The sequence below is a fragment of the Phaeobacter gallaeciensis DSM 26640 genome (assembly GCF_000511385.1).
GTDB lineage: Bacteria > Pseudomonadota > Alphaproteobacteria > Rhodobacterales > Rhodobacteraceae > Phaeobacter > Phaeobacter gallaeciensis.
In genome coordinates this window covers 56,882-109,815 of sequence record NC_023139.1, presented here as the reverse complement: position 1 = coordinate 109,815, position 52,934 = coordinate 56,882, and the positions used below count along the sequence as shown (strand labels likewise).

The window sequence follows — 52,934 nt, the reverse complement described above, 5'->3', positions numbered from 1 at the left end:
TCAGGGCCACAACTGGAAATGTCGCAGATCCGGAATCAGAGCCTAAACTGGGACTTTGATCTGTATTTGTAGGGCAGGGGGCTCTTCTTCATGCTGCGCGGCTTTGCTGCGCAAACCTTGGTTCGTGTCGCCATCTTAAACCGCCACACCGCTCTTGGCATACTTGCTGCAGAAGCTGCAGGATAACGGAGCAGGGGAGAGGGGAAATGCGTTCAAACCCCGGCTTGTCCAATAATGTCCGAGGGAGGCGCTGTTGCGATTTCAGGGTGGTTGAGATCGCTCAAAAATGCCTCGAACCCAACAAGGAAACTGCGTGTTCTGCTGCGAACCAGAGTTTCGATGTTCACCTGTGTTGGGGTCTTGTAGACCCACTGCCGCACCCCGAGGTAGAAGATGCTTGAGTGGTAGCCCCAGATTAGCTCCAATGCAAGTTCGCGGTCTTCGGGGTTCGAAATCGCTTCTAGACCCATGCTGACGAGCTGTTCTTCCAGCAATGGCTCAAAAATCCGCCGCCGCAGCATCGAAACATATCGCTGAGAAATGACGGGGTCTTCGAAGGCAGAGAGCAGAAAAATGCGCACCCAGTCCTTCTGAAGCACCACCTTGGCGTAGTCCAAAAGGTAGCATTCCAACCGCTGCTGAACGCTCAGCTTCCGGTCTCGTAGGATTTCATCCCATTCCGGATTCCAGCGTCCGACATAGACCCTTTCATAGATCTTCTCGATAATCTCTTCTCTGGTTGCAAAATACCGATACAGCAGACTCTGGCTGACGTTGAGATGCCGGGCCAATTCGCGAGTTGAGAAGGCAAACCCGCGATCCGCCACAAATTCGATTGCCCCTGTCAGGATCAGGTGCTCCCTGTCTTGCGGAGAAAGGCGTGTTCGCTTTTTCTTGGCTGCCGTTTGAATGTCAGGCTCTTGCATGGGTTTTTCTCGGTCTGCTCGTTCTGCCATTGCACCAAAGCGACCCGCCCGGAATCGGGCCAGGGCGCTTCGCTCACCTTAGTGTATAGGGAAGCCATGTGGAAATGCTCGGCATGAAGGCTACAAGGATCAAGACCAGGAGCTGCAGCCCGATAAAAGGCATGACACCAAGATAAATTGACCGTGTCGAAATTTCCGGAGGCGCAGCGGAGCGGAAATAGAACAGCGCAAACCCAAAGGGTGGGGTGAGGAACGAGGTTTGCAGGTTGAGCGATATCAGGATGGCAAGCCAGATCGGGTCAATTCCAGACATCAGTAAGACTGGGGCGATCGTTGGCACGATGACAAAGATTATTTCGATGAAGTCGAGAATGAAGCCCAGAAGGAACATGACGGCAAGAACAGCCGCCAGCGCCGCATAGGGGCCGCCCGGAACCTTTGAGATCAGCTGCTGCACAGCCTCATCACCGCCAAAACCGCGAAAGACCAGTGATAGCATGGCGGCACCAATTAGGATCATAAAGACCATTGAACTCAATCGAACGGTTTCGGTCGTGGAGCTGGCTATCGCTCCCATTTTGACACAACGCAGCAGAGCGATGGCGAAATACCCAAAGAAAACCAGAACCGGTACGGCAAGGATGAAGCGCTCCGCGAGGATCGGCACGTCAAATGTGCTGAAGATGACCTGCTTGGAAATGACGGCCAAAGCGAGGAATAAAAGTGCGATGTTGGCGTGTTTTCGGTGCTCTGATCCAAACCCGGCCAGCAAAATGGCACCGGCGGCCCCGATAGACGCGGATTCTGTCGGCGTTGCGACCCCGCCAAGTATTGAGCCGAGAACACCAAGGATCAATGCCAATGGAGGCACCAGTCTGATTAACAGGACCCGCAGTGAGATTGTCATTTCAGCCGCCTCGGTTTCCGGCGGCGGAGGGCAGCTCTCTGGCCTGAAAAAGGTCAGCATGACCTGGTAGACCAGAAACACGACTACCATCAGTATCCCTGGGACAATTGCGCCTGCAAAGAGATCCGAGATCGACACTGTATCTGGCGAGAAATTGCCCTGGGCTAATTGTGCTTTTTGATAGGCCGAGGAAATCGTGTCGGCCAATAGCACCAGCACCAGAGAAGGGGGAATGATCTGGCCGAGTGTCCCAGCAGCACAGATTGATCCGGCGGCTAGGCGCGGGGAGTAGCCCCATTTCAACATCACCGGCAGGGAGAGCAGCGCCATCGTTGTCACTGTGGCACCAACGATTCCGGTGGAAGCCGCAAGCAAAGCACCTACCAGTGTGATAGCAAAACCAAGCCCCCCGCGCCGTTTTCCAAACAACCGGCCGATGCCATCTAAGAGTTCAGATGCGATACCACTTCGCTCAAGCATCGCTCCCATGAAAACAAAGAGCGGCACTGCCAGCAAAACATCATTGGTCATGGCCGCGTAAATGCGCTGCGGCATGGCGGCAAGAAATGAGGCGTCAAAGTGTTGGAAGAGAATTCCAACGCCAGCCAAGAGCAGTGACACACCTCCCAGAACGAAGGCGACCGGAAAGCCGGACATCAGACAAAGGAGCAGGCCTACAAAAAGCGCAGCCAGATAAACTGTGTGAATATCACCCATTGTCGGCCCCTTTCACCGCGACACAACGCTTCAGGATCGACAGGGCCTGCAGGATGAGCAGCAGGAGAGCAACGGGAATGACAGTCTTAAACAGAAAAACGCCGGGCAGGCCAGCAGCCTCTCGTGAGCCTTCCAGAGCGGCCCAGCTGTTGAGAACGTAGTCCTTTGATGTCCAAAGCATAAAGCCGCAGAGGGGCAACAGGAACACCAGGATCCCAATCGCATCGATAAGACGCCGCCGCCGCGCGCTATAACTGTGGTATAGCATATCGACGCGTACATGCCGGTCCGAGGCAAGGGCATCAGCCATGGCAAACATGAACATGGTGCCAAAGAGATAGAGAATGGCCTCTTGAGCCATTACAGATCCGGCATCGAATAGATACCGTGCGACAACCACGCAAAACTGGAGCAGGACCATGGCGATGGCCAGCCAACTGCTGAAAGCTCCGGTCCAGGCAATAACCTGCCCCAAAGCTCCGGAGTGGGACATATGTGTTTCTCTTTGTTCCATGTGTTTTTCCCGGTCTTCGGCGCAGAGGCGCAGATCCGTTGGCTGGAGTGTTGGGAAAGGGTGATCCGATCCGGGAGAAAGAGGTTAGGTTCCCGGATCGGATCAGCTGGCCGCAAGGGTGGACAAGGACCAGCTATGACGAAGCAGTATTAGCGCTGTTTCAGGCGGGCGTTGGCGTAATCTCCAATTTCACCCCACTGACGTTGGGCGTCGCGAAATGCGGTCCAGCTTTGGTGAACCTTTGTCGCCATTTCGCTTCTGGCGGCGCTTTCTGCCAGCACCTCAGGTGCAATACGCTGCATCTCTGCGACGATCTCTGAGGGCCATTCATGAAGCTCTACATCATGCTTGCTCACCAGCGTGTTCAACGCGTCGAGGTTTCGTGCATTGTACTCGGCAAGCGAGGTCACATACTCCGCATCTGCGGCGCTTTGCATGATGGCCTGTTCGCTGTCGCTGAGCCCGGCCCAGACATCGGCATTCACATGGGAAGAGATCGTATGTCCCATTTCGTGGAAACCGGGGTAATAGTAGTGTTTCGCGGCGCGGTGAAAGCCAAAGGCCAGGTCGTTCCATGGAGCAATCCATTCGAGCCCGTCAATGGTGCCAGATTGTAGTGCTGTGAACAGCTCTCCTCCTGGAATGTTTACCGGTGTCGCGCCAAGGCGGGCCAGCATCTGCCCGCCAAGCCCGGGATAGCGAATACGCAGGCCCTGAAGATCTGCAGCGCTATTGATCGGTTCTTTGAACCAACCTCCCATCTGCGCACCGGTATTCAGGTTGGCGAGTGGTTTTACGCCATGGGCGGCGCCCAGCTCATCCCATAGCACTTGTCCGCCGCCAAACTTCAGCCAAGTGAAATGCTCGTCCGCCGTCAATCCGAACGGGACCACCGCAAAATAGACAAAGGCCGGGTCCTTACCGAACCAGTAGTATGGGGTGTCATGGGTCAGATCGCCTGCGCCTGCGGCGACGGCATCCAAGACCTCAAACGGGGCCACAACCTCACCTGCGCCAAAGACCTTGATGCGCAGTTTGCCTTCGCTGGCGGCAGCAACGCGCTGTGCAAAACGCTCTGCGCTGGTGCCAAGCCCTGGGAAGTTCTTAGGCCAGCAGGTCAGCATCTTTAGCTCTGTCCCGCCCTGAGCAAGGGCAGGGGTGGCAAGTGCAGCAGTGCCGGCGGCCAGCGATGTTGCGTTCAAAAACCTGCGACGGGTCAGATTTGTACTCATAGCGGTTCCTCCCATGGAATAAGTGATCGTATGATCAATAAAAATACAATTAAGAATCGTCAATAAGAAATTACTTGACGTTTTTCTGCCAAAAATGCTCTTCATATATCAATCAATCGAACTTTATGGAGAGTGATATGCTTGAAGAGCCCCGTCTGGAGAACTTTTCTGACTGGCCAGCCGAGATGAGGCAGGAGATCGTTGAGAACTGGAACAACCGACAGGTTGGGTCACGGATTGTGTCCGAGACAGATAGCCTGCGGATCTGGCATCTGGAGCTTCAGCCAGGAGAGCGTGCACCCTTTCATCGTCATGAGGAAAGCTACTTCTGGACTGTGATCGGGGAAGGTAAATCGCGCTCTCACTATCATGATGGCGCTATCCGGCACACGGATTACCAGCCCGGCGACACCCGGCACTATGACATTTGTGACGGTCAGTTCTTTGTCCACGATCTAGAAAACATCGGCAGCACACCGCTGGTATTTGTGACCGTCGAATTCAAACGCTGAGCCTTGCATTCAACGTCATTGATGGGGCGCTGTGATGCGGATTGTTTAGCCTGGCCAAACTCTCATTTTCGCTTTGGTGCTCTACTCCGCTGTCACTTTTGGGCGCATCTTGCAGACCGGAAAGACAGGGAGCTGACATGCAGCTTGATCACATCACCATCCGCACATCCGACCTGCCCAGAGCGCGGGCCTTCTTTCTGGAGGTCTTTCCAGACTTGGAAGAACGCCCGCGTCCCAAAGCGATAGAAAGGATTCCGGGTCACTGGCTCTATTCCGGGGAGGAACCGATTGTCCATCTGATCGGCTCTTTCGGAGGGCAGCTAGCTCATGGTGGCGAGGCGTGGGATCACATCGGTTTCAGGCTAGATGACTTTGCCGGGTTTCGAGACAGGCTTGAGCGGCTGAAGATTGCCTACGCGCCAATGGAACTGCCGGAACTCTGCGAACGCAGACTGTTTTTCCGAACACCAGGTGGCCCGCTGATCGAGGCGGTGTTTCGCGATACACAGAACTAAAGAGGATATGTGAAATGGGCTTTGACGATAGAATGAGAACCCTTGTGGTGGGTGGCACATCCGGAATTGGTCGCGCCGTCGTGGAGGCCCTGCAGGAGCGGCCTGGCGAAGTTGTCGCTGCGAGTCGTACAACCGGGTTCGACATTTCGGATCCGGTAATGGTCAAGGCGTTTTTTGAGCAGCATGGGGGCTTTGATCATCTCGTCATTACAGCTGGATCACAGGCGCCGGGGGGCAATCTCTCGGAGTTGGATCTGACTGTAGCCAAGGCGGCATTCGAGACAAAGTTCTGGGGTACGGTCGCGGCGGTGCAGGCGGCAGTGCCCCATATCCGCCCCGGCGGTACAATCACATTGACGACGGGGTTTCTTGCCCGCCGGACAGTGCCGGGAACCTTTGTAAAAACGACAATGAATGCCGCACTTGAAGCAACGGTCAAAATCTTGGCGCGCGAACTCGCGCCGCTGCGGGTCAATGCGGTCAGCCCCGGTTTGACCAAGACAGAAGCCTATGCGGGGATGACGACTGAGGCACGGGCGCAGATGTACCAGAACGCAGCGGGAAATCTGCCAGCCGGCCGGGTTGCGGAGGCCCAGGATCTGGCCGCCGGATATCTTTTTGCCATTGATACGCCATCAGTCACCGGCACTGTGATTGATATCGAAGGCGGAGCATTGGTTGCCTAGGTCAAATCGCGATGTACTGAGCGGCCCGTGCGTGCATTTGCGCGGGCCCTATTTTCTGCTGTGGCTTTCGGTCATCATCCTTGGGCTTAACTGGCCGGTGATGAAACTGGCTTTGCACCATGTGACGCCTTTTTGGATGGTGACCCTACGCTATTGCTTCAGCGTGCCGGTTATTGCTGCCTTCATTCTGGTTCTGAAGAATCGGCTGCCTCGGTTCGAAAGGCGGGATTTGCGCGTCATTCTTGGCGTGGCGTTCTTGCAATTTGTGATCCAGATGGGGTTGGTGACATTCGCGCTGCAATGGGTGGCGGCGGGTACCGCAAGTATTCTGATTTACACCACGCCGGTTTGGCTGCTTCTGCTCGATGGGATCATCTTCGGGCAACCTGTTTCTGCCAGCCGATTGTGGCCAACGCTGCTTTCTGCGGCGGGCTGTTTGTTGTTCCTATTTGGCGCTGGTCACGTTGGTGACGCCGCGCCGCTTTTGTTGATACTGGCCGCTGCCCTGTGCTGGTCCTGCTCAATGCGGCTTATTGCATCGCATGTTTGGTCAGGCGAGGTCCTAGATGCACTGTTTTGGCAATTCCTGATCGCCGGGCTGGTTTCTCTACCCATCGCCTTGGCCGTGGAAGGAGGGTTGGAGCTCGGTCCGCTCTCAGCAAGGGGGCTGGCGCTTCTCGTGTTTGTTTGTCCAGTGGCAACAGGGCTTGGCTTTGGGCTGATGGTGGCGGTGGGTCGGCTGCTTCCAGTTGCGCAAATTGCACTGATCAGCACCTTGTCACCTGTGATTGGCTTCCTGAGTTCTGCCGTCTTCCTGGAAGATCCCCTGAACCTCATACTGGTGTCGGGTGCGGTAATAATGCTCTTGGCGCTTCTTTGGGGTGTAGTATCTGGCAAATAGCCCGCTCCAAGGGTTTTATCTTGGGGCCCGTGTTAGGGGCTAGAAAGAAAGAGCCTGAGAGTAGGCTCTTTCTCTGCTTGGTTAGGTTGCTGCCAGCCAGCTGCCACCTCCTTTGACAACTTTTTAGTTATACGGTTTCCGGGGCAGGGGCGGCGGCGGGATAATCGGAATAGCCAGCCTCTGTTCCGCCGAACAAGGTTGCCGGGTCGAAATCCGCCAAGGGCCGACCTTCCGCAAAGCGGCGGGGCAGGTCGGGGTTGGCGATGAAGGGGCGGCCATAGGCAACAATGTCGGCCAGCCCATCGGCTACGATCTTCTCTCCGCGCTCTTGAGTGTATTTTCCTGCGACGATAATGGCGCCTGAATAGGCCTTGCGCAGGTCGTGACGGAAATGATCGGGCACGATCGGAGCATCGTCCCAATCCGCTTCGGAGAGGTGAATATAGGCAATTCCGATGTCGTTCATTGCAGTCGCGGCCTTCAGGATCACTTCGATGATTTCATCATCCGCCATGTTGCGCTGGGTGATATAGGGGGACAGTCGGATGCCGGTCTTCTCGGCCCCGATTTCATCGGCAACGGCCTCCGTGACCTCACGCAGGAAGCGGATACGGTTTTCTTGCGATCCGCCGTAGGCATCAGTGCGCTGGTTCGAGGAGCGGCGAAGAAACTCGTCGATCAAGTAGCCATTGGCACCGTGGATTTCGACGCCATCGAAACCGGCGGCGATGGCATTGGCTGCACCCTTGCGGAAATCCTGAATGACCTCTTTGATTTCAGCCTCGCTGAGCGCGCGCGGAACCGGGCAATCGACCATTCCCCCTTCGCCGGTTTCCGGGTCTACGATCCAAACCTGAGCATCGGGTGAGAGTGCGGAAGGCGCCACAGGTTTGCCGTCGGCATGAAAGCTCTGATGGCTCATTCGTCCAACATGCCAGAGTTGCAAAAAGATATGCCCACCAGCCTTGTGCACCGCGTCCGTCACCAGCTTCCAGCCTTCGATCTGATCCTCGGTGAAGATGCCCGGGGTGAATGAATAGCCTTTGCCTTGGCTGGAAATCTGTGTGGCTTCGGAAATGATCAACCCTGCGGTTGAGCGCTGAGCGTAGTACGCGGCCATCATGGCATTGGGAACATCGCCCGGCTGGGTCGTGCGCGCCCGCGTCATGGGCGCAAGGGCAATACGGTTTGGCAGTTTGAGGTTACCGAGTTCTAGCGGTTTGAACAGAGTGTCGCTCATGTATGGTCCTTTCGAATGTCACTTATTTCAGGCAGGGGTTTTTCTGCCTGCTCGATTGGACCTTCGCTTTTTTAGCAATTTTTGTTAATAACACCAAATGTACAAAACCTTTTAGGATTCTAAAATAATATGATCGAGAAGGTATCTGACCTGAGGCTTTTCAAGCGGATCGTGGAACTGGGTTCTCTCAGTGCCGCTGCGGGTGATATGGGGATTTCGCCTGGTTCCGCATCCCTGCGGCTGGCAGCTATGGAGCGTTCAATAGGCGCGACCCTGTTTCGCAGAACAACACGTCAGATGCATTTGACCCCAGCCGGAGAGGAGTTTCTTGAGCTTGCCTCTAATGTGCTGAACGACCTGGCCGCTTTTGATGAGCATATCTCACGTGAGAAGCGGGAATTGTCCGGGGTAATCAAGGTCACTGCGCCTGTCGATTTGGGACGGAACTATATTGCACCGTCGCTGGATCGCTTTGTGGAAGGCAATCCGGGCATTTCGGTGGATTTGGTTTGCACGGACCGGGTTGCGGATCTGACCGAACGCGGCATCGACATCGCGGTGCGCTACGGAGCGTTAATGGATAGCAGCCTGCGCATCCGCCGGATTTCTTCCAACAAGCGCATTCCGGTTGCGGCCCCCGGCTACATCGAGCGCATGGGGATGCCGGAGCATCCAAAGGATCTGGCCGTGCATGACTGCATGCTTCTATCCTCTCTTGGCGATAAAAATGACTCATGGACCTTTGTCGAAAATTCCAAGGCGTTGACCCAGCGTGTGACCGGATCTCGGGCGACCAATGACGGAGAAGTGCTGCGCAGATGGGCATTGGAGGGTAAAGGCATTGCTCTAAAATCGGCTTGGGATGTGGCTGAAGATATCAACTACGGCCGCCTGGTGCCCTTACTGATTAGCTATTGCCCGCCCAACGTGGATCTGCAGCTTGTTTTCCCGCCGCTGGCGCGCCAGCCGACAAAGGTACGTCGGCTGGCGGATCACTTGGTCCGGGAATTGAAAATCCTCGACAAGTGCCTCGAAACTATCAGCCTGGCACCGCACTATCTGAACAAGGAAGCAAGCAGCCAAAGCTGAACACACTTACATCTAGCTCAGGCGGCGGCCTGCATTTGAGAACAGGTGCAACCGGCTTGGCTCCAAATTTATTGTCACTGTCCTGAGCGCGTCCAGATTCTCCTCGGTTTCAACTGACGCGGTCAATTGGGTTCCATTGATGTCTAGTATCAGCGTGGTTCTGTTTCCCAGTGGCTCCATGTCAATGACACGCGCGGTTTGTGTCCCTGGTTCGGCGCTCTCGGCCTTGTGAACCCTTATGTCTTCAGGGCGAATACCCATCAAGACATTGCCATCACAGGAGGCTGCAGTAATTTGTGGCAACCCAAGCCTTAGGCCGGCCAGGTCCGTTTCTATCCCGCCGCCCGGTGCGGGCAGGATCTGACCGGGTACCAGACTGATCGGTGGATTGCCGACGAACTGGGCAATCTCTGTAGTTGTTGGCATGGAGTAGAGCTCATTTGCGCTCCCAGACTGCACGATGCGCCCGTTCATCATCACATTGACATTATCCCCCAGAGCCAGGGCTTCCGTGTAGTCTGGAGTCGCGAAGATGATGCTGTGGCCGGTTGCAGAGAGCAGACGTTTCAATTCAGACCGCAACTGGCTGCGCAACACAGCGTCCAGACTGGAAAGCGGTTCATCTAAAAGGTAGATGCCCGCAGGTTTTGCCAGGGTGCGGCCGATGGCGATACGTTGTTTTTCGCCGCCGCTGAACGATGCGGGCTTACGGTCAAGGATGTGGCTGACACGAAGAATGTCAGCGAGTCCGGTTACCTTTGCGTCTATGTCCTGTGCGGCCAGCCCCTGAATGCGCATAGGATGCGCGATGTTTTCATAGGCGGTAAGGTTGGGATAGAGTGCGAGGCTCTCAAACACCATGGAAACGGGCCTTTGATTGGGCTGCAATCCTGTCACCTCCTCGCCGTTGATCAGGATTTGGCCTGTATCCGGGGTCTCTAACCCGGCGACCAGCCTTTGCAGCGTGGTCTTGCCAGCACCGGTTGGTCCCAGCAAAACCACCAGATCCCCCTTGGGGACAATCAAGCTGACATCGTCAAGTGCCGTGGTCTTACCAAACCGCTTACTGAGGTTCCGGATTTCTAGAGCATTCATGCTGCTATCTCCTTGCTGGCAGGGGAGGCCATAAGTTTGACCCCGGTTTCTGCGTCAAACAGGCTGACCATGCCGTGATGAAAGCGTAGGCTGCATCTGTCTCCGGTACGATGGCTGACATCCCGTGTTGAGCGGATTTTCAGCTCGTGTGTGCCTAGAAGAAGCGTGACAATGGTATCGGCACCCAATTGTTCGATCAGCAAGATCTCGGCGCATAAGTCAGAGTCTCCTTCGGCTTGAAGGTCTATGGACTCCGGTCGTACGCCCAGGGTCACTTTGCGACCGCTCGGCAGTGAAAGACTCGGCGGTGTTGCTTCGATGGCAATCGTGGCACAACCGATGTCGACGCGATGTCCTGTCTGGCTTGCCTGGATGGTGCCGGGCAGAAAGTTCATTGGCGGGTCTCCGAGAAAACCACCAACAAAAGTTTCTTTTGGGAAGTGATAGACCTCATGCGTGGGGCCATAATGAACAAGCCTGCCCTGATCCATGACGGCAATGCGATGTGCGAGGGATAGGGCCTCTATCTGATCGTGGGTCACATAGATCACGGTTTGGCCCGTCTGCTTCTGGATCCGTCGAAGTTCCTGGCGCATTTCATTCCGCATCGCAGCTTCGAGGTTGGACAAAGGTTCGTCTAGCAGAAGGATCGAAGGGTTGGTGATCAGCGTTCGCCCTAGAGCAACGCGCTGCAGTTGAGACCCGCCCATGTCGGCGGTTGAGCTGTCCAGACTATTGCTCAGTCCCATAAGATCGGCGGTTTTTTCGACTTCCTTGGCGATGTCGCGTTTGGGCATGCGCCGGACCTTCAGACCAAAACTCAGGTTTTCGCGCACTGTCATGTTGCCGAACACGGCGTAATCTTGGAACACCAGCCCAATCCCGCGCTTACCCGGTTGAACGCCAAGCATCGAGCGCCCATCAATACGGATGTCGCCAGCGCTTGGTTCGGTGAGCCCAACGATCATGTTGAGCGTAGTGGATTTACCGCAGCCGGACGGGCCGAGCAGTGCGACGGTCTCACCCTGTTCGATGGACAGGTCCAAACCCTCAACCGCTGTGAAGGCGCCATAGGTTTTGCGCAAGTTTTTGATTTGCAATTTTGTTATGGGATCACCTTTTCACCGCGCCGAAAGTTAAACCTCGCACCAGATGGGTTTGGATGAAGTAACCAATCACCACCAGCGGCAGCACGGCAACAACGGCCAGCGCTGCCTGTACGCCGTAAAGCTGACCAGCCGTGGCAGCGAAGTATTTGGAGAGCTGAACTGGGATGGTCACCACATCCTTCGCGGTGAGCACAAGGCCAAATAAGAATTCACTCCAGTTCAGGATGAAGATGAATAAGGAGGTGGAGATCAGCCCGCCGCGAATTAATGGAATGGTGAACCGGACATGCGCTTGGATGCGGCTAAGCCCATCTAGCATTGCGGCCTCTTCAATCTCTTTCGGGAGGTCGTCGATGAAGCTTTTGATCATCCAGACAGAAAAAGGCAGCGTGAACGCAGCGTAGCACAGGATAAGGCCAAGGTAGGTGTCGATTAGACCAATCGAGTTGAACATCACGAGAAACGGGATCGCAATGGCTATGGGTGGAAACATGCGTCCACTGAGGATCATCAACGGTGTTGAATTTCCGCCAAAGCGATAGCGTGAAATCGCTAGGGAGGCGGCCAGCCCGACCGAAATCGACAAAGCCGTTGCGCAGCTACTTATGATGATTGAACCGATGATGGCACGCCATCCAGTTTCGCTGACCGAAGTTGCCGCAGTCTCCGCAGCCCGGGCTTGCGAGATGAATACTGCGTTGAAGTTATCCAGCGTCGGTTGTTCGGATATCCAGACCGGAGGGATCGCAACCCATTCTGTTGAGGGTTTGAAGGCTGTCGAGACGATCCAAAAAATTGGAAAAACCGCGAAGAACAGGGCTAAAGCCAAGCCAACCCAGGCCCACCATGTCATTTTCTTGCTGACAAACATTGTTACTCCTCTCTCAGGATTTGCCGGGTGACCGGGCGCAACATCAGGTTGACGCCGAGGACTGTGAGCAGCAGCACAATGAAGGCAGCAGCGGCGGCATAGGCGAGGCGGAAATCCTGAAACGCGAGTTTGTAAAGATACTGGCTAACCATCTCGGTGGCGGTTCCAGGTCCACCCCGCGTCATCAAAAAAATCTCGTCAAAGATCTTGAGGATTTCCATCGTCCGAATGACAAATGCGATGATGATAACCGGCAGTATATTTGGCAGCACAACCGACCAAAAAATCCGCAACGGCCCCGCCCCCAACATCAGCGCAGCCCGAATCGGATTTTGCGGAACGGCGTTCAGACCCGACAGAAGCACCAAAAAGAACAGCGGAGTCCAATGCCAGACCTCGGCGACCACGATGGAGGCAAAGGCGGTGGCATCATGCCGGAACCATTCGATTTGTGGCAGATCGCTCTGCAGGAAAACCCAGCCGATGATCTGATTGACTGGCCCATTTGTCTGAAACAGCATGAACCAGGTGTAGCCAACCACAACCGGCATGATCATCATTGGGCTGAGCAACAAGGAAAACAGGAGTTTCCGAGCCGGAATGGCTTTGAGGAACAGGATAGCCAACCCGAGCCCAAGCAGGAATTCCAGCGACAGGCAGATCACCGCAAAAAGCAATGTACGTCCCAAGGCTCTCAGAAAGCGCGGTTCATAGAGGACGAGCTCCTCGTAGTTGAAATAGCTGGCAAATTCGGCCTCCCAGAGGGATCCGAAGGTCGGCTGCCAATTGGTCAGGCTGATCCAGAGTTCCAGCAGGAAGGGAAAGACCATCATGCCCATCAGCAGGATTTGTGATGGGATGATCAGAAGAAGTGGGAGGGTCTTGGGATCATTAGGGTCGCGCCTGAACAAGCCGGGGGAGGGAGGTGCCCTATCCGGCACCTCTTGTGTTGTTGTCTCGGTCATTTGGTCTGTCTCCCACTCAGGCCCAAGAGTGGACGCCATGACGCGCCTTGATCTTTTCCGGGAAAGTCCGCGCCAGCGAATGCCAGGATTGAATCTGACGCTCTTTGCCCATGCGGCGGGTGATCCGCGCCATCTCTGTGGCGGCGTCATTCATCGCTTCTTCTGCGCTTTTCTTGCCCAGCACTGCTTCGACGCAGTTTCTGTCTAGAGCCTCGGAATATTCAAATGTCCCGCGGATCACGAAATCGGGGATTACATCCCCGATCTGATCCCAAGCGGCATCCAGCCAGGCCTGGGTGTATTTCTCCTTCATCGCCGCACCAGGCGATTTGAAGTGATTGGTTCGCGTCGGGTCGAAATAGCCGCCATTCATCGGAATGGCCCGATCCGACACATCCGGTGCCGTATGCCACTGGGCAAAGAGATAGGCCAGTTCCGGGATCGAGGAATGATCATTCACCACATAGAGCCAGCCAAAGGCATTGACCGAGGCGCGGATCAGTTCTCCGTCTACGCGGGTGCCCGGCACCGGGGCGGACAGGAGATTACCGGCAACGGCTTCGGAGATGGCGGGATCATTGTTATAGCGGAAGAAAGAGGGCCAGCTGAAGGTGCTGAAGACATTGCCGATGCCATACTGATTGTAATTTTCAGACCAGCCGTTGGTGAAGGCCTCTTTGGGCAAATAGGCCTCACTGGCAATCAGTTCTTCCAGCGCTGCAATGCCCTCGGGGCTATTGCACAGGGGAGTCATGTCTTTGTCAAAGTAGAGCATGCCCTTCGAGCAGAAGCGCTGCATCCATTGCCACTTGGTGTAAAAGGGCGCGCGGTATTCCAGCGACCCATATTGACCTTTTTCGGGGCGGGTGAAGAATTCGATCAGTTGATCATAGTCTTCCCAAGTGTCAGGTGCTGTAAGGTCGCGCCCATATCTTGACTTGAACGCGGCCTGCTCGACGGGATCTTCCATCCAATCCTTGCGCATATAGAGCGCCCAATTGTCGGCATCGGCATAGAGCGCGCGGTAGCCGCCATCATATTTGCAGCCAAACTCAGAGAAAGGATAGGGGATGCGGTAGGCGCCGTAGTCCAGCTCGGGCTGGTATTTTTCTACATAGGTATCAAGATCCTTAGCAAGCCCCGCCTCGGCGAAATCAGGCAAGGCAAAGACCGGTCCAATGATCAGATCATACTGGCCGGTCTTGGCCACGGCTTCCTGCATAGCTTTTGAGTAGAGCTCGGTATTTGGGACCTCGATCAATTCAACCGCCAGCCCGGTTAGAGATTTCCATTCCTCCAGAAAAGGCGTCAGGTTGCCGCCGGAGCCGCCCGGAATGAGGATGGATATGGATTCTTTGGCCGCGCCCCCGGCCAGAGCAGAAGCTCCCTTGGCTGCCCGGTTGGCGATTTGATGGAATGTATCGGTATTCGCAAAGGCCGTATCGACATGCAGCACTCCGGGCAGTGCTGCCCCCGTCAGGGCCGCCGCGGTGCCTTTCAGGAAACTGCGACGGCCCTGGTTTCTATCTATAGATTGTCTGGTGTTATTCATTTGACGTTCCTCCCTAGTCGTGGAGGCAACGCTACAATTTTAATTTTTTAGATTAATTCACAACTTTCTTAAAAGATTGTTCAGGATTTTTGAAGTGTAGTCTGGATGTCAGGGGTGGACCAAGCTTTCCACTGGGCATGATTGGCATCGATCCACGCAAGCGCAGCTTCGCGCGGGGTCTTCCCATTACAACAAATCTCGCGATCCAATTGTGAAACGAGGTCGTTGCCAAGCTGGATGCGTTCCAGCAAGGCTCTGCCCTGCGAGTTCAGTTTGTGAGCAGCATCCCGCCGCAGCACAAGCGTGGCCTCGTCTTGCCCGCCTAGAAGGCCCAATGGATCTTCCAGTTCGCGCAGGTTGCTCTGGCTGTTCAGCCATTGCGGGTGCCAGAGGGGCACGATCGCCAGATCACCCTCCGTTTCGGTCTCCAAATACGCTGAGGTGCAGTCCTCCAGCGTACCGTTTTCAAAGTGGAACCCTTGCGCATCAAGTTGATAGTCCCGAACCATTCGCCGCGAAAACCGGCTGATGCCTGCTCCGGAACCAATGCCCTGAATGCGTTTGCGGAAAAGTGCGGCAACCTGTGGTTTTGCAAGATCAGAAACTGAGCGAATGGTCTCTGGGGCGCGGTCTGAAATCCCCCAGATACAATAAGGGTGATACATGACAGACAGTTTCTGTAGTTCGTCTGCATATGGTTCGATGTAAGTTCCATGACTGGCAGGAAGCCAAGCGGATACGACAAGATCGACGTCACCTGCTTTTTGCATGGCGTACATGTCTTCGTGCGGGGCTTCCTTTACTTCTATTACATGGCCGGTTCTGGTTAGAAGTTCACAGAGAACGGCCGCTGCCGCCTTGTGAAAGCTCAGGGCAATCTGCCCGACAACCAAAGGTTTGCTCATTTGTCCTGCCCTCTGGTCAATCCGCGACTTCCGCCCAAAGGACCACGAGAGTGGCGCAGTTCAGGCACATTGCGGGATCGGAGTAAATCATGCGCGTATGACGACCATTGGCCCCAAAAACCGCATTGATCAGATCAGAGGCACCATTCAAAGCTGCGGGCTGTTCGGTGAAGTCACCTGTGGTGTGGGCCGTGCCTTCCACGCGTACGATCCGCTTAATTCGGTTCAGTTCCCCAACTGCAGATTTCAGTTGTGCGATCCCGTTGAGTGCCGACAGGCGAAATGCCTCATACCCATCCTGAAGGCTCAACTCTGCTCCCATTTTTCCGATGTATTTTAGATCGCCATCAATCCAAGGCAGTTGCCCCGAAGTGTAGATGATATTGCCAACACGCACCCAAGGTTCATACGCACCAACGGCGCTAGGGACTGGTGGTAGCGTCAACCCCATATCCGCAAGGCGTTGTTCCGGTGTTTCTTTTCCTGCGGGCTGGGTTCCCTTTTCAAGAGACATAGTTTCCTCCCTATTGTTGTTGATGTGAGTGCCAACAGGAAGAGATCAAAACAATCGTTCAGTTCGGAAATCACAATTTGTCGGATTTGAAGAATGGAGGAGGTGAGCGCCTCCCCCAATCTCAAGATTTTAGTAGGTCACGGAGATCTTGCCGATTGTAGCGCCGGTTTCGATGGATTGATGAGCCGCCTTGAAAGATGCGGCGCTCAGCCCTGAGAACTCCTGTGTAACGGTTGGGCGCAGTTGGCCTGTTTCAGCGAGGTCTGTAATCTGAGAGAGGATCTCTCCCTGCCGCGGCAGATCAGTTGTGCCGAACAATGATCGCGTGAACATAAGCTCCCAAACGAAAGTTACCGACTTGCCCTGAAGTTTTGAGAGATCAACACCTCCATCAAACTCAACAATGGCACCGATTGTACCCTGGGGAGCAATGAGGTCCGCCATAGCCTCCCAATGCCCTTTGGTGTCTGCTGCGTTGAAAATACCATCGACATTCTCAAAACCAAGGTCGCGCACGGATGACACTAGATCGCGGTGATCAGCCACATGATCCGCGCCCAGATGCTGAACCCAGTCGCGGGTTGCTCGCCGTGACGCAGTTGCGATGACTGTCATGTTTGTCAGGGCTTTTGCGAGCTGGATCATGGTTGAGCCGACACCACCTGCTCCGCCGATAATGAGCAGCGTGCCGCTCTGGCCCTTGGACAGTTTCATGCGATCAAACAGCGCTTCATAAGCCGTCAAGGAGACCAGAGGCAGGGCTGCGGCTTCTGCATTTGTTAGGGCTTGCGGAGCTTTTGCGGCAATCCTGGCATCCACTGCCTGATACTCTGCATAAGAGCCATCGCGGGTTACATCGCCTGCATAAAACACGCGATCCCCAAGCGCAAACCCTGTTACCGACGAACCTATTGCTGCGATGGTTCCTACTGCGTCATATCCGAGGATCCGTGGGGTTTCCCTATCTTGATCCTGCGCAGACCGAATGCGGATTTTAGCATCCGCGGGGTTCACGGAAACGGCATCAATCCGCACGATCAAATCGTGTTCAAGTGGTTTGGGCTTGGGTACTTGGTACTCTTTCAGGGAATCGGGGTGATCGATGGGGTGAGAGCGGGTAAATCCAACGGCTTTCATTTGGTGTCCTCTTCGTTGCTGTTTTGGATGTAGGCAACGTTCAGCGCAGGATAATCTCGGAGGAACCCAAGTCAGATTTTGGATATATCAAACAGTCTTTCCAAGGCCGGTTTTGCGAAACCGCTCCTCAAGAAAGCTGGTAAATGCCTGAACCCTCGGTGGAGTGGTTCGGCTGGTAGGGCGGACTGCCCATACTTGCCATTCCGGTGAAACGGTATGACTGGGCAAGACACGTATCAACTGCTTGGTACTTAAGTGGTCTGATATGTCCCAGATGGATTTGAGCCCGATCCCCATCCCCTGAAGCGTGGTATCGGTCACAGCCTCGCCAAAGTTTGTGGTGAAGTTTCCGCCGACACGTACTTCGGTTATATTTCCGGCCTCATCTTTGAGTGCCCAGTTTCGCGTTTCGCCAAGCACGATGCAGCGGTGTGATTTCAGGTCGGAAGGCTGCTGTGGGACGCCGAACTTCTCCAGATAGTCCGGCGATGCGACAAGCAGCCGTGGATTAGGCGCAAGTTTGCGGGCCAACAGCGTTGATGAGTTCAGCATCCCAACCCGGATTGCCAGATCATACCCCTGCTCAACGATGTCGATGATGGAATCACTAAGGTCGAGCTTTAGCGTGACATCTGGATATTGCTTAAGGAATTCGCCGATATGAGGGACAATCTGTGAGCGCCCGAAAGACGCCGACGTGGTCACGCGCAGTTCGCCTGCAACCTGTCCTTTGACCGTGGAAACCGCTGCTCTTGCTTCTTCGACGCTATCGAGAACCCTTTGCGCATGCTCCAGAAATAGCTCTCCGTCCGGGGTAAGCGATACTGCGCGGGTTGTCCGGTTGAGAAGCTTGGTTCCAAGATCCGCTTCGAGTATCTGGATCCGCTGGGTCGTCGCTGTTGGCGATAGTCGGAACTCTTCGCCCGCCCGCCCAAGCGCTCCAAGGGCGGCTACCCGGATGAAAAGCTCTAGTGATTTCAGATCAAAGGCCATTCTTCGAACTATCCAAATAAAAGCGAAAAAAATCAATACAATTATTTGCATAAACGGTATGATTCCAGATGGTAAATTTTATTTTCGCCAATATTGCCAGAGCGGCTAGAGCACATTCTTTCCGAGCAGGCTGGGCGCGGGGCAAATCAGATGTAGTCGGGTTTGGCTGTCAGGTGTCGCATGTATTTCAGACACTCTGCAGCATCCCGGTAGGTTCGATCGCGTAAGGTGCCGCTGTGTCATTATGAAGTAGCGGAGAATTGGGAAGCCGGTGAAATTCCGGCACTGCCCCCGCAACGGTAATGAAGGTCAGGTGTGGCAAAAACCACTGGGACGAGGATCCCGGGAAGGTGCCGCAACCGGGTGCATACCCCTTCTGAGTCCGGAAACCAGCCTTGCGCATATGTCAAACTGCGGGTGGCAGTGGGGGCGAAGATGTCGGTCGTGGTCCTCGCCAGCGCTCGATCTGCCCTCCTGTTCAACCGCTCCAGCGAACTGCCGCGGGGTTGCGGCATAGGAGAGAAAAGATGCTCCTCGATAGCGAGATTCTGGCCAAACTGATGGGCCGCCAAAAGAGCCATTCCTTGGAACAGGCATTCTATACCGATCCGGGTGTGTACGATCTGGACTTGCGCCAGATCTTCTACCGTGAATGGTTGTTTGCAATCCCGGCCTGCGAGATCCCCAAACCGGGCAACTTTGTGACGCAGCAAGTCGGCGCATACAGCGTTGTGATCGTACGTGGAACGGACGGCGTTGTCCGGGCGTTTCATAACGCTTGTCGCCACCGCGGATCGGTTGTGTGCAAGGCCAAGAAGGGGACCTCGCCCAAGCTGGTTTGCCCCTATCATCAATGGACCTACGAGCTGGATGGATCGCTTCTGTGGGCACGAGACATGGGCTCGGATTTCGATCCCAAAGAACACAGTCTGCGCAGCGTGCACTGCCGCGAGCTTGAGGGGCTGATCTATATTTGCCTGGCCGATGACGCTCCGAATTTTGAAACATTTGCCGACACTGCGGGCGCATATCTGGCACCACATGATTTGGGCAATGCCAAAGTCGCGTTTGAAAGTTCGATTATCGAGAACGGAAACTGGAAACTGGTCTGGGAAAACAACCGCGAATGCTATCACTGCGCAGGCAACCACCCGTCGCTGTGCCGTACTTATCCCGAGGACCCTTCGGTCACAGGGATATCGGCGGAAGGCGTTTCGCCACAGGTGCAGTCCCACTGGGACCGGAACGAGGCAGCAGGCATTCCCGCCCGCTTCCAACTGGACAAAGGTGGTCAGTTCCGCGTGGCGCGCATGCCGCTTTTGGATGGGGCGATCAGCTATACGATGGATGGAACGCCCGCCGTATCCAAATCGCTCGGGCGCATTCCCTTCGCCGATGCAGGGCCGTTGGTACAGTTTCACTACCCGACGACATGGAACCACTTCCTGCCGGACCATTCCATCGTGTTCCGCGTTACGCCGATCAGTCCGACGGAGACCGAAGTCACCACCAAATGGCTGGTCCACAAAGACGCGAAGGAGGGCGTGGACTATGACCTGCAACGCCTGACCGAGGTTTGGATTGCCACCAATGACGAAGACCGGATTGTGGTAGAGGATAACCAAAAAGGTATCAATTCGCCCGTCTATACACCGGGTCCATATTCCCCGACCCACGAAGATGGCGTGATCCAATTTGTTGACTGGTATGCCAGCCACCTGACGCGCTGTCTGACCGGGCGCAACCTGATCGCTGCGGAGTAAGGCGCATGAACGATATGACTCCTAGCGCGGCACTTTGGTCGGACAGCGAGCTTCTCGAATGTGTCTCGGTGGTCCCTGAGATGCCCAACACCGCCAGTTTTTCGTTTCGCGCCCCGTCGGGCGCACTGTTCGCCTATGAGGCAGGCCAGTTCCTAACGCTGGAAATTCCAGCGCCCAACGAACCCGGTGGCGTGGTGCACCGCACCTACACGATTTCGTCCTCGCCCTCGCGTCCCCGCCTGATCACTATCACGGCCAAGGCGCAGCCCGACAGTATCGGCACGCGTTGGATGCTGGCCAACCTGAAGCCCGGTATGATGTTGAAAGCCATTGGTCCGGCCGGCCTGTTCACCAATGCGCGGAGCACGGCGAAGAAGTTCCTATTCATTTCTGCTGGGTCGGGCATCACACCGATGATGTCGATGACAACTTGCATGTGGGACGAAGGCCGTGATCTGGACATCGTTTTCATCAACTGCGCCAAGCGCCCGTCTGAAATCATCTTCCGCCAACGCCTTGAGCAGATGGCCAGTCGCACCGATAGTCTGGACCTGAAATTCGTCGTCGAGGAAGCGGACCGTTATCGCCCATGGGCTGGCTATATGGGGCAGTTTAATCAGCTGATGCTCGGCCTGATGGCGCCGGATTATCTGGATCGCGAAGTTTACTGCTGTGGCCCTGAACCCTTCATGCAAGCAGTACGCGAGGCGCTTGTGGGGCTTGGCTTTGACATGGACAACTACCATCAGGAGAGCTTTGGCGCCCCAGTCGAGACCAAGGAAGAAGCACCCGAGCTGGACGATGTAGTCCCTGACGGCGCCACCGCCGCCGAGCTGCATTTTACCACCTCGGACGTAATCCACAAATGTACGGAAACGGACACGGTGCTGGCCGCCGCAAAGGCGGCCGGGCTGAACATTCCGTCAGGTTGTACTTTTGGTGTTTGCGGCACCTGCAAGGTTAAGAAAACTGAAGGCGAGGTCCATATGGTCCACAATGGCGGCATCTCGGAGGAGGATATCGAGGCTGGCTACATTCTTGCCTGTTGTTCGAACCCACTCGGCAAAGTTGCGGTCGAGATCTGAACGAAAAGGGCGATCGGATGGGTCGCCCTCTCCATTGAAAGAGGCTTAGAATGCTGCAGAGGTTTTCTGAAAACGGCAGTAGAACCCGTTCGCCTACGCTATCCCGTGACTATCGTGACTGACGAAGCGTTTGCCTATCGGCGTGTCATTCACGGAGTAAATCGTCGCCATGACCCGCACATAGGTAGCGGTCAGCAGGTTGATCGGCAAAAGCCAGGCGAGGGCGAGAAGCGCACGAAGTTCGCTAAGAGTATAGGGATTTTGACTACATCAACGCAGGCAAACACCGCGAGATGAACCTTTCCGATCATCAAAGCCGCTCAAGATTGAAACAGGGGACGGGGTTGCGGATATGGGATGGGAGATGATGCGTGAGCGCGAGTTAAACCGCGTGGAAAGCCAGCCTCTGGTCGCTTCGGCCATGATAGATGTTTCGCTGCTGACATCGGTCGAATTTCCCGAGCGAACTATCTAACGGATGTGAAAGAAACAGGAACTGACTCTGGCCATGTTGTTTGAGTGTGCAGAGCTTTGATTTTTATCGAGAAAACGAAGGCATCGGGGGTTTGACGTGATCAATCTCGCGCATAGCACGCCAATAGTGGTAGAGACCCCAAATGCCCATGATCTGAATGGTGGATAATGAGTATCTTAAGCCGTTCTGGCCGTGGCTGGCGAACAAGGTCTCACTGGCCAGACCAATTACCGTTGGGCCAATGCCAACGCCAACGCAGTTGAAGCCAAACAGAAATATCGCTGTTCCCATAGGGCGCAGTTCTTCCGGCAAACGGTCGTGCAGATAAGCGAAGGTGGGTCCCCAATATACAGCACTCACGGTTGCTGCGAAGGCGAAACTGATCAAGGCTAATGGTGTCGAGCTAATCAGAAAGAATATCCATATCAGTGGCTTAGATAGCAGGACGGCAAGGATGATTATTCCTATGCGCCATCGTGGATTTCTCGTCCCCCATATATCTGCCAGCTGACCAGAATACCATGTGCCAAATCCACCGATGATCCCTGTGGTCAAGGCCAGATAGATACCGGTTTGCGCCGGGGTCATTCCGTGGGTTCGGATGATGAACGTTGGCAACCAGGTTAAAACGCCAAAGGTCACGATGCCGATCAATGCCAGACCGCAGAATGCATGAAAGAGACCTCGGTCATTCCATATGAGGTAACACGTTCTGCGAAAAACGGCTGGATCTGCGGTAGCTTTCTGCTCCGACTGAGATTTGCGAACATCTGGGGTCGTGTATCTCAGAAGCAGAGCCAGGATTAGACCGGGAAAGCCTGCCAAGACGAAGGCCCACCGCCAACCGAACAACTGTCCGACGATGCCTCCAACGAGGAACGCCAACAAAACTCCAACATTCGCCCCAGTCGCGAAAAATGCCAGAGCCGATGTACGTGTCTCATGCGGGAACCGATCTGAAATCATCGCATGGGCCGGTGCCACCGCACCTGCTTCACCTAACCCAACACCCAATCGCGCAAGAACAAGATGCGTAAAATTCTGTGCTACCGACATCGTCAGAGTTAGGAGGCTCCAGACAATGGCTGAAGTTGCAACGATGTTTCGCTTGTTTCCTCGGGCAGCCAATCGCGCAATTGGGAATCCAGCAAGCAGAAACATTGCCGCGAAAACCATCCCAGAAAGGAGACCAAGCTGCGTATCGGACAGAGTAAATTCTTGGCCAATAGCGTCCAGCGAGATGCTCAAAATATGGCGGTCCATATGTGCGACGGCAAAAATTGCAGTCAGCAAGAACAACAGGTTTCCATGTGGTTCCGGCTTCAAGATATTAACCCGTATTCATGAGATCATCTGTTGTTGATACAAGCTCAAGATACAAAAGATCAATCGATGGTTTTGAGCTACTCCCTAATCTTTGGACAGGATCTGGCGTAATTTAAGCTATTCTCTGCTCCTGCTGATCGGGTTGGTTTTCTTCTTTTCGCAGCCAATAGACCACGGTTGGCGGTCTGCCGCCAAGTGCGGAATGGGGGCGTTTGCGGTTATAGAAGTCGATCCATTTTCCGACGCCCGCCTTCGCCTCTGATCCAGTCTCCCAGGCGTGCAGGTATACCCACTCGTATTTCAGGCTCCGCCAGAGCCGCTCGATGAAGATGTTATCGAGGAACCCTCCCTTGCCATCCATCGATATCCGCAGGCCGGATCGGCGCAAGCGATCCGTCCAAGCGAACGACGTGAACTGGCTGCCCTGATAGGTGTTCATGATCTCGGGCGGTCCGAACCTGGCGATAGCCTCGTTCAGCGCATCCACGCAGAAGCCCGCCTCCAGCGTGTTCGAGATGCGCTAGGCCAGCACTTTGCGTGTGTGCCAGTCCATGATGGCGACCAGATATAGAAAGCCCCTGCGCATTGGCAAATACGTTATGTCAGCACACCAGACCTGCTTGGGGCGCTCCACCCGTAGGCCATGCAGCAGATAGGGATAGGCCTTGTGCTCTTTCGCCGCTTTGCCCCCTCTCGCACTTGCTTTGCATGTGCTGCCGGGCAGCGGGTGTTTGGTTTCTGATAGATTGGCATCAAACCCATCAGCCGCATCAAGCGCCGGATGCGCTTCTCGTTCACCACCCTCTCGGGACATTGCTGCGCAATGCCCTGCTGGGCAGGGGATGGCCGTCGTTTCGCAGGTGCCAAGTCATTTGCCGGACGCCAAAGAACGGTGTTTCCAGAAGCTGCTCGTCGATCTGCCGCATCAGCATCAGGTTCATCGCTGTTTCACCCTTGGGCGTGTAGTAAAACGATGACCGCGAGATCGACAACAGCTTGCACTGCTTGCCAATGGGCAGATTGGCATTGGCAGGCTCGATCATCTTGCGCCTCACTTGCCGGTCCACGATCTGAGCTTTCGAGACAAAAAACCGTTGGCAACGGCCAGCTCCCCAATCGTAGCGTGCAGCTCTTTGACCTGTTCTTCGTCAATCTCCTGGGACTTCCTGCCACCGTGTTCGAACACGCCGGACGTGCCCTTCAGAAGAGCCCGCTTCCAGCTGTGGATCATCGTTGGGTGAACGCCAAACTGGCTCGCCAGCTCAGCAATAGTCCGCTCACCCTTCAAAGCCTCAGGCGCGATTTTTGCTTTGAACTCGGGCGAATGGTTCTTCCGTTTCGACATCTCTGATCTCCTCTTCGTCGAAGATCAGCAGACATGAGCCGCAAGTTTCCTCCAGCTGGCGGAGAGACCTTGGGGTTTGGTTGATGGCCTAATCGAATAATTTGATTTTTGTAGAAAACTACAAAATGGCATTTTCGATAGTGGGAACTTCAATTAGTCTGACGGGCGCACGGAGATGATGCTCCGTAGCCTCTCAACCCAGATACAAGAGGATGGTCCAGATCGAACACCAACTGGTTCAGATTGAGGCTTTTCTTCGTTGGGCATTGCCAACTTGTTTGCCCGTTGGCTTTCGCATAGGCAACCGGGATGAAAATTCCTTCCACGATGCCTGGCCTGAAAGGCTAACGTTTTCCTCGCGGGATCGTCGCCTATGCGGTCTGGGCGTATCATCGTTTTGCGCTCAGCACGGCGGATGTCGAGGATCTTCTTGCCGAACGCTGCGTGGTGGTCAGCCGGGAAACCGTCCGGAACTGGGTGAACTGGTTTGGCCGCCATTTCGCCGATTGCATCAAGCGCGACAGGCCGGGCGCCAGTGATAAATGGCATTTGGGTTAAGTCGTTGTTCCGATCAATGGCGTGAAGTTCTGGCTCTGGCGGGCAGTCCACGCGAATGGGAATGTGCTCGACATTGCTCGTTCAAAAGCAACGTAATGCAAAGGCCGCTAGCCAGTTCCTGAAGCGGCTGATCGACCGGTTTGGCACGTCGCGAGTCGTGATCACCGACAAGCTGCGCAATTACATAAGGCCGCTCCGCAACCTTGCGGCGAATGCTGATCATCGGGCGCATAAGGGCTTGAACAACCGTATCGGAGCATCCCATGGGCCGATACGAAAGCGAGAGAAACTCATGGGGCGGTTCAAGTCACCCGGACAGGCGCAGAGCTTTCTGGCCGCGCATGACCAGATCAACACGATTTTCCGTCCGCGCCGCTATCGTCTTACCGCTAAATCCTATTGCCACGCCGGAGACGATGCCTTTGATCTTTGGAACGGCTACGCACTCGAGATGACCGCCTGACGGGCGCGGATCAGGCCGCATTCAGCCGGGTGCAGATAAGTTGGCAATGCCCTTCAGCTGCTTTGCTGTTGAATGTCCGGTCGCAGCCGGGAGGCAAGTTCTACTGCAGCATTCTTGCCGATGCCGGTCATGCACAGAAGCTGCGTAACGATCTGGTTTTTACTGCTGGCAAGAACATGGCCGTTTGTGATTGCAAGGGCGGCGCCAATCAGCGCATGTGTTGTCAGTCTCCAGACCAGTTCAGCGTCTGATACCTGAAAACGGCCAGCCTGGGACGCGCGGCGCAGGTCCCTGATGGCAAAGGGGCCCATCTTTCTGAACATCGTGTCCGAAATGACTTCGGAGCGATGCAGCAGCTGTTGCCAGCGGGGGTCGCCGGTCGCCGTATCCAGAACGGTTCTGATGCCGAATGCGTAGACCTGCGCAGGATCTTCAAACGTGTCGGTGACTTTTTCGATTCGAAGCGCAAGATCGTGCATCAGAGTTTCGAGTACTGCAATTGCCAGTTCGTCTTTGGATTTGAAATAGCTGTAGACGGTGCCGGCACCGACATCTGCCTTGTGGGCAATCTCGGACATTGTTGCAGCATCCACGCCCCGGGTTGACATGATGTCGCGCGCGGCCTCGATCAGTGCCTGCTTGTTCCGGCGCTGGCGCTTGGCAACCCTGCCTTCTTTTGCTGGGGCTGTTTCGCTCATTTTTGACATCCGCCTGCTGCTTCTCGAATCATATTCATGTTTGAATCCCAGGGCAACTTTTTCCAAAAAAACGCGATGAGGTGAAGCTGAAAAGTTGCTTCATTGGTCCATGAAAAAGTGGCGTGCAAGAGCGTTGGACGTGACGAAATTCTCATAAACACCTGTTCATAAACAAAAAAGACAATGTGTGATCCTGGCTCTTTATCGGTCAATGTTCAAACTTGACTGGTATTCATTTTCGACCTACCGTCATGTTGAGGAGCGATTAACCGTGCCTGAGGTGGTGTTCAGGGTGGTTGATCAGCAAAGGGAATTGGGAGGAGATGAAGATGGCACATCCCGTGGCCAGCACTGAGTGCGATGCTGATGTTGCAATTGTTGGAGCAGGTCCGGTTGGAACCATGCTCGCAATTCTGCTGGGCCAAAAAGGCAAGAAGGTCACGCTGGTCGAACGTTGGACGACGCACTATGGCCTGCCGCGTGCGGTGACCTACGATCACGAAATTGCGCGTATTCTGGCGTCACTGGGGATCGACTCCGAGACCGACCCGGCGATCAATTGCCATGACGAGCTGTACTACTGGCGCAACCGTGACGGCAAAGACCTGCAAATTGTTGACTGGCAGAGCCAATCGGCCAGCGGTTGGCGGGTGCGCTACTGGTTCAACCAGCCCCTGCTGGAAAAGCGTCTTTTGAAAATTGCTGGCGACATTCCCGCAATCACAATCTTGCGCGGCTGGGACGGAATAGCGCTGGAGCAGGACGATGACGGCGTCTCTCTTTCTCTGAAGCAGAACCCGGAGGAATTCGGGCCGGATGGCGAGCGGAAGGAAATCCGGGCCAAATTTGTTGTCGGCACCGATGGTGCAAACAGCTTTGTCCGGGAAAGCCTGGGGATCGAGAACGAGGATAAGGGCTATTTCTTTGACTGGCTCATCCTGGATATGCTGCCGGGCTTTGATTATTGCGCGTCGCGCCCGAATGATCCGGCGCAGTGGCAGCTGTGCGACCCGGCCCGCCCGACAACAATCGTGCCGGGTGGTCCGGGGCCGGTCGAAGGCGGCCCAGACCGCCGCCGCTGGGAATTCATGGTCTTGCCGGGCGAGTCTGTAGAAGATGTGCAGAAAGAAGAAAACGCATGGAAGCTGTTGCAGCCCTGGGGGCTGACGCCCGAGAACTCTGAACTGGAGCGGGCGGCTGTTTACCGGTTTCAGGCGCGTTGGGCCAAAACATGGCGCCGGGGCCGGTGCCTGATCGGCGGCGACGCGGCCCACCTGATGCCGCCGTTTGCCGGTGAAGGCATGTGTGCGGGTTTGCGCGACGCAGTGGCCATGAGCTGGCGCCTGAATGCGATCCTGGAAGGCAAGACCGGTCTGGAGGTGCTGGAAAGCTACTCGACCGAGCGGATCGAGCACGCTAAGCACTATATCAACTTCAGTCAGGAACTGGGCAGCATCATCTGCATCAGTGACGAGAAGGAAGCCGCCGACCGCGACGCGCATATGATTGCCGATCTTGCGGCGCGCGACAACAAGCCGGTACCGACCGATATCTGCCATCTGGGGCAGGGGGCCTGGTGTGATGAAAGTGCACATGCTGGCGAGCTGTCTGTGCAGGGTGTGGTTGAGCACAAAGGCCTCAAAGGCCGGTTCGATCAGGTCGTTGGCCAGGGCTGGGTTTTGATCGGCTATAAGTCAGATCCGCTTGCCGCACTGACCAGGGCGCAGCTCGCCCAGTTGAGCAAGCTGGACGGGTTTGGTGTGCAGGTCGATGCCCCTGGCGGCGCGCATGACGTGATCGATACTGAGGGAACCTATAAGGCTTGGCTGGATGATATCGACGCCAAGTACGTTCTGGTGCGCCCGGACTTCTATGTGGCGCTCACCGCCAACACGCCTGAGAACCTGCAGTCGCGTTTTGACAAGATGATGGCGGCCCTGCATCTGGATACGGCAGCTGCCGTGGCCGCTGAGTGAGGCAGAGCAAAATGAGGTCTGCCTTTACATTCAACGCAAACCCGGCCCGGATAGTTTTCGGGCTGGGCGCCTCAGCCAATGTTGCGGCAGAGGTCAGCGGACTGGGGTGCAGCCGTGCTCTGGTTCTGTCGACGCCGTTTCAGGCCGAAGATGCCGGAAAGTTGGCTGCCGACCTTGGTGCAATGGCCGTTGGCGTCTTTTCTGAGGCGGCAATGCATACGCCTGTGGATGTCACAGAGAAGGCAATGGCAGCCTTTGAGGCCGCAGGTGCCGACTGCGTGATTGCATTGGGCGGAGGATCAACGATTGGCCTGGGCAAGGCCATTGCGTACCGGAATGATGCGCCGCAGGTGGTGATTGCCACGACCTATGCCGGTTCCGAAGTCACGCCGATTTTGGGGCAGACCGAAAATGGTTTGAAGACCACGGTCCGGGACGCCAAAATCCTGCCGGAAGTTGTAATCTACGACCCCAATCTTACGGTTGGGCTGCCTGTTCCAATGAGCGTCACATCCGGCTTGAACGCCATGGCGCATGCGGTTGAGGCTGTCTATGCAGAAAACCGTAATCCTGTGACAACGCTGATGGCGGTCGAGGGGGTGCGCGCGCTGCGAGATGCCTTGCCGGGGATCGTTGCAGATCCGTCGAACATCGAAGCGCGCAGTGAGGCACTCTATGGGGCGTGGTTGTGCGGTACCGTGCTTGGTACCGTCGGAATGGCCCTGCATCACAAGATCTGCCACACGCTTGGCGGCACGTTTGATCTGCCGCACGCTGAAACCCACGCAATCATGCTGCCGCATTCGGCGGCCTATAACGCGCCGGCGGCAGCCCGCGAAATGCAACCGCTTGCGGACCTGTTTGGAGGCTCCATCGGCGGCGGAATGTGGGACTTTGCAAAATCCCTGAACGCGCCGCTGGCGCTGCGTGATCTGCAGGTTCAGGAAGCTGATTTGGACCGGGCGGCTGATATCGCAACCCAGAATCCATATTGGAACCCCCGTCCGATTGAACGCCAGGCCATCCGGGAATTGTTGCAGCGGGCCTTTGAGGGGAGCCGGCCCGAGTAACAGCCTGACAAACCGTCATACGCATCAGGGAGGAAACCAAAATGCTGACACGACGCACACTCTTGAAGACAGGCGCTGCTGCCGGGGCGACGGCATTAGCAATGCCAGCACTTGCCAAGGGCGGCACAGTCAAAATCGGCTATGTCAGCCCGCAATCGGGGCCGCTTAGCGCGTTTTCTGAAGCTGACGCCTATGTCATCGAGCAGTTCAAAAAGACCAGCGCGGCTAATGGGTTGAATGTGGAGGTGATTGTCAAGGACAGCCAGTCCAACCCCAACCGTGCTGCCGAGGTCGCACGGGAGCTGATCGTTCGGGACGAGGTCAATCTGATCTGCGTGGCATCGACACCTGAAACGACCAACCCGGTCTGCACAATTGCCGAAGCCGAGGAAATCCCGGTCATCTCGTCGGTGGCCCCGTGGCAACCCTGGTTTATTGGCCAGCAGGGCAATCCCGGCGATCCGTCCAGCTGGCAGGAATTCGACTATGTCTACCACTTCTTTTGGGGGCTGGAGGACAATGTTTCGGTGTTTCTCAACATGTGGAACAGCATCGAAAGCAACAAGGTGCTTGGCGCACTGTGGCCCAATGACGGTGATGGAAATGCCTGGGCGAGCGGGGTCGGCATGCCGCCGGCCGCTGAGAGCGCTGGCTACCAGCTGATTGATCCGGGCCGCTATCAGAACCTGACCGACGATTTCAGCGCGCAGATCAACGCTTACAAGAACGCAGGGGCGGATATCTTTACTGGGATCCCGATCCCTCCTGATTTCACCACGTTCTGGACCCAAGCAAAACAGCAGGGGTACAATCCAAAGCTGGCCTCGATTGCCAAGGCGCTTCTGTTCCCTGAAAGTGTTCAGCAGCTTGGGGATCTTGGGAACAACCTGACTTGCGAAGTCTATTGGACCCCATCCTTCCCGTTCACATCCTCGCTGACAGGCGAAAGCAGCGCTGATTTGGCCGCTGGATTTGAGGCGGCGGCAAAGCGCCAGTGGACCCAGCCTGTCGGCTTTACGCATGCGTTGTTCGAAGTGGCAGCCAATGCCATCCAGCGCACAGAGGATCCCACGGACGGGGATGCGCTGGCTGAAGCGATTGCGTCGACTGACCTGAACACGGTGGTTGGCCATATCGGCTGGGGCAAGGACAACCTGCCGCCCTTTGCACAGAAGAACGTGGCCAAGACGCCGCTGGTGGGCGGTCAGTGGCGCCGCAAGGACAGCGGTGATTTTGAGCTGCTGATTGTCGAGAACGGCAATGCGCCTGAAATCCCGCTGGATGGCACGCTGGAAACGCTCACCTAAGGCCGGTGGCACCGGAGCAAACCGCACCGGTGCCCATTCTCATGTTCGGAGGCGTGCATGTCGATCCTGACGCTAAAATCTGTTTCCAAATCCTTTGGCGCGCTGAAAGTCACGGACGGCGTGTCCCTGGAGGTTCAAACCGGGGAAGCCCTGGGCATTATCGGTCCCAACGGCGCCGGAAAATCGACACTGTTCAACCTGATTGCCGGCAACATCAAACCGGATGAGGGGCAGATTCTTCTGGATGGGACGGACGTTTCGCATTGGTCGCCGATGGAGCGGGTGCAGGCAGGAGTTGGACGCTCTTTTCAGATCCCCCAGCCGTTCAATCATCTGAGCGTGTTCGAGAACCTTATGGTCGCGGCTCAGTTCGGCGGAGCGCACCGCGGCAGCGAGGCCAGTGAGTTCTGCATGTCGATCCTGGAAAAAACCGGACTTGCGCCTAGTGCGCGGGACATGGCTGGCGGGCTATCGCTGCTTCAGCGCAAGCGCCTGGAGCTGGCCCGGGCGATGGCAACATCGCCAAAGCTGATCCTGCTGGATGAAATCGCTGGAGGGCTGACAGATGGCGAATGCGGCGACCTGATCAAGACCATCAAGGACATCCATAGCCAGGGCACGTCCATTATCTGGATTGAACATGTGCTGCACGCGCTGACGTCGGTGGTGGACCGGCTGATGGTGCTGAACTTTGGCGAAAATATCATGGTTGGCGGCATTTACGAAGTGATGAACGCCCCGGCTGTCCGGGAAATCTATTTGGGACTCGAAGTATGATGGAGCCGATTTTATCCACTCACGGACTCACGGCGCATTACGGTGATTTCCAAGCCCTGTTTGGCGTCGATATCGACGTCAAACAGGGTGAAACTATCGCCATTATCGGAGCCAACGGGGCCGGGAAGTCCACGTTGATGCGCGCGATAACCGGGCTTTTGAAGACCGCCCCGGATGCGATCAGGTTGCAGGGTGAAAGCATCGGGGGCTTGTCCGCGCCTGAAGTGTTGGGCAGGGGTATTTCCATGGTACCTGAGGGCCGCAGGTTGTTTCCCTCGCTGACCGTAGAGGAAAACCTGCTGATCGGCGCGCATACCCGCACAGGCAACGGGGTTTGGAATCTGGAGACTGTTTACGATATCGTACCAGCCCTCAAAGACCGTCGAAACCATCCGGGCACAGCGCTGTCGGGCGGGCAGCAGCAGATGGTGGCGATCGGGCGGGCGCTGATGTCGAACCCCGAGGTTCTGTTGTGTGACGAATTGAGCCTGGGTCTGGCACCGGTGGTGATCAAGGAGATCTACGCCTCCTTTCCGAAAATCAAAGAACGCGGGGCCTCTGTGGTGGTTGTCGAACAGGACATCGGTCAGGCGATGAAGGTCGCCGACCGTGTGTACTGCATGATGGAAGGCAGGGTCACCTTGCAGGGGCGCCCAGATGAGCTGTCCCGCGACGAGATCCATAACGCATATTTTGGAGTGAGCGCATGATTGTCATCGATACAATTGTCCAAGGCGTTCTGCTCGGGGGCCTGTATGCGCTATTTGCGGCTGGTCTAAGTCTGGTTTTTGGTGTCATGCGGCTTGTGAATCTGGCGCATGGCGATCTGATCGTCCTTGCTGCCTTTGTCATTCTGTCCATCGCAACTGCGTTGAACCTCAGCCCCTTTGTTGCTTTGCTTCTTGCCTGTCCAGTGATGTTTGCGGTGGGATGGGGATTGCAGACCTATCTGCTGAATCGGGTGCTGGGAGAAGATATCCTGCCGCCCTTGCTGGTGACGTTCGGTCTCTCTGTGGTGATCCAGAATGGATTGTTGGAGCTGTTCTCTGCTGACAGTCAAAAGTTGACCGCCGGGGCGATCGAGGCGCAATCCGTGAGCCTAGGCCCGGTAACAGTCGGGGTGATGCCGCTTCTGACGTTTGTGTCCGCTGTCGCCGTGATCTTTGCGCTCAACCAGATCTTTTACCGGACCAAATTGGGCCGCGCCTTCCGCGCAACTTCGGATGATCGTGAAACGGTTGGCCTGATGGGCATACGCCCGAACAACGTGTTTGCGGTGGCCACAGGCATTGCAATGGTGGTTGCAACAATCGCCGCCCTTTACCTTGGTATCCGTGCCAATTTCGACCCGAGCATTGGACCGGCCCGCCTGCTCTATGCCTTTGAGGCGGTCATTATCGGCGGTCTTGGGTCGCTGTGGGGCACGCTGGCTGGCGGGGTGATTATCGGCGTTGCCCAGGCCCTGGGCGCAGCGATCAATCCCGAATGGCAAATCCTGTCCGGGCATATCGCCTTTATTGCCGTCCTTCTTGTTCGCCCGCGCGGACTGTTCCCCCGTGCAAATGACTGAGGTGGCTGCAATGTCCAATCCTAGGAATATTACCCGTGTTCTGCAGCTGGCTGGTTTGGCCGGGGTCGTTCTGTTGTTTCTGGTGCCGGTCATCGGATCGCGTGCACTGGTTCAGGATCTGTTCGGGGTGCTGACACTTTTGATCCTGGCGCAAAATTGGAATTTGCTGGCAGGTTTTGCCGGGCTGGTGTCCGTTGGACAGCAGGCGTTTGTCGGTGTCGGGGCATATGCCATGTTTGCCTGCGTTATCCTGCTGGGAATGGACCCTTTGGTCGGGATTGTGGTCGGCGGCATTGCCGCCATGCTGCTGGCAATCCCGATGGCATTCTTTTCGTTCCGACTGGCTGGTGCCTATTTTGCGATCGGCACATGGGTCGTCGCGGAGGTCACCCGTCTCTGCCTCGCCCAATGGAAAGCCCTTGGAGGCGGGACCGGGACCTCGCTGCCCAAAGGCACCACCAAGGCTATGACAGGGGTGCCTGAAATCAAGGCCTGGCTCGGCGGCAGCTCTTCTGCGGCGTCTGATGCCTTGACTTATTGGCTTGCTCTGAGCCTCGCGCTTGCAACGCTCGCAGCAGCATATTGGTTCCTGAAATCCCGGATGGGTCTTGGGTTGCAGGCGTTGCGCGACAATGAGGAAGCCGCGCGCTCTGTCGGGGTGAATCCGATCCGTCTGAAGGCCTGGGTCTTCATGCTTACAGCATTTGGAGCCGGTTTGTGCGGTGCACTTCTTTTCATTCAGATCACACGCGTCACCCCCGAGGCCGCCTTTTCGGTCGTGGACTGGACGGCGTTCGTCATCTTCATAACGGTGATTGGCGGGATCGGTACGCTGCCGGGACCAATCGTCGGAGTGATCGTTTTCTATTTCCTGCAACGCACGCTGGCTGATTACGGCACGGTCTACCTGATCGTTTTGGGCTGTCTTGGGATTGCGGTCATGCTGTTCGCGCGGCGTGGCCTATGGGGATTGTTTACGGAAAAAACCGGGATTGAGCTGTTGTCTCTGCGGCAGCTGCCACCCGAGAAAATCCACGCGCGCTGACATACATCAAATAGAGGTATAACCCATGTCCAATTTGGTTGATCTTTCCAAAATTGACTACTTCACTGAAGAGTCATCTGTTGAAGCTGTGCTGGGGCGCAACGGATCAAAGGCGGATGCCCGGCTGGCCCAGATCTGGGCGTCGCTGATACAGCATCTCCACCAGTTCGCCAAAGACGTTGAACTGCGCCAGGACGAATGGGATGTCGCAATCGATTTTCTGACTTCGACGGGGCAGATCTGCGATGAAAACCGGCAGGAATTCATTCTGCTGAGCGATGTCATGGGCTTTTCCATGCTGACAGATGCCATCAACAACCGCCGCCCGGAAGGCGCGACCGAGAATACGGTTCTTGGCCCGTTCCACGTTGAAAACGCACCTGAATACGAGATGGGAGCCAATATTTCCCTGGATGGCAAAGGGCAGTCCTGCCTGTTTGAAGGCCGCGTTGTTGATCTGGACGGAAACCCTGTCGAAGGCGCGCGGATTGATGTCTGGTGTGACAATGAGGATGGCTTTTATGATGTGCAGCAGCCCGGGATTCAGCCGAGGTGGAACAATCGCGGTGTCTTCACCACAGGGACGGACGGTGCGTACCACTTCAAAGGTGTGAAACCGGTCTCCTATCCAATTCCCCACGACGGGCCAGTGGGTAAACTGCTTATCCAGCTTGACCGGCATCCCTATCGACCGGCGCATATGCACTACATGGTCACGGCGCCGGGGTATGAAAAAATTGTGACTCATACCTTTGCGGGGGAGGACGAATATCTGAAATCCGATGCGGTCTTTGGTGTGAAATCGACGCTGGTGGCGCCGTTTGTCGAAAATGAAGGGGGAGATACCAAGTGGCGATCGCCGTTTGATTTTGTGATGGTGCCGGAAAAGTCGGAGGGGTGAGGCAATGACGCAAAAACCTTGCATCATCTGTGTGGCGATCACCGGCTCCTTGCCGCAGAAATCAGACAACCCGGCTGTGCCGATCACAGTTTCGGAACAGATTGAAAGCACACAGGCCGCCTTCGAGGCCGGTGCGTCGATTGCCCATTGCCATGTTCGCAATGATGACGGCACGCCGACATCCGATCCGGAAAGGTTCGGCCGTCTGCTGGAAGGGCTGAATGAACATTGCCCGGGTATGATTGTTCAGTTCTCTACCGGCGGCCGGTCGGGGGCAGGGCGTGAACGCGGCGGCAGTCTTCCGCTTCGGCCCGATATGGCATCTTTGTCGGTCGGGTCCACCAACTTCCCCAACCGGACCTATGACAATCCGCCGGATTTGGTCGAATGGCTGGCGGATGAGATGAAGAAATACTCTGTCACCGCCGAGATCGAGGCTTTTGACCTGAGCCACATTCACCAAGCGGTTGCGATGAGCAAGGCGAACAAGCTTCCTGGAAAACTGTATGTTCAGTTTGTCATGGGGGTCCGGAATTCGATGCCGGCGGACAAGAATGTGTTCAATTACTATGTGAAGACGATGGAACGGCTCGCGCCGGAATCTGAATGGTGTGCCGCAGGTATCGGCCGCCATCAACTGGAGCTGAATGAATGGTCTGTTGCGGCAGGTGGACACGCCCGTACCGGTCTGGAAGACAATATTCGTTTGGACCGGGAAACGCTTGCGCCGTCAAATGCGGCGTTGGTTGCACGAACCGCTGAGGTTTGCCATCGATACTGCCGTCCGGTGGCAACCTGGATGGAAGCCCGGTCGCTTCTGGGCCTTCCGGTTCCTGGCGCGTAGCAGGCAAGCTGCAATTCCGGCCGCGCCCTTGCCAGAAAACTGGCGGGGGCGGCCGTCCGTATCGTGCAGGCAAGCCAGGGGCAGCACTTAATGCAGGACAGCTAAATCATACATTATATGATATGTTTTTGGGAAATTATTGTATTATTATTGTATATGAAACTGGGCCAAGCTTTCCTCCATCATAAGGGTTGGCATAGTTTGCCCGTGCTCCATGGCGCAGATAGCGTGCAGGGAGCCATCGAGCTTTTCCAAGAAACATGAGCCAACCCGACACGGGAGGGATATCTATGTTCGGTAACATCAAGAAACTGGCGATGTGCTTTTTGGGTTCTTTGGCCATTGCAGCCACGGCAGAGGCCCAGAGCATCGGCATCGGGGCCAGCAAACAAGGATCGCAAAACTATGCAGCGAATGCAGGATTTGCAAAGCTTCTGTCAGAAGAACTCGGCTATGACGTGCGTGTTCAGTCGTTTGGCGGCTCGGGTCAGACGATGCCGCTGGTGGATAATTCCCGACTGGATCTGTTGCTGGCGCCTAGCCCAGATTTTTCCGCCGCTGCAGGCGGGACGGGTGCGTTTGAGGGGCGGCAACTGGGCAATCTTCGTCTTGTGGCGGCAATGGGCGGCTCGGCTTATGGGTTCATGGTCAACAAGGCCAGCAGTATGACCATGGTCGCCGACGCCAAGGGCAAATCGATAACCTACGGATACACGGCGCAACCAACTTTGCGGCCTCAGGTCGATGCCATTCTTGCCGGCGGCGGCCTGAGCATTGATGAGATGCAGCTTGATAATGTGCCATCGGTTCCGAATGGCGTGGATGACTTGATTTCCGGGACGGCTGAGGTGGCGTTCTTTGCGCTGGCCGGCGGCAAAACCCGCGAGGCAGATGCAGCCATTGGAATCCGCTGGCTGGGTTTGGAGAACACACCGGAAGCGCTGGCCGGTGTCAGAGAGTTTGTCCCAACGGCTTACATCGATAACGTCCCGGCTGGATCTGCCCCCGGAGTCGAGACCGATACGAACATGATGTTCTACGACTATGTGCTGCTGGCTGGCGCTCATGTTTCGGATGAGACGATCGCCCCCATCGTGGCCTTTATCCACGACAATCCTGAGAAGGTTCGCAGCATCTTCAAAACCTTTGCCCGGTTTGACCCCAGTAAAATGGCACCCGACATGGGCGGCCTCGCGTACCACCCGGCTGCGGCCCAGTATTATCAACAGGCAGGGATGTCGCATTAAGCGCTGCGGGGTCTGGGGTGATGACTGAACCTTCTGAAACCGCTGCGCTGGCATGGGGTAACCAGATTCTGAGAGGGCTGATTGTAGCCCTCTCAGTTAGCTACGCAGCTAACCTGCACCGCTATGCGGGCCTGTCCGTTTACGACGCCCAGCTGCTGGTGGCAGTCTTTGCTCTTGGGCTGGCATCTGGCTTTTTGAGCATGGCTCAGACCGCCACTACCAACGCGGTCAGGCTGGGCTGCGCTTCCATCGCTGCTGCCTGCCTTGCTACCGGCGGGTTCGTCGCGGTGTATTTTGTTCAGTTGTCAATGGATGCTCCGTTTGTGCCGCCACGGCTGGTAGTTATTGGCTGTGTTCTGCTGGGTGCGCTGCTTGTGCTTTTGCGGCGGGCGGCGGGGACCGGGATTCTCATCGTAGTGCTAATATTTTTAGCCTACGGGCTCTGGGGGCATCTTTTCCCCGGCGACCTCCAGAGCCGCCCGACGTACTGGGATGAGCTGGTTATCTACCTCAGTCTGGATGCAAACGGCATTCTCGGGTCGGCGCTGAAGGTGGCGGTCGTCATTGTTGTCCCATATCTTCTATTCGGACAGTTTTTGACCGCCTGCGGTGCGGCAGATTTTTTCAATGACCTGGCGTTGTCAGGGATGGGCCGTTTCCGTGGCGGTCCTGCCAAGGTTGCGGTGTCAGCCTCAGCCCTGTTCGGCTCAATTTCCGGATCTGCCGTTGGTAATGTCGTCGGGACAGGTGTTGTGACAATCCCGATGATGAAAAAATCCGGGTTTCAAAGCAAATATGCAGCAGCTGTCGAGGCGGTCGCGTCGACCGGGGGCCAGCTGGTACCGCCTGTCATGGGGGCCGCTGCATTTATCATGGCGGACTTTATTGGCGTTGATTATTCGGCTGTCATGCTGGCAGCCTTGCCGTCTGCGCTGCTGTATTACTGCGCGATCTTCATCAATGTAGATCTGACCGCTGCGAAACGCGGCGTTGCCAAGGTTGACGAGGCTGAAATCCCAAGCAGTCGCGAGGCTTTGCGTCAGGGGTGGCATTTCATCCTGCCATTTGCGGTGCTGATCTACACCCTGTTCGCCCTGAACATGCGCCCGGAGCGGTCAGCGGTGATTTCCACCCTGGTGCTTTTGGCGGGAAGCTTTGTTTTTGGCTATAAGGGCAGGAGAATTCGCCCTTCCCAGATCCTGGAATCTGTTGCAGCGGCCGGTAAGGCAGCCATCGGATTGATCCTTGTATGCGCTGCGGCGGGCCTGATCATTGGCATTCTAAACATAACCGGTCTGGCATTTAACCTGACGTTGCACATCATTACGGCAAGTGGCGGCAGCCTGTTGGTTCTTGCGCTTATCACGGCGGTGATATCGATTGTGCTGGGTATGGGGATGCCGACTGTTGGGGTCTATATCCTGCTGGCAACGTTGGTTGCTCCGGCGCTGATCGAATACGGGGTGCCGGTGATTTCAGCGCATCTCTTTGTATTCTATTTCGGCTTAATGTCGATGATCACACCGCCTGTGGCGCTAGCGTCTTTTGCGGCGGCGAATATTGCCGACGCGTCTGCCTGGGCGACCAGCAAAGAAGCGATGAAACTGGCCTGGCCTGCCTATTTGGTGCCGTTTTTGTTTTTGTTTGCTCCGGGTTTGATACTGGAAGGTGACCTGCTGTCGGCGCTGTGGGCGATTGCAACGGCATTGGTCGGGATCTTCATGGTAACCGCCAGTTTCGTGGGGTATTTCTTCGGGAAAAGAAGCGGCATGTTCCGTGTCATCTTGGGGATAGGCGGTGCCCTGTGCCTTATTCCATCGGGCCTGCATCCGGCAGCTGTCTGGAGTGATGCTGCCGGCCTGTGTCTGCTGGCGCTGTTTGTTGTAAGTGCAAAACAGAGCCCGCACGGCGCTGCGCAAAAGACTGAATGACAAGATCCGGGAAGCGAAGGAAAATCTGACATGGCAAATACGGTTGACCTCAATTCGGACCTCGGTGAGGGGTTCGGGGCCTGGAAAATGGGTGATGACGCCGCCCTGATGGACATTGTGTCCTCGGCGAATATTGCCTGCGGGTTTCATGCCGGTGATCAGAATATCATGGCGCGTACAATGGAGATTGCGGTTCGAAAGGGGACCGGAATCGGGGCGCATCCGGGCTTTCCGGACCTGGCAGGCTTCGGACGGCGCAGGATGAACTTTTCTGCTGAAGAGCTGAGCAATATGATTGGCTATCAGCTGGGTGCTGCCCAGGCGATGGCGCGGCTTGCCGACGGTTCGGTCCGGCATCTGAAGCTGCATGGCGCTTTGGGCAACATCGCATCGGAAGACATCAGTGTTGCACGGGCCTGTTTCCAGGCGGCCCTGGCGGTCCAGCCGGACATCATTCTGATGGCCATTGCGTCGACCGCCATGGAGCAAGCTGCCAAGGAATTGGACTGCACCTGGGTCGGGGAGATTTATGCTGATCGTGAGTATGAAGAAGACGGGACCCTGGTGGACCGCAAAAAGCCGGGCGCTGTGATTGAGGATGCTGACTATGCGGCCGAGCGGATCTTGAAGATGCTAAAAGATCAGGCTGTCATTACAAAATCTGGAAAACGCCTGCCGTGCCGCGTGGATACGGTCTGTTTGCACGGAGACACCAGTGGTGCATTGGCAATGGGTTCGAAGATCCGAAGCAACCTGATCGATGCAGGTGTTTCCATCAGAATGTTCGGCGCTTGAGCGGTCCTGCCCGCCGCTTTTCAGCTCGCCGCAAAAGTCTCGTGCGGGCTAGCGGCAGACAGCAAGTTCTGCGGATATTTCGAACCGGTTGCCGCCTTGTTCCGAAGAGGCAACCGGAAGGCCTGAAAAACGGGGGTAGTTTTCAGGCCAGTTCTGCGGACAAAGCAGTTGCCCAGCCGTCCAGCCATTCAAGCGCGGCTTCTTCCGGGTAGACGCCGGATTTTGCGTCATGCTCCATCCGGTCGACTAGGCGTTTCGCGCCCAAATCGGCGAAGGTCGCATCAAATGCCTTGCCGCCGCCACAGAATGTCTGTGGATAGTCCTGGCTTCCCAAAGCGATTACGCCATAACGCACATGGGACAAGTTGGGGCGCTCTTTGGTGAGGAATTCATGAAATGGCTTGCCGTTGTCCGGAACTTCGCCCGTTCCGTATGTGGAGCTGCAAATCACTTAGGTGTCTCGCGCATCCAGCATTTTTTGCGATGCTTTTTCCATGCGGACGACACGTGCCTTGTGGCCAAGCTCGTTAAGCTTATCTGCCACTTCGTCTGCGACCATTTCGGCAACACCGCTCATGGAAGCAACAAGAACAACAATAGGATGTTCGCTCATTTTCTTTCTCCCGCCGATTCCACTAATTGGAGTCAGCTCATTCAGATCCGGACGCGCCGGGGTGTTTGTCATTGAAAGCTGCCGAGAGCCCTAGAGTAACCTCCTGAGCCGCTGCCTGGACGTAGATCGACAGCCGCTCCACCATCTGTGTGTTGACCTCGTGTTCGTTGAGGACAAGCGTGATACTGCCGATGATTGACTTGTTGGCAGCAAAGATCGGTGCTGCAATGCCGACTTTCCCTGCGTCGAGCTGCCCGTAAGCGACTACGATCGCGTCATTGCGAATGCGCTTCAAGCTGCGCCGGAATTCCTCCCAGGTGGCACCCAGGCCGGAGGTTGCTATTTCCTTTTCATTTTCAGCATAGATCACCTTGAGATTGCGCCCCGGAATATAGGCGAGCACGACACGCGACGCTGCGCCCAGGAACAGGCCCAAAGGGCGGCCTCTTTCATAGGAAAGAGACTTATCCGGATCGACAAACCCCTCACTGTGCACACACATTACCTGATGGCGGAATTTCCGGCACAACAGAACGGAACCGGCATCGTCGGTTAAGTCCACCAGCCGCCGCATGATCGGCGTTGCGGTTTTGACGAGCTGATCCTGCCGCCTGATCATCCTGTCGAATTCGATGATTGCAGGACCCAGCGTATAAACACCGGGGTTCAGCGCCTCTACAAAGCCTAAAGCACTTAGGCTGTTGAAGTAGCGGTAGGTTGAGCTGCTGGACAGTTCCAGGCGTTTGGTCGCCTCTTCTACCGTCCATTCAGGTTCATCCATGGTGAAAAGCTTCATGACTGATAGAAGTTTATCTGCTGTAGCCATAAAGCGATTCTCCGGATTGCTGAGTGAAAGGAATAGTTAAACGCAGCACAGCCTACCAGTCGTCATCTTCGTCTGCTTCTGCTGTCAGCTCGTCGATGATTTCTTGCCAGCGGTTGCCGGTTGTATCCACTGGTGGATGCTCCTTGCCGCAGGTGTCACAGGTCCGCATGGCCTGATCGCTGTTAAAGGCAGCGGTCGCCCGCAGATACCCTTCTTGCGGCAGTTCTTCGGCGGTGTCCCATGTTACGCGGGCAACCTCCGAGGCACAGCCCTCGCAATACCATGCCACAGCTTCCAGCCCGGCATGTTCTGCCTTGTAGCGGTACAGAATGGTTTCTTCCGAAGGCACGACGCGGTGCGGAATGCGGGCGGGAACGTAAATCATCTCGCCCGGAGTGCCATTCACATAATTCACACTGCTCTGGCGGAACTCGACTTTGGCCGCGCCGGACATCAGCACGATCATTGTGTCTTTCTCGCAGATCAGATGAAACGGCTGAACGCGGTCACTGCGGCTGATGTTGACCTGTGGGTCGACACCTTCCGAGATCGCCGGGTATTCGTCAAAGCAGCCGATCTGCTGAGCGAGTTGGTATGTTTGGTGAAATCGCCTGCGTGGCATCTTTCTTTCTCCTCGCTGAGATCAAGCTGACGTTGCTTCAATGAGCAAATCACGGCAATGCTCACTGGCTTCGTAGTTGGTGTGGTAATTGGTCCAGCCCCAAACATGCATCGGGAACTTGTCGTGCACGTGCCCGCATTTTGAGCAGGTCCGTACGTCAACGCTGTCGTTGTATTCCTTGCCGAACTCAAAACTCTTGAGAAGCGTTTCCAGCGGGGCAAAGTATCCGGGGACCGGGCCGCGGATTTCGTTGTAGTTCTCGACGTCGAACTCGTGATCCAGCATGACGTTCTGGCACTTGTGGCAGTGGAAGGTCAGACCTTCGTGCTGCCGCACACCTTTGGCCGATTGACGCTGAACAACGATCATCAGCATCACATTCTCCGGGTCGCGTTCATTTTCAAAGAAAGAGCCGACATGATGGCTGCGCGGACCCACCATCAAGGTCCCGGTACGCACTGCGGATCCTTTCGAAGCCAGGCAGAGGAAGGTTTCATCTACCGAGTTCGTGTGGTGGAAGTGCCCCATGCCCGCGTCGCCCAAGTCGCCCTGAAACAGGGCGATGCCCGGGACAAGACATTCTTCAGTGACATAGGGGAAGGGGGTTGTCAGTGTTGTGTTTGCAGTCCGTGCAGCGTGGAATGCGTTAGAGGCCAGTGGAGGCCGGTCCGGATCGGGCGGCGCAATGGTCAATTGCTTGCTGTCAGTGCTCATTGGCTATCGTCTCCTGTTGGGTGTCAGAAACGCCGGCATCAAGCCCGGTCAGGCCCGATGATGGAGCCAAGCTTCCAGCCCGCATCAACGTTGCCGTCGATCGTCATCCGGCCGGCCATGAATGCTTCCGTTGGGTCCTTGCTGCCATCGGAAATCTTGCAGAAGTCTCCGAACTTAATATTCACGATTGTTTCTGCGTCGTTGTCTTCGTTCGACACGACATGAGGAACATTCTTGGCGTCAATGAAAATTACGCCATCGTCGCCAAAGTTGAATTTCACAGTATGTCCGAAGCCGCTGTCTTCACCAACGCGCTTGCGCATTTCAGCAGTCATCTCTTCGAGTGTGGGTTTGGTCATTTGATTTCTCCTCCCATTGAAGCCATCTCCCAGATTGGTGCTCCTATCGCCCCTCTGTATGATCACAAATCGCATATTATGGGAAAATTGTCAAACATGAAGTCTAAATTTATTGTTTAGCGCGAAAAATACTGACATAATAGAGCAGCTGATTGTCATCATGCTCGGCCTGCCCAGACCATCACAGTAACCGGCTCTGGAAGCGATGGCCGCAGAGAGGGGTTCTTCGAATCCTGGTTCACGACGGAAAGGGTGGAGCATTGTCTAATAGACGGAAAATCGTGATCGTTGGCGGGGGGCAAGCTGGGGGCCGTGCGGCTCTGGCTGCACGCTCAACTGATCCATCTGCTGATATTACTGTGGTCGCCAAAGAGGCATTTGCCCCCTATGAGAGGCCGATTCTGTCTAAGGCGATGCTGCTGGATGCAGAGACGAAGGTGCCCTATGTTTTCGATGAGGCCGCTGCGCGGGAGCAAGGTATCCAGCTGCGGCTGGGAGAGACTGTCACGCACATTAACCGGGCCGCGAAGATTGCCAGTCTCGAGCAGGGCGGTGACCTTGCCTATGACAGCCTGATTCTTGCCACCGGCAGCAAGCTGAGGCGAATCTCCTTGGAGGGCGCAGATGAGAGTGCGGTTCACTATCTGCGCAGCATGGGGGATTGCATCAAGCTGAGAGAGCAGTTGAACCCGGGCAGGCGCCTGGCGGTTATTGGCGGTGGCTTCATCGGATTGGAAGTCGCGGCCACTGCGCAGAAACTTGGCTGTGCTGTTACAATCGTCGAGGCGGGCGAAACACTGCTGCCGCGGATCGGGTCGCCAGCAGTCAGTGCACGTGTACAGAAATATCATTCTGATAGCGGTGTGCAGTTCCTGTTCGGCGTTCAGGCAAGCGCGTTCAAGGATGGTGGCCTGCAATTGTCTGACGGCACAGTCTTGCCGACGGATATGATACTGGTCGGCATTGGAGTCGACCCTGAAACGTCGTTGGCAGAAGCAGCAGGCTTAAGCATTGAAAACGGGATAAAAACTGACAGTTTCGGACGGACCTCGGACCCGGATGTTTTTGCCATCGGGGATGCGGTGAACCAGATGAACCCAGCCTATGGCCGACATATGCGCCTGGAGTCCTGGGAAAATGCCAATGTTCAAGGCGACGCCGCCGGGCGGTCCGCAGCAGGACAGCTTACGGAGGTTTCGACCACTCCCTGGTTCTGGTCCGATCAGGGCGACCTCAATATCCAGATCCTCGGCATGCTGGATGCGGACAGACCGGCCGTAGAACGCATCAGTGAGGATGGCGGTGTGACGCTTGTCCAGCTGACCGGCAACAAGATCACGGGCGCTGTGACACTCAATCAGGCTCGGGATATGCCGCTGCTGCGCAGAATGATTGCCGATCCGGAGTTTTTCGGCGACGAAGCCACGTTCGCTGATAGCGATGTACCCCTTCGCAAAATAATGAAGGCGGCCCGCCGCTGATTGACTGGTATAGCTTAGCGCGAAGCGAAACCTGAAATGACATAGGGGGCGGAATAGAAATATTCCGCCCTTTTCAGTTTCGAGTGCCTCAATACAGTAGGCGCCGCGTCTTGATAGAGCGCCGGGGCGTTACGCAGGGATCGCGGGTTTTGGCTGTCGCACAAGGCACAACAACCCGATCCAGGAAAGGACAAAGGGCACCAGCTCTCTGGAGAGGATGGTTGTCTGAGCGTCGTTTACACCATCCAGCCCCATACCAGCCAATCTTGTCAGAACGACAAGTGAGAGCGTCGTGCAGACCGCAGTTAAACCTGGCTTCAGAAACGATGGGAACGCCACGCCATATAGCGCAAAAAGGCCTAGGCCCAGGTGAAAGCCTCCAAAATCGACGCGAATACTGGTTATTCCGTCTGGCGCCAGAACAGAGGTGCCGCTAATCACGCTGGGATCAAGAGCGCCGGCCACTCCGGCCAGGCACATAATCAGCCCGCAAAGCAGCAGTGCAGCTCTTGGAACTTTTGAAAATAGTCTTTGCGTTGAAGTGCTCATGCCTTCCTCCCTTGGTAGTGCATATTCGGCTTTTGGATGAATCTGTGTGCTTTTGCCCTTTAGTCTCCAGGCCCTCAGGCGGCTTAAGCCTTGGCCGGGCAGGGGCTGAAAGGCTTGCCGCCAAAGGGCCGCTGCCCCAAAAGGAAAAACTTTGCCTAGCGCCGGCCGTTTGCAAGCAAAGGCGTATTGCTAAGGCGAAAAGAGAAGCACCGGAAGAAAACCGGTGCTTGAGTTGTCATGCCAGGCATCATTGTTCGTACCTGGCGTTTTGGGTTCACGCGCCCAAATGTTTCTTGAAGAAGTCCAAGGTCGCTGCTTCCGCTGAAACGGCTGCCTCTTCTGCGCGGCCGCTGCGGCCTAGGCGGGCAAAGGCGTGGCCGACACCGTCGTGAACGGTTACGGTTCCCGTATCGGACTTTTGCACATGTTCAGTGATGGCGGCCTGGGCTTCCGGCGGGCACAGGTGGTCCTCGGCGCCCAGATGGATAAGAAGCGGGGCCTGCGGGCCGGTGCTGGTTGCAAGGTCCTGACTGATTGCCACGGGGTAGAAGCACACGACCGCATCCGCTGCATCAGAGGCAGCCATCCGGAACGCAACCCGACCACCCAAACAGTATCCAACCACACCGATTTTTCCGGCCAGATTGGCGTCTTCGCGCAGAAGGTTCGCAGCGGCATCCATGTCGCCCAGGCTTGCCTCAAGGTCAAATCCCTGCATCAGGGCCATGGCCTTGTTGCGGTCTTCCTCTGATGCGGCGTTCAACTCTACATCGCGCTCTTGGCGCCAGAACATATCGGGCGCAATCACATCATATCCCTGAGCTGCGAACCAGTCGGACGCGGCCCGGATGTTATCATTCACGCCAAAGATTTCCTGAACGAGGATGATTCCGCCAATGGCGTCTCCTGACGCAGGGCGGCTGCGATAGGCTGAGAAAGATTGGCCATCAGCCGCAGTGATTGAGATTGTCTTGCTATCAATAGCCATTGTCGTGCTCCGTATTGGGCATTGGGGGAATTGGGGCAGGGGTTACCCGATGACGCCCGCTTCTTTGTAGTACCGTGCAGCGCCTGGATGCAGCGGGATCGGGGACGCCGCCATGCGTTTCGGCTCCAGCGGATAGCTGAGAGGGCTGTGCTCCGGCGGAATATGGCGGAACTGCTGTTCGATAACCTCGCGCGTTTCAACCAGGCACCAAGTCAAGAGGTGGGCGAGATCTTCGGGCATGTCGTCCCGCACAAGCACTGCGAAATCCGAGAAGTTCAGTGCAGCGAGCGCTTCTGTTTGGCCTTCCCAGAAGTTGGCAGGGATTGTCGCCCGTTGCCAGCCGTATTGCTCTTCCAGCTTCGTCAGTGCGGCGCTTTCTGCAGGCAGGAAAGTCAGAGACCGCCTGGCAACGGCATCCCGCCACCATGGGGTCATGTATGCCTCTTGCAGCAGCGCATCGACTTCGCCGTCCCGCATGCGGAAGACCGATTGCTCCGGACGGGTGTCGGTAACCAGATGACCACCCCAGGATTCAAGCGTTGCCCGGTCAATTCCATGCGCTTCTAGATAGCGGGCTGCTGTATAGCCAATCAGATTGACGCCATCATCTTCAGATGTCGCCAAAGTGATCGGTGGTTTTTTCTGCCGCAGCTCTTCGAAACTTGTGATTCCATATTTGGGATCAATCGCGAAAACCATGCGGTCTGTTTGCGGCAGGATGGCAAGCGTGCGGAGGCGGGGCAAAGGATTGCCCTCAAAGATGCCTTCTCCAGCCAGAGCGCCGGGCAGCATCTGGACAGGGGTGGCGATGCAAAGGTCCATCTCCCCCTTTGACACCGCGATGGGAGAATCTGCCCCGGCGATCAGGTTCCAGATCCCGACTCTAGACCCCTTTGCCGTACGGTCGCAAACCTCCTGGCAGAGCCAGGAACAGATACGGTGGAAGTTCGCCTGCCCCCAGTCGCCGGTAAAGTTCAGGTGAACACTTCGATCTAGTTGCGGCTGAACTTGCCGGTCTGTTGCGCTGGCCATCTTGGAATCCACCCTTTGATGTATTATTGTCTTCTTATAGGATTTACGGACTTGCCACAATAAAATTTTCCCGTAATTTGAGAAATTGAAGAATCACAGCAAGCTGACCGCTTGGGCTAAGCGGCAGTTTTGAACCTTAACTGTTTGTGCCGCCGGGCAAATACACACCCCTGATAGGAGCCTGCGCATAAACGGTCAGGTTGAGAGGAGCAGAAAGTTCAAGTGAAAAACATAGCAAACTATGTTATAGGGTGGCCGCGAACAGATTCTGGAGCTGCCCCTACCGCAGGCCGTAAAGCACGAAGGGCCTAGAGGCGGGGCCTGCCTGCGAGCCCAAAAATTACTAAAGCCACTAAAATCGGAGGAAAAAATGGCAAAACTTGTGGAACTTGATGAAGTTGTAACACTGGCGGACCAGTTGGGGAGCAATGAAGGCCCTGTTGTTCTGGTGAATGTGTTCTCGATCGATCCAAAAGACGAAGAAGCTTTGGTGAAGGCATGGGCGCATGACGCTGGCTTTATGAAAGAGCAGCCCGGCTACATTTCAACGCAGATGCACAAGGGCTTGGCAGGCAGCGCCACCTACATGAACTATGCGATTTGGGAGAATGTGGAGACGTTCCGCAATGCGTTCACCAATCCCGAGTTTCAGGCCCGTATCGGCCAATACCCGGAGAGCGCTGTCGTGCGCCCGCACCTCTTTACAAAGATGACTGTGCCGGGTTTCTGTGTCGGTTAATGAATAGCACAGGCCTAAGCCTTGGCCCTGCGGTCTCACAACCTTAGGGCCAGGACCCATAATCCTGCATCGCTGGCGCGCGAACGGCAAAAAAGCAGTGGTTCGCACGTCCGGGGGATTTGGCTGATTTTGCCTCTGAGCTGCGTCACATCTTCTTGAAATATAACCACTATTCCTGTGGATCTGTTCCTTGTCAGAGGCAAAGCCAGTCAAACCAGAGGTGCAGGATTAATGGGTCCTGACCCTAGTGCCTATTTGCTTTTTACATGTATCGGCTGTTCCAGCATAAAGCTCTCGATGATGCGCGCCGTGGAGCTCAAAACCGAATAGATTTGAGGGCGTGTCGTCTCATTGAGGTTGGAACTTTCCACGATAACGGAAAGAGAGGCGTTTATCCCCAGATCGGCACTTCGCAACGGGGCTGCGATCCCAACCAATCCAGTGTCCACCTCGCCGTGTGTTTCGCTGATGGCCACCTTTCTGATATTCGCGAGATCCGCATAGGCGGCCTCTGCATCAACCGTGGGCTCTTCCTGGGAAATCAACGAAATGATCTGACGCTTCGGAAGGGTGGAAAGCACGGCTTTGGATGTTGCCCCGCGCAAGATCGGCATCGGGCGCCCAAGTTCGTAACTTGTCTCGAACGTCGCATTAAATGCCCGTTCCTCGGCGACACACATGACGGTCTTACCATACAGACGCGCCAGGATTGTGGCGCAAGGAAGAGCGATCTGCGCCAACAGTGGGCGAAGGAATTCCGAACCGGACAAGACCAGAGGATCCGTCAGTTTGATCCGACGGTAATATTCGATAAAGACCGGCCCCAGACGATATCGCGACTCGACCGTGCTTTCCAGCAATCCAGCCGCCAGCATCTCGCGTATCAGTCGGTAAAGCGTGCTTGCCGAGGTGTCGAGCTCCTTAGAAATCTCTGTCACCGTCCAAGTCGAATTTCTCTGGTCGAACAACGCGAGAATCCGCATGTACCGCATAATCCCAACCATCTCAGCATATCCCTAATTCGAATGACATTCTGATTTTACCTTTTACCGGTAAAATCCAGGGAAAAACAGGCCAGCCATGCCGGTCTGGGGAAAATAAAACGAAACCTGCTGCCTTGTTTTGGATGGGTTTTTTGAAAAGCTGCGGATCGATGTTCGCACCTGCAACGATTGTCCGTTCTTTTGACAGGCTGACCCAGAGGTGATCCAGGCAGTCCGGAGGTTCATCGCGACCAGGCCGCTTCAGGATCGTTATCACCTGACCCTGGAAATTGTGAAGGCGTGGCTTGCCGCACGCAGCGCTGGATGAACCATTTACCATATTAAAGCCATTTCAACTGTTGCTTATGTGCATTATTTCCATTATACGATAATAATACAACGAGGGGAATGAGATGCCACATAGCACTGTCCAGGCAGGAGCCTATCTGCACCACGTCGCTTTCGAGAGTTCAGACCCTGAGCGCCTCGCCAATTTCTATGCCGCTAACATGGACATGGATGTCGAGAAGATTTCCGACACCGAATTTCGCTGCACTGGTCCGCTGCGCCGTTTCGTGGCGGTGAAAGGTGAAGACCAGAAGCTTGCCTATGCAGGGCTGGCTTATCGCAATGCCGGGGTGCTTGCGGATCAGCGTGCGCTGGCCGAGGCGAATGGGGTGGAAATCCTCGATAACGTGTCCCCCTACTTCGAAGATGGGGCCTTTGCGGTGCGTGACAACGATGGACATCTGATTTGCTTTGGGATGGCGAAAACGCGCACTGTCTCTTACAAGCCCGAACGCGATGGCATCCATGCGCCAACCCAGCATTTGACCTTCGCGACCCAGAACATCGAAGGTTTCAAAGAATTCTACGTCGATAAGCTTGGCTTTTTCCTGTCCGATCGCGTGCTGCACGAAAATGGCGAACCGGCCACGATCTTTACGACGACGAACCACGAACATCACACGATCGCGTGCTTCAAATCCGATCGCACTGGCGTGGACCATCATTCCTATGAGGCGGGCACGATGGACAACATCAAACAGTTCTGCGACCGGTTCTCTGCCAATGATGTGCTTTTGACCTGGGGGCCTGGCCGCCATGGACCTGGCAATAACCTGTTTGTGTTTTACACCGACCCGGACGGCAACTGGATCGAGATTTCAGGTGAACTGGAAACCATCTACGACCGCGACGTTATCGACTGGCCCCAGGACGCACGCACGCTCAACAAATGGGGTCGCGCCGTTTTGCGGTCATAATCGGAGAAATAGACATGAAACTCATCAGCTTCACACGCCTGGGCGCGGCCGGTGTCGGCGCTCTGGTTCCTGGCGGCATCGTCGATCTGACCGGCAAGCTCAGACCGGACGTCACAAGCCTCAAGGCGTTGATTGCCGCCGATCTCATGGAGGCTGCGGCCCGTTATACAGAAGGGCGGTCGCCAGATTTTACCCTGACCGATGCAGTGCTTTTGCCTGTCATCCCGGATGCTGGGAAAATCCTCTGTGTAGGTCTGAATTACGAAACCCATCGCGCAGAAACCAAACGGCCCGATGCGAAACATCCAACGATGTTCGCACGGTATCCCGACAGCCAGATTGCCCATGGTCAACCGATGATCATGCCCGCCATCTCTGACAAGCTCGACTACGAAGGTGAACTGGCCGTCATCATCGGGCGCGGGGGCCGCTGCATCCCCGAAGAGACGGCCCTGTCCCACGTTGCGGGGTATGCCTGTTACAACGACGGCACCATTCGGGATTGGCAGCGCCACACGCATCAGTTCGGGCCCGGCAAGACCTTTCCCGGCACCGGTGGTTTTGGCCCCTGCATGGTCACTGCCGATGAGGTGGGCGATTACACCAAGCTGCCGATCCAGACCCGTCTGAACGGCGAAGTGATGCAGGATGCGACCCTCTCAGACCTCATTTTTCCGATTGAGCGGTTGATTTCATACATCTCCACCTACACGCCGCTTTCCGCCGGTGATGTCATCGTCACCGGAACCCCCGGTGGGGTCGGGGATCGGCGGGATCCGCCGCTCTATATGAAACCCGGCGACGTGGTTGAGGTTGAGATTGGCATGCTTGGAACGCTGACCAATCCGATTATGGCAGAAAGCACGTCCTGAGATGCAGGGCACAGCGCTGGACACTGATATTCTCGTCATTGGGGCGGGACCTACGGGGCTTTTGTTGACCAATCTTCTGGGCTCTATGGGGATCAAAACGATCCTCATAGAGCGCAACAAAACGACCGTGCAAGAACCCAGGGCAGTGTCCATCGATGACGAATCCATGCGCGCGCTGCAAGCCGCAGGGCTGTCTGACGAGGTGGCCACCATCACGGCAAAAGGTTATGGCTCCCTTTATCGGGGGCCATCCGGGCGGCAATTTGCCGAGGTGAAGCCCTTCGTCAAAGAGTACGGATTCGACAAGCGAAACGCCTTTGAACAACCCGAGTTCGAGGCCCTCATGCGCAAGGCTTTGGCGCGTCATGCCTCTGTTGAGGCACGATTTGGCATAACGCTTGACGGCTTTGAGCAAGGCGAGGATCGCGTTACGGCCGAAGTGACAGGCCCAGATGGGCCGCAAGCAGTGACCGCCCGTTACATGGTGGCCGCTGACGGCGGGCGATCCCAGGCCCGCAAGGCGCTTGATATTCAACTCGAAGGCTCCACTTTCGAAGAGCCCTGGCTGATCGTTGATCTGGAAACCACGAAGAACCGCTGTTTTCACACCGAGGTTTTCTGCGCGCCCAAGCGTTCAGCCATTACCCTGCCCGGTCCCGGCGGCATTCGGCGTTATGAGTTCAAGCTCAACCCCGGCGAAACAGTGGAAGAGGCCGAAGAAGAAGCTTTCGGCCGCAAACTTCTGGCCGAGACCGGCCCCGATGAAAACGAGCCTATCCGGCGTCAAAAGGTCTATACATTCCACGCCCGTATCGCCAGCAAATGGCGCGTCGGGCGGGTTTTTCTGGCTGGGGACGCTGCACACCTGACCCCACCTTTCGCGGGTCAGGGGATGAACAGCGGCTTGCGGGATGCCCATAACCTGGCTTGGAAGCTGGCTGAAGCTCTGGATATGGCTAATCCGGGAGCCCTGCTCGACAGTTATGAAAAAGAACGCAAACCCCACGCCTGGTCGATGATCGAACTGGCGTTGAAAATGGGCAAGGTGATGATGCCGGATTCGGCGCTGCGCGGTTTTATGACCCGCACCGGGTTCCGTCTGCTGGGCCTCTATGGCCCGGCGCGGGACTATGTTGCGCAGATGAAGTACAAGCCAAAGCCAAAGTTCTCGGACGGTATGATCCGCCCGGTTGCAAGCGGCGCTGGCGCAGGTGCCGTGGGCCGGATGATCCCGCAACCCCTGGTGAACACGCTGTCGCGTGAAGAACGGCTGCTGGATGCCTGTTTGCCGGATCGCCCTGTTGTACTGGTCTTTGACGAAGCGCCGGATAGGGCTGTGGATGCCGCACTGATTGAGCAGTTGCGCAGTGCCGGAGCAGAGGTCATCGGCCTGACACCAGAATGGACCAATCCGGTTACCGCCGCCTTCCCGATCCTGCGCGACCGCAGCCGCTTTTTCTCGCAGCAACCGTTCCGGGACTGTCTGGGGCATGCGCTGTTGCTGCGCCGGGATCGTTACGTCGCGGCGATTGAACCGGTTGGGAATATCGCAGGGCTGTTGCCCGTGATCCAAAGCCTGACAGCGGGCGCGACACCAAAGTAATCCGGCCCGCCAGAAGTGAAAAAAGACGGCCCTTGCTGGGCCGCCTTTTGTTTATCTTACTCGGGATTGTTGTCTGCGCTCTTTACCCTAAGACAGCAGCCCGGCTTCCTCATAAAATCGCTGGGCGCCGGGATGCAGCGGCAACGCGGTCCGGGGCATTTTTTCTGGCTGCAGAGGATAGCTCAGCGGGCTGCGGTCTGGTGGAATATGCGCGTACTGCTGTTCAATTGCGCCGCGGGTTTCGACCAGACACCAGGTCAGAAGATGCGCCACCTCTTCGGGCATGTCATCGCGTACGACGATGATGAAATCCGAGAAATCCAACGCGGGCACCGGCGTATCATACCCTGACCAATAGCCCGCAGGGATGGTGGCCGCTGGCATGCCAAGTTCGCCAGTCAAAGCCTCAAGCGGGGTCTCTTCTGCAGGAACGGGGCGCATCTGGCCGCTTTCAACCAGATTGCGCCACCAGGGTGTCATGATCGCTTCTTGCAAAACGGCATCCGCCTTGCCCAAACGCACCAGTTCAAGGCACTCATCAGGGCGGTGCGCAGTGATCATCTCACCGCCCCATTCAGTGATCATGTCACGTGATATGCCATGCGCCGCCAAAAAGCGCGTGGCCACGTAGCCAATGAAATTGCCTTCTGCATCTGTAGAAGTGACAAAGCGCAGTGCAGGCTTTTTGGTGCGCAGATCCTCAAAGCTCTCGATTCCGAATTCAGGAGCAAC

General features: G+C 55.9%; 50 protein-coding genes, 3 pseudogenes and 1 riboswitch (1 of these 54 cut by a window edge). Of the genes and pseudogenes, 25 read left to right on the top strand and 28 right to left on the bottom strand.

Translation table 11 applies throughout. From position 1 onward, the window contains the following. Positions 1 to 212: 212 nt before the first annotated feature. The 4 genes from GAL_RS20630 to GAL_RS20615 form a co-directional block, all read right to left on the bottom strand. Positions 213 to 926, bottom strand: coding sequence for a TetR/AcrR family transcriptional regulator (locus GAL_RS20630; protein WP_024099533.1), 714 nt, complete (start codon positions 924 to 926; stop codon positions 213 to 215). Positions 927 to 999: 73 nt separating this feature from the next. After that, positions 1,000 to 2,550 (bottom strand): TRAP transporter large permease, encoded by a 1,551-nt coding sequence (locus tag GAL_RS20625; RefSeq protein ID WP_024099532.1) that lies wholly within the window; start codon positions 2,548 to 2,550, stop codon positions 1,000 to 1,002. Continuing rightward, entirely contained in the window at positions 2,543 to 3,043 is a 501-nt protein-coding gene (locus GAL_RS20620; protein WP_024099531.1) for a TRAP transporter small permease subunit, read from the bottom strand. The genes GAL_RS20625 and GAL_RS20620 overlap by 8 nt, the downstream gene beginning before the upstream one ends. Positions 3,044 to 3,213: 170 nt before the next feature. Next, positions 3,214 to 4,296, bottom strand: a complete 1,083-nt coding sequence (locus GAL_RS20615) for a TRAP transporter substrate-binding protein (RefSeq protein WP_024099530.1) — start codon at positions 4,294 to 4,296, stop codon at positions 3,214 to 3,216. A 137-nt stretch (positions 4,297 to 4,433) separates the two neighbouring features. Here GAL_RS20615 and GAL_RS20610 point away from each other — a divergent pair, with 137 nt between their 5' ends. The 4 genes from GAL_RS20610 to GAL_RS20595 all read left to right on the top strand — a co-directional run bounded on the left by GAL_RS20610 (position 4,434) and on the right by GAL_RS20595 (position 6,910). Next, the gene (locus GAL_RS20610; protein WP_024099529.1) at positions 4,434 to 4,808 is read left to right on the top strand and encodes a cupin domain-containing protein; all 375 of its coding nucleotides are present in this window, start codon (positions 4,434 to 4,436) and stop codon (positions 4,806 to 4,808) included. A gap of 137 nt (positions 4,809 to 4,945) precedes the next feature. Further along, entirely contained in the window at positions 4,946 to 5,323 is a 378-nt protein-coding gene (locus tag GAL_RS20605; protein ID WP_024099528.1) for a VOC family protein, read from the top strand. 14 nt (positions 5,324 to 5,337) lie between these two features. Then, positions 5,338 to 6,009: an SDR family oxidoreductase gene (locus GAL_RS20600; protein WP_024099527.1), complete on the top strand. Its 672-nt coding sequence runs from the start codon at positions 5,338 to 5,340 to the stop codon at positions 6,007 to 6,009. A 31-nt stretch (positions 6,010 to 6,040) separates the two neighbouring features. Next, positions 6,041 to 6,910 carry a DMT family transporter gene (locus GAL_RS20595; RefSeq protein WP_254684185.1) on the top strand — a complete coding sequence of 290 codons (870 nt, stop codon included), beginning with the start codon at positions 6,041 to 6,043 and terminating at the stop codon, positions 6,908 to 6,910. Positions 6,911 to 7,037: 127 nt separating this feature from the next. Here the strand turns inward: GAL_RS20595 and GAL_RS20590 are convergent, their stop codons facing one another. Further along, positions 7,038 to 8,150: an alkene reductase gene (locus GAL_RS20590; protein ID WP_024099525.1), complete on the bottom strand. Its 1,113-nt coding sequence runs from the start codon at positions 8,148 to 8,150 to the stop codon at positions 7,038 to 7,040. Between the two features lie 129 nt (positions 8,151 to 8,279). Here GAL_RS20590 and GAL_RS20585 point away from each other — a divergent pair, with 129 nt between their 5' ends. Then, positions 8,280 to 9,239, top strand: coding sequence for a LysR family transcriptional regulator (locus GAL_RS20585; RefSeq protein ID WP_024099524.1), 960 nt, complete (start codon positions 8,280 to 8,282; stop codon positions 9,237 to 9,239). Positions 9,240 to 9,251: 12 nt separating this feature from the next. Here GAL_RS20585 and GAL_RS20580 read toward each other — a convergent pair whose 3' ends face one another. From GAL_RS20580 to GAL_RS20540, 9 genes are all read right to left on the bottom strand, one after another. Beyond that, a complete protein-coding gene (locus GAL_RS20580; protein ID WP_024099523.1) occupies positions 9,252 to 10,334 on the bottom strand; it encodes an ABC transporter ATP-binding protein in 1,083 nt (360 codons plus the stop codon). Then, complete coding sequence (locus tag GAL_RS22705; protein ID WP_152612320.1) at positions 10,331 to 11,380, bottom strand: ABC transporter ATP-binding protein; 1,050 nt, start codon at positions 11,378 to 11,380, stop codon at positions 10,331 to 10,333. Before GAL_RS22705 ends, GAL_RS20580 begins: the two co-directional genes overlap by 4 nt. A gap of 67 nt (positions 11,381 to 11,447) precedes the next feature. Further along, a complete protein-coding gene (locus GAL_RS20570; RefSeq protein WP_024099521.1) occupies positions 11,448 to 12,314 on the bottom strand; it encodes a carbohydrate ABC transporter permease in 867 nt (288 codons plus the stop codon). Between the two features lie 2 nt (positions 12,315 to 12,316). Then, positions 12,317 to 13,279 carry a carbohydrate ABC transporter permease gene (locus tag GAL_RS20565; RefSeq protein WP_024099520.1) on the bottom strand — a complete coding sequence of 321 codons (963 nt, stop codon included), beginning with the start codon at positions 13,277 to 13,279 and terminating at the stop codon, positions 12,317 to 12,319. A 16-nt stretch (positions 13,280 to 13,295) separates the two neighbouring features. Further along, a complete protein-coding gene (locus GAL_RS20560) occupies positions 13,296 to 14,831 on the bottom strand; it encodes an extracellular solute-binding protein (protein WP_024099519.1) in 1,536 nt (511 codons plus the stop codon). An 80-nt stretch (positions 14,832 to 14,911) separates the two neighbouring features. Then, complete coding sequence (locus tag GAL_RS20555; protein WP_024099518.1) at positions 14,912 to 15,736, bottom strand: glycine betaine ABC transporter substrate-binding protein; 825 nt, start codon at positions 15,734 to 15,736, stop codon at positions 14,912 to 14,914. A gap of 16 nt (positions 15,737 to 15,752) precedes the next feature. After that, positions 15,753 to 16,250, bottom strand: coding sequence for a RidA family protein (locus GAL_RS20550; RefSeq protein WP_024099517.1), 498 nt, complete (start codon positions 16,248 to 16,250; stop codon positions 15,753 to 15,755). 129 nt (positions 16,251 to 16,379) lie between these two features. After that, the gene (locus GAL_RS20545; protein WP_024099516.1) at positions 16,380 to 17,387 is read right to left on the bottom strand and encodes a zinc-binding alcohol dehydrogenase family protein; all 1,008 of its coding nucleotides are present in this window, start codon (positions 17,385 to 17,387) and stop codon (positions 16,380 to 16,382) included. 87 nt (positions 17,388 to 17,474) lie between these two features. Continuing rightward, the gene (locus GAL_RS20540) at positions 17,475 to 18,380 is read right to left on the bottom strand and encodes a LysR family transcriptional regulator (protein ID WP_024099515.1); all 906 of its coding nucleotides are present in this window, start codon (positions 18,378 to 18,380) and stop codon (positions 17,475 to 17,477) included. A gap of 209 nt (positions 18,381 to 18,589) precedes the next feature. Then, a riboswitch (cobalamin riboswitch) is annotated at positions 18,590 to 18,792 on the top strand. Positions 18,793 to 18,907: 115 nt separating this feature from the next. On the opposite strand from GAL_RS20540, the gene GAL_RS20535 reads away from it, so the two are divergent. Both GAL_RS20535 and GAL_RS20530 read left to right on the top strand, forming a co-directional pair. After that, positions 18,908 to 20,143 (top strand): aromatic ring-hydroxylating oxygenase subunit alpha, encoded by a 1,236-nt coding sequence (locus tag GAL_RS20535; RefSeq protein ID WP_024099514.1) that lies wholly within the window; start codon positions 18,908 to 18,910, stop codon positions 20,141 to 20,143. A 5-nt stretch (positions 20,144 to 20,148) separates the two neighbouring features. Then, a complete protein-coding gene (locus GAL_RS20530) occupies positions 20,149 to 21,228 on the top strand; it encodes a hybrid-cluster NAD(P)-dependent oxidoreductase (RefSeq protein ID WP_024099513.1) in 1,080 nt (359 codons plus the stop codon). Positions 21,229 to 21,766: 538 nt separating this feature from the next. Here GAL_RS20530 and GAL_RS20525 read toward each other — a convergent pair. Next, positions 21,767 to 23,002, bottom strand: a complete 1,236-nt coding sequence (locus GAL_RS20525; protein ID WP_024099512.1) for a spinster family MFS transporter — start codon at positions 23,000 to 23,002, stop codon at positions 21,767 to 21,769. 139 nt (positions 23,003 to 23,141) lie between these two features. Next, a pseudogene (locus tag GAL_RS22580) lies at positions 23,142 to 24,374 on the bottom strand (IS3 family transposase). 363 nt (positions 24,375 to 24,737) lie between these two features. Here GAL_RS22580 and GAL_RS20510 point away from each other — a divergent pair. Next, positions 24,738 to 25,395 (top strand): annotated as a pseudogene (locus tag GAL_RS20510) (IS6 family transposase). Positions 25,396 to 25,448: 53 nt separating this feature from the next. On the opposite strand, the gene GAL_RS20505 reads toward GAL_RS20510, so the two are convergent. Then, positions 25,449 to 26,159, bottom strand: coding sequence for a TetR/AcrR family transcriptional regulator (locus GAL_RS20505; RefSeq protein ID WP_244462813.1), 711 nt, complete (start codon positions 26,157 to 26,159; stop codon positions 25,449 to 25,451). Between the two features lie 263 nt (positions 26,160 to 26,422). Between GAL_RS20505 and mhpA the strand changes: the two genes are divergently transcribed. The 12 genes from mhpA to GAL_RS20445 all read left to right on the top strand — a co-directional run bounded on the left by mhpA (position 26,423) and on the right by GAL_RS20445 (position 39,556). Beyond that, positions 26,423 to 28,069 carry a bifunctional 3-(3-hydroxy-phenyl)propionate/3-hydroxycinnamic acid hydroxylase MhpA gene (mhpA, locus tag GAL_RS20500; RefSeq protein ID WP_024099508.1) on the top strand — a complete coding sequence of 549 codons (1,647 nt, stop codon included), beginning with the start codon at positions 26,423 to 26,425 and terminating at the stop codon, positions 28,067 to 28,069. 11 nt (positions 28,070 to 28,080) lie between these two features. Next, on the top strand, positions 28,081 to 29,139 hold the full coding sequence (locus GAL_RS20495; RefSeq protein WP_024099507.1) for a maleylacetate reductase: 1,059 nt from the start codon (positions 28,081 to 28,083) through the stop codon (positions 29,137 to 29,139). Between the two features lie 41 nt (positions 29,140 to 29,180). Continuing rightward, entirely contained in the window at positions 29,181 to 30,446 is a 1,266-nt protein-coding gene (locus GAL_RS20490; RefSeq protein ID WP_024099506.1) for an ABC transporter substrate-binding protein, read from the top strand. A gap of 57 nt (positions 30,447 to 30,503) precedes the next feature. Further along, positions 30,504 to 31,223, top strand: a complete 720-nt coding sequence (locus GAL_RS20485; RefSeq protein WP_024099505.1) for an ABC transporter ATP-binding protein — start codon at positions 30,504 to 30,506, stop codon at positions 31,221 to 31,223. Continuing rightward, positions 31,220 to 31,933 (top strand): ABC transporter ATP-binding protein, encoded by a 714-nt coding sequence (locus tag GAL_RS20480; protein WP_024099504.1) that lies wholly within the window; start codon positions 31,220 to 31,222, stop codon positions 31,931 to 31,933. Before GAL_RS20485 ends, GAL_RS20480 begins: the two co-directional genes overlap by 4 nt. Beyond that, positions 31,930 to 32,793, top strand: a complete 864-nt coding sequence (locus GAL_RS20475; protein ID WP_024099503.1) for a branched-chain amino acid ABC transporter permease — start codon at positions 31,930 to 31,932, stop codon at positions 32,791 to 32,793. The genes GAL_RS20480 and GAL_RS20475 overlap by 4 nt, the downstream gene beginning before the upstream one ends. A gap of 10 nt (positions 32,794 to 32,803) precedes the next feature. After that, positions 32,804 to 33,838, top strand: a complete 1,035-nt coding sequence (locus GAL_RS20470; RefSeq protein WP_024099502.1) for a branched-chain amino acid ABC transporter permease — start codon at positions 32,804 to 32,806, stop codon at positions 33,836 to 33,838. Between the two features lie 25 nt (positions 33,839 to 33,863). Further along, positions 33,864 to 34,739, top strand: a complete 876-nt coding sequence (locus GAL_RS20465) for an intradiol ring-cleavage dioxygenase (RefSeq protein WP_024099501.1) — start codon at positions 33,864 to 33,866, stop codon at positions 34,737 to 34,739. A 4-nt stretch (positions 34,740 to 34,743) separates the two neighbouring features. Continuing rightward, complete coding sequence (locus tag GAL_RS20460) at positions 34,744 to 35,583, top strand: BKACE family enzyme (RefSeq protein WP_024099500.1); 840 nt, start codon at positions 34,744 to 34,746, stop codon at positions 35,581 to 35,583. A gap of 290 nt (positions 35,584 to 35,873) precedes the next feature. Continuing rightward, complete coding sequence (locus GAL_RS20455) at positions 35,874 to 36,830, top strand: TAXI family TRAP transporter solute-binding subunit (protein ID WP_024099499.1); 957 nt, start codon at positions 35,874 to 35,876, stop codon at positions 36,828 to 36,830. A gap of 20 nt (positions 36,831 to 36,850) precedes the next feature. Beyond that, positions 36,851 to 38,761 carry a TRAP transporter permease gene (locus GAL_RS20450; protein ID WP_024099498.1) on the top strand — a complete coding sequence of 637 codons (1,911 nt, stop codon included), beginning with the start codon at positions 36,851 to 36,853 and terminating at the stop codon, positions 38,759 to 38,761. Between the two features lie 30 nt (positions 38,762 to 38,791). Continuing rightward, a complete protein-coding gene (locus GAL_RS20445; RefSeq protein WP_024099497.1) occupies positions 38,792 to 39,556 on the top strand; it encodes a LamB/YcsF family protein in 765 nt (254 codons plus the stop codon). Between the two features lie 142 nt (positions 39,557 to 39,698). On the opposite strand, the pseudogene GAL_RS20440 reads toward GAL_RS20445, so the two are convergent. The 5 genes and pseudogenes from GAL_RS20440 to GAL_RS20420 form a co-directional block, all read right to left on the bottom strand. After that, positions 39,699 to 40,169, bottom strand: a pseudogene (locus tag GAL_RS20440) (flavodoxin domain-containing protein). Positions 40,170 to 40,206: 37 nt separating this feature from the next. Then, entirely contained in the window at positions 40,207 to 40,995 is a 789-nt protein-coding gene (locus GAL_RS20435) for an IclR family transcriptional regulator (protein WP_024099494.1), read from the bottom strand. A 52-nt stretch (positions 40,996 to 41,047) separates the two neighbouring features. Continuing rightward, a complete protein-coding gene (locus GAL_RS20430) occupies positions 41,048 to 41,617 on the bottom strand; it encodes a cupin domain-containing protein (protein ID WP_024099493.1) in 570 nt (189 codons plus the stop codon). Between the two features lie 21 nt (positions 41,618 to 41,638). Further along, a complete protein-coding gene (locus tag GAL_RS20425) occupies positions 41,639 to 42,331 on the bottom strand; it encodes a cupin domain-containing protein (RefSeq protein ID WP_024099492.1) in 693 nt (230 codons plus the stop codon). Positions 42,332 to 42,369: 38 nt separating this feature from the next. Continuing rightward, positions 42,370 to 42,690, bottom strand: a complete 321-nt coding sequence (locus GAL_RS20420; RefSeq protein ID WP_024099491.1) for an SCP2 sterol-binding domain-containing protein — start codon at positions 42,688 to 42,690, stop codon at positions 42,370 to 42,372. Between the two features lie 260 nt (positions 42,691 to 42,950). On the opposite strand from GAL_RS20420, the gene GAL_RS20415 reads away from it, so the two are divergent. Beyond that, complete coding sequence (locus tag GAL_RS20415) at positions 42,951 to 44,171, top strand: NAD(P)/FAD-dependent oxidoreductase (protein ID WP_040104395.1); 1,221 nt, start codon at positions 42,951 to 42,953, stop codon at positions 44,169 to 44,171. Positions 44,172 to 44,300: 129 nt separating this feature from the next. Here the strand turns inward: GAL_RS20415 and GAL_RS20410 are convergent, their stop codons facing one another. The 3 genes from GAL_RS20410 to GAL_RS20400 form a co-directional block, all read right to left on the bottom strand. Then, positions 44,301 to 44,720: a DUF4345 family protein gene (locus GAL_RS20410; protein WP_024099489.1), complete on the bottom strand. Its 420-nt coding sequence runs from the start codon at positions 44,718 to 44,720 to the stop codon at positions 44,301 to 44,303. A 274-nt stretch (positions 44,721 to 44,994) separates the two neighbouring features. Continuing rightward, on the bottom strand, positions 44,995 to 45,708 hold the full coding sequence (locus tag GAL_RS20405; protein WP_024099488.1) for a dienelactone hydrolase family protein: 714 nt from the start codon (positions 45,706 to 45,708) through the stop codon (positions 44,995 to 44,997). 42 nt (positions 45,709 to 45,750) lie between these two features. Next, positions 45,751 to 46,740 (bottom strand): TAXI family TRAP transporter solute-binding subunit, encoded by a 990-nt coding sequence (locus GAL_RS20400; RefSeq protein ID WP_024099487.1) that lies wholly within the window; start codon positions 46,738 to 46,740, stop codon positions 45,751 to 45,753. Between the two features lie 370 nt (positions 46,741 to 47,110). On the opposite strand from GAL_RS20400, the gene GAL_RS20395 reads away from it, so the two are divergent. Next, positions 47,111 to 47,479: an antibiotic biosynthesis monooxygenase family protein gene (locus GAL_RS20395; protein ID WP_024099486.1), complete on the top strand. Its 369-nt coding sequence runs from the start codon at positions 47,111 to 47,113 to the stop codon at positions 47,477 to 47,479. A 251-nt stretch (positions 47,480 to 47,730) separates the two neighbouring features. Here GAL_RS20395 and GAL_RS20390 read toward each other — a convergent pair whose 3' ends face one another. After that, positions 47,731 to 48,483, bottom strand: coding sequence for an IclR family transcriptional regulator (locus tag GAL_RS20390; protein WP_024099485.1), 753 nt, complete (start codon positions 48,481 to 48,483; stop codon positions 47,731 to 47,733). Between the two features lies 1 nt (position 48,484). Then, entirely contained in the window at positions 48,485 to 48,802 is a 318-nt protein-coding gene (locus tag GAL_RS22570; RefSeq protein WP_145957945.1) for a hypothetical protein, read from the bottom strand. A gap of 73 nt (positions 48,803 to 48,875) precedes the next feature. On the opposite strand from GAL_RS22570, the gene GAL_RS20385 reads away from it, so the two are divergent. From GAL_RS20385 to GAL_RS20375, 3 genes are read left to right on the top strand one after another with little or no spacing between them, the layout of a single operon-like run. Further along, complete coding sequence (locus tag GAL_RS20385; protein WP_024099484.1) at positions 48,876 to 49,727, top strand: VOC family protein; 852 nt, start codon at positions 48,876 to 48,878, stop codon at positions 49,725 to 49,727. A gap of 14 nt (positions 49,728 to 49,741) precedes the next feature. Next, positions 49,742 to 50,599 carry a fumarylacetoacetate hydrolase family protein gene (locus GAL_RS20380; protein ID WP_024099483.1) on the top strand — a complete coding sequence of 286 codons (858 nt, stop codon included), beginning with the start codon at positions 49,742 to 49,744 and terminating at the stop codon, positions 50,597 to 50,599. A gap of 1 nt (position 50,600) precedes the next feature. After that, positions 50,601 to 52,202 carry a bifunctional 3-(3-hydroxy-phenyl)propionate/3-hydroxycinnamic acid hydroxylase gene (locus tag GAL_RS20375; RefSeq protein ID WP_024099482.1) on the top strand — a complete coding sequence of 534 codons (1,602 nt, stop codon included), beginning with the start codon at positions 50,601 to 50,603 and terminating at the stop codon, positions 52,200 to 52,202. Positions 52,203 to 52,289: 87 nt separating this feature from the next. Here the strand turns inward: GAL_RS20375 and GAL_RS20370 are convergent, their stop codons facing one another. Further along, positions 52,290 to 52,934, bottom strand: the 3' portion of a protein-coding gene (locus GAL_RS20370) for a TAXI family TRAP transporter solute-binding subunit (RefSeq protein WP_024099481.1). The gene runs 345 nt beyond the window's last position; the window shows 645 of its 990 coding nt (coding positions 346-990); its start codon lies beyond the right edge, outside the window — the gene reads right to left on this strand; it ends in the stop codon at positions 52,290 to 52,292.

What these genes read in the sequence shown, in the direction of transcription:
- GAL_RS20420 (WP_024099491.1), bottom strand. Translation starts at nt 42,690, where the DNA reads ATGACCAAACCCACACTCGAAGAGATGACTGCTGAAATGCGCAAGCGC.
- GAL_RS20550 (WP_024099517.1), bottom strand. Translation starts at nt 16,250, where the DNA reads ATGTCTCTTGAAAAGGGAACCCAGCCCGCAGGAAAAGAAACACCGGAA.
- GAL_RS20380 (WP_024099483.1), top strand. Translation starts at nt 49,742, where the DNA reads ATGAAACTCATCAGCTTCACACGCCTGGGCGCGGCCGGTGTCGGCGCT.
- mhpA (WP_024099508.1), top strand. Translation starts at nt 26,423, where the DNA reads ATGGCACATCCCGTGGCCAGCACTGAGTGCGATGCTGATGTTGCAATT.
- GAL_RS20535 (WP_024099514.1), top strand. Translation starts at nt 18,908, where the DNA reads ATGCTCCTCGATAGCGAGATTCTGGCCAAACTGATGGGCCGCCAAAAG.
- GAL_RS20460 (WP_024099500.1), top strand. Translation starts at nt 34,744, where the DNA reads ATGACGCAAAAACCTTGCATCATCTGTGTGGCGATCACCGGCTCCTTG.
- GAL_RS20555 (WP_024099518.1), bottom strand. Translation starts at nt 15,736, where the DNA reads ATGAGCAAACCTTTGGTTGTCGGGCAGATTGCCCTGAGCTTTCACAAG.
- GAL_RS20400 (WP_024099487.1), bottom strand. Translation starts at nt 46,740, where the DNA reads ATGGCCAGCGCAACAGACCGGCAAGTTCAGCCGCAACTAGATCGAAGT.
- GAL_RS20540 (WP_024099515.1), bottom strand. Translation starts at nt 18,380, where the DNA reads ATGGCCTTTGATCTGAAATCACTAGAGCTTTTCATCCGGGTAGCCGCC.
- GAL_RS20630 (WP_024099533.1), bottom strand. Translation starts at nt 926, where the DNA reads ATGCAAGAGCCTGACATTCAAACGGCAGCCAAGAAAAAGCGAACACGC.
- GAL_RS20410 (WP_024099489.1), bottom strand. Translation starts at nt 44,720, where the DNA reads ATGAGCACTTCAACGCAAAGACTATTTTCAAAAGTTCCAAGAGCTGCA.
- GAL_RS20590 (WP_024099525.1), bottom strand. Translation starts at nt 8,150, where the DNA reads ATGAGCGACACTCTGTTCAAACCGCTAGAACTCGGTAACCTCAAACTG.
- GAL_RS20445 (WP_024099497.1), top strand. Translation starts at nt 38,792, where the DNA reads ATGGCAAATACGGTTGACCTCAATTCGGACCTCGGTGAGGGGTTCGGG.
- GAL_RS20470 (WP_024099502.1), top strand. Translation starts at nt 32,804, where the DNA reads ATGTCCAATCCTAGGAATATTACCCGTGTTCTGCAGCTGGCTGGTTTG.
- GAL_RS20475 (WP_024099503.1), top strand. Translation starts at nt 31,930, where the DNA reads ATGATTGTCATCGATACAATTGTCCAAGGCGTTCTGCTCGGGGGCCTG.
- GAL_RS20570 (WP_024099521.1), bottom strand. Translation starts at nt 12,314, where the DNA reads ATGTTTGTCAGCAAGAAAATGACATGGTGGGCCTGGGTTGGCTTGGCT.
- GAL_RS20425 (WP_024099492.1), bottom strand. Translation starts at nt 42,331, where the DNA reads ATGAGCACTGACAGCAAGCAATTGACCATTGCGCCGCCCGATCCGGAC.
- GAL_RS20560 (WP_024099519.1), bottom strand. Translation starts at nt 14,831, where the DNA reads ATGAATAACACCAGACAATCTATAGATAGAAACCAGGGCCGTCGCAGT.
- GAL_RS20405 (WP_024099488.1), bottom strand. Translation starts at nt 45,708, where the DNA reads ATGGCTATTGATAGCAAGACAATCTCAATCACTGCGGCTGATGGCCAA.
- GAL_RS20395 (WP_024099486.1), top strand. Translation starts at nt 47,111, where the DNA reads ATGGCAAAACTTGTGGAACTTGATGAAGTTGTAACACTGGCGGACCAG.
- GAL_RS20480 (WP_024099504.1), top strand. Translation starts at nt 31,220, where the DNA reads ATGATGGAGCCGATTTTATCCACTCACGGACTCACGGCGCATTACGGT.
- GAL_RS20585 (WP_024099524.1), top strand. Translation starts at nt 8,280, where the DNA reads ATGATCGAGAAGGTATCTGACCTGAGGCTTTTCAAGCGGATCGTGGAA.
- GAL_RS20485 (WP_024099505.1), top strand. Translation starts at nt 30,504, where the DNA reads ATGTCGATCCTGACGCTAAAATCTGTTTCCAAATCCTTTGGCGCGCTG.
- GAL_RS20490 (WP_024099506.1), top strand. Translation starts at nt 29,181, where the DNA reads ATGCTGACACGACGCACACTCTTGAAGACAGGCGCTGCTGCCGGGGCG.
- GAL_RS20600 (WP_024099527.1), top strand. Translation starts at nt 5,338, where the DNA reads ATGGGCTTTGACGATAGAATGAGAACCCTTGTGGTGGGTGGCACATCC.
- GAL_RS20435 (WP_024099494.1), bottom strand. Translation starts at nt 40,995, where the DNA reads ATGGCTACAGCAGATAAACTTCTATCAGTCATGAAGCTTTTCACCATG.
- GAL_RS20385 (WP_024099484.1), top strand. Translation starts at nt 48,876, where the DNA reads ATGCCACATAGCACTGTCCAGGCAGGAGCCTATCTGCACCACGTCGCT.
- GAL_RS20530 (WP_024099513.1), top strand. Translation starts at nt 20,149, where the DNA reads ATGAACGATATGACTCCTAGCGCGGCACTTTGGTCGGACAGCGAGCTT.
- GAL_RS22570 (WP_145957945.1), bottom strand. Translation starts at nt 48,802, where the DNA reads ATGGTAAATGGTTCATCCAGCGCTGCGTGCGGCAAGCCACGCCTTCAC.
- GAL_RS20615 (WP_024099530.1), bottom strand. Translation starts at nt 4,296, where the DNA reads ATGAGTACAAATCTGACCCGTCGCAGGTTTTTGAACGCAACATCGCTG.
- GAL_RS20625 (WP_024099532.1), bottom strand. Translation starts at nt 2,550, where the DNA reads ATGGGTGATATTCACACAGTTTATCTGGCTGCGCTTTTTGTAGGCCTG.
- GAL_RS20430 (WP_024099493.1), bottom strand. Translation starts at nt 41,617, where the DNA reads ATGCCACGCAGGCGATTTCACCAAACATACCAACTCGCTCAGCAGATC.
- GAL_RS20610 (WP_024099529.1), top strand. Translation starts at nt 4,434, where the DNA reads ATGCTTGAAGAGCCCCGTCTGGAGAACTTTTCTGACTGGCCAGCCGAG.
- GAL_RS20465 (WP_024099501.1), top strand. Translation starts at nt 33,864, where the DNA reads ATGTCCAATTTGGTTGATCTTTCCAAAATTGACTACTTCACTGAAGAG.
- GAL_RS20375 (WP_024099482.1), top strand. Translation starts at nt 50,601, where the DNA reads ATGCAGGGCACAGCGCTGGACACTGATATTCTCGTCATTGGGGCGGGA.
- GAL_RS20390 (WP_024099485.1), bottom strand. Translation starts at nt 48,483, where the DNA reads ATGGTTGGGATTATGCGGTACATGCGGATTCTCGCGTTGTTCGACCAG.
- GAL_RS20605 (WP_024099528.1), top strand. Translation starts at nt 4,946, where the DNA reads ATGCAGCTTGATCACATCACCATCCGCACATCCGACCTGCCCAGAGCG.
- GAL_RS20565 (WP_024099520.1), bottom strand. Translation starts at nt 13,279, where the DNA reads ATGACCGAGACAACAACACAAGAGGTGCCGGATAGGGCACCTCCCTCC.
- GAL_RS20455 (WP_024099499.1), top strand. Translation starts at nt 35,874, where the DNA reads ATGTTCGGTAACATCAAGAAACTGGCGATGTGCTTTTTGGGTTCTTTG.
- GAL_RS20450 (WP_024099498.1), top strand. Translation starts at nt 36,851, where the DNA reads ATGACTGAACCTTCTGAAACCGCTGCGCTGGCATGGGGTAACCAGATT.
- GAL_RS20620 (WP_024099531.1), bottom strand. Translation starts at nt 3,043, where the DNA reads ATGTCCCACTCCGGAGCTTTGGGGCAGGTTATTGCCTGGACCGGAGCT.
- GAL_RS20545 (WP_024099516.1), bottom strand. Translation starts at nt 17,387, where the DNA reads ATGAAAGCCGTTGGATTTACCCGCTCTCACCCCATCGATCACCCCGAT.
- GAL_RS20580 (WP_024099523.1), bottom strand. Translation starts at nt 10,334, where the DNA reads ATGAATGCTCTAGAAATCCGGAACCTCAGTAAGCGGTTTGGTAAGACC.
- GAL_RS20495 (WP_024099507.1), top strand. Translation starts at nt 28,081, where the DNA reads ATGAGGTCTGCCTTTACATTCAACGCAAACCCGGCCCGGATAGTTTTC.